45 protein-coding genes and 2 pseudogenes are annotated in these 40,478 nt (G+C 68.4%); 20 read left to right on the top strand and 27 right to left on the bottom strand.

The window, feature by feature from the left end:
* Positions 1-285: 285 nt before the first annotated feature.
* The 3 genes from ACIBX3_RS59270 to ACIBX3_RS59260 all read right to left on the bottom strand — a co-directional run bounded on the left by ACIBX3_RS59270 (position 286) and on the right by ACIBX3_RS59260 (position 1,560).
* Positions 286-576 (bottom strand): hypothetical protein, encoded by a 291-nt coding sequence (locus tag ACIBX3_RS59270; RefSeq protein WP_397129664.1) that lies wholly within the window; start codon positions 574-576, stop codon positions 286-288.
* A gap of 175 nt (positions 577-751) precedes the next feature.
* Positions 752-931 (bottom strand): hypothetical protein, encoded by a 180-nt coding sequence (locus tag ACIBX3_RS59265; RefSeq protein WP_397129663.1) that lies wholly within the window; start codon positions 929-931, stop codon positions 752-754.
* 83 nt (positions 932-1,014) lie between these two features.
* Entirely contained in the window at positions 1,015-1,560 is a 546-nt protein-coding gene (locus tag ACIBX3_RS59260; RefSeq protein WP_206061204.1) for a TetR-like C-terminal domain-containing protein, read from the bottom strand.
* 96 nt (positions 1,561-1,656) lie between these two features.
* Between ACIBX3_RS59260 and ACIBX3_RS59255 the strand changes: the two genes are divergently transcribed.
* The gene (locus ACIBX3_RS59255; RefSeq protein WP_397129662.1) at positions 1,657-2,985 is read left to right on the top strand and encodes an alpha/beta hydrolase; all 1,329 of its coding nucleotides are present in this window, start codon (positions 1,657-1,659) and stop codon (positions 2,983-2,985) included.
* 25 nt (positions 2,986-3,010) lie between these two features.
* Here the strand turns inward: ACIBX3_RS59255 and ACIBX3_RS59250 are convergent, their stop codons facing one another.
* The 4 genes from ACIBX3_RS59250 to ACIBX3_RS59235 all read right to left on the bottom strand — a co-directional run bounded on the left by ACIBX3_RS59250 (position 3,011) and on the right by ACIBX3_RS59235 (position 6,331).
* Entirely contained in the window at positions 3,011-4,078 is a 1,068-nt protein-coding gene (locus ACIBX3_RS59250; protein WP_397129661.1) for a Tn3 family transposase, read from the bottom strand.
* A 135-nt stretch (positions 4,079-4,213) separates the two neighbouring features.
* Positions 4,214-4,990 carry a maleylpyruvate isomerase family mycothiol-dependent enzyme gene (locus ACIBX3_RS59245; RefSeq protein ID WP_397129660.1) on the bottom strand — a complete coding sequence of 259 codons (777 nt, stop codon included), beginning with the start codon at positions 4,988-4,990 and terminating at the stop codon, positions 4,214-4,216.
* Between the two features lie 574 nt (positions 4,991-5,564).
* The gene (locus ACIBX3_RS59240; protein ID WP_397129659.1) at positions 5,565-5,708 is read right to left on the bottom strand and encodes a hypothetical protein; all 144 of its coding nucleotides are present in this window, start codon (positions 5,706-5,708) and stop codon (positions 5,565-5,567) included.
* 68 nt (positions 5,709-5,776) lie between these two features.
* Positions 5,777-6,331 carry a dihydrofolate reductase family protein gene (locus tag ACIBX3_RS59235; RefSeq protein ID WP_397129658.1) on the bottom strand — a complete coding sequence of 185 codons (555 nt, stop codon included), beginning with the start codon at positions 6,329-6,331 and terminating at the stop codon, positions 5,777-5,779.
* Between the two features lie 129 nt (positions 6,332-6,460).
* Between ACIBX3_RS59235 and ACIBX3_RS59230 the strand changes: the two genes are divergently transcribed.
* The 4 genes and pseudogenes from ACIBX3_RS59230 to ACIBX3_RS59215 all read left to right on the top strand — a co-directional run bounded on the left by ACIBX3_RS59230 (position 6,461) and on the right by ACIBX3_RS59215 (position 9,990).
* A complete protein-coding gene (locus ACIBX3_RS59230) occupies positions 6,461-7,210 on the top strand; it encodes an NADPH-dependent FMN reductase (RefSeq protein ID WP_397129657.1) in 750 nt (249 codons plus the stop codon).
* A pseudogene (locus ACIBX3_RS59225) lies at positions 7,156-8,436 on the top strand (DHA2 family efflux MFS transporter permease subunit); the annotation flags it as partial. The gene ACIBX3_RS59230 and the pseudogene ACIBX3_RS59225, both read left to right, overlap by 55 nt.
* A gap of 238 nt (positions 8,437-8,674) precedes the next feature.
* Entirely contained in the window at positions 8,675-9,022 is a 348-nt protein-coding gene (locus ACIBX3_RS59220; RefSeq protein ID WP_397129667.1) for a MerR family DNA-binding transcriptional regulator, read from the top strand.
* 218 nt (positions 9,023-9,240) lie between these two features.
* Positions 9,241-9,990, top strand: a complete 750-nt coding sequence (locus ACIBX3_RS59215; protein ID WP_397129656.1) for an SDR family oxidoreductase — start codon at positions 9,241-9,243, stop codon at positions 9,988-9,990.
* A gap of 542 nt (positions 9,991-10,532) precedes the next feature.
* Here ACIBX3_RS59215 and ACIBX3_RS59210 read toward each other — a convergent pair.
* From ACIBX3_RS59210 to ACIBX3_RS59195, 4 genes are all read right to left on the bottom strand, one after another.
* A complete protein-coding gene (locus tag ACIBX3_RS59210) occupies positions 10,533-11,273 on the bottom strand; it encodes a GntR family transcriptional regulator (RefSeq protein ID WP_397129666.1) in 741 nt (246 codons plus the stop codon).
* Between the two features lie 250 nt (positions 11,274-11,523).
* Positions 11,524-11,700 carry a hypothetical protein gene (locus ACIBX3_RS59205; RefSeq protein WP_397129655.1) on the bottom strand — a complete coding sequence of 59 codons (177 nt, stop codon included), beginning with the start codon at positions 11,698-11,700 and terminating at the stop codon, positions 11,524-11,526.
* Positions 11,701-11,960: 260 nt separating this feature from the next.
* Positions 11,961-12,917, bottom strand: a complete 957-nt coding sequence (locus tag ACIBX3_RS59200) for an intradiol ring-cleavage dioxygenase (RefSeq protein WP_397129654.1) — start codon at positions 12,915-12,917, stop codon at positions 11,961-11,963.
* A 2-nt stretch (positions 12,918-12,919) separates the two neighbouring features.
* Complete coding sequence (locus tag ACIBX3_RS59195) at positions 12,920-14,065, bottom strand: maleylacetate reductase (protein WP_397129653.1); 1,146 nt, start codon at positions 14,063-14,065, stop codon at positions 12,920-12,922.
* A gap of 41 nt (positions 14,066-14,106) precedes the next feature.
* Here ACIBX3_RS59195 and ACIBX3_RS59190 point away from each other — a divergent pair, with 41 nt between their 5' ends.
* The 3 genes and pseudogenes from ACIBX3_RS59190 to ACIBX3_RS59180 all read left to right on the top strand — a co-directional run bounded on the left by ACIBX3_RS59190 (position 14,107) and on the right by ACIBX3_RS59180 (position 16,182).
* Positions 14,107-14,727, top strand: coding sequence for a helix-turn-helix domain-containing protein (locus ACIBX3_RS59190; RefSeq protein WP_397129665.1), 621 nt, complete (start codon positions 14,107-14,109; stop codon positions 14,725-14,727).
* Positions 14,628-14,864 (top strand): annotated as a pseudogene (locus ACIBX3_RS59185) (IclR family transcriptional regulator C-terminal domain-containing protein); the annotation flags it as partial. The gene ACIBX3_RS59190 and the pseudogene ACIBX3_RS59185, both read left to right, overlap by 100 nt.
* A gap of 397 nt (positions 14,865-15,261) precedes the next feature.
* Positions 15,262-16,182 carry a cyclase family protein gene (locus ACIBX3_RS59180; protein ID WP_397129652.1) on the top strand — a complete coding sequence of 307 codons (921 nt, stop codon included), beginning with the start codon at positions 15,262-15,264 and terminating at the stop codon, positions 16,180-16,182.
* 472 nt (positions 16,183-16,654) lie between these two features.
* Here ACIBX3_RS59180 and tnpA read toward each other — a convergent pair whose 3' ends face one another.
* Positions 16,655-17,071: an IS200/IS605 family transposase gene (tnpA, locus tag ACIBX3_RS59175; RefSeq protein ID WP_397129651.1), complete on the bottom strand. Its 417-nt coding sequence runs from the start codon at positions 17,069-17,071 to the stop codon at positions 16,655-16,657.
* A 22-nt stretch (positions 17,072-17,093) separates the two neighbouring features.
* Here tnpA and ACIBX3_RS59170 point away from each other — a divergent pair, with 22 nt between their 5' ends.
* On the top strand, positions 17,094-18,056 hold the full coding sequence (locus ACIBX3_RS59170) for an RNA-guided endonuclease InsQ/TnpB family protein (protein ID WP_397129650.1): 963 nt from the start codon (positions 17,094-17,096) through the stop codon (positions 18,054-18,056).
* Positions 18,057-18,282: 226 nt separating this feature from the next.
* On the opposite strand, the gene ACIBX3_RS59165 is transcribed toward ACIBX3_RS59170, so the two are convergent.
* The 10 genes from ACIBX3_RS59165 to ACIBX3_RS59120 form a co-directional block, all read right to left on the bottom strand.
* A complete protein-coding gene (locus ACIBX3_RS59165; RefSeq protein WP_397129649.1) occupies positions 18,283-18,609 on the bottom strand; it encodes an antibiotic biosynthesis monooxygenase family protein in 327 nt (108 codons plus the stop codon).
* A 24-nt stretch (positions 18,610-18,633) separates the two neighbouring features.
* Positions 18,634-20,799 (bottom strand): molybdopterin-dependent oxidoreductase, encoded by a 2,166-nt coding sequence (locus ACIBX3_RS59160; protein ID WP_397129648.1) that lies wholly within the window; start codon positions 20,797-20,799, stop codon positions 18,634-18,636.
* Complete coding sequence (locus tag ACIBX3_RS59155) at positions 20,796-21,800, bottom strand: toluene monooxygenase (RefSeq protein WP_397129647.1); 1,005 nt, start codon at positions 21,798-21,800, stop codon at positions 20,796-20,798. Before ACIBX3_RS59155 ends, ACIBX3_RS59160 begins: the two co-directional genes overlap by 4 nt.
* The gene (locus tag ACIBX3_RS59150) at positions 21,797-22,177 is read right to left on the bottom strand and encodes an MmoB/DmpM family protein (RefSeq protein ID WP_397129646.1); all 381 of its coding nucleotides are present in this window, start codon (positions 22,175-22,177) and stop codon (positions 21,797-21,799) included. Before ACIBX3_RS59150 ends, ACIBX3_RS59155 begins: the two co-directional genes overlap by 4 nt.
* Before the next feature lie 9 nt (positions 22,178-22,186).
* Positions 22,187-22,507 (bottom strand): Rieske 2Fe-2S domain-containing protein, encoded by a 321-nt coding sequence (locus ACIBX3_RS59145; protein WP_397129645.1) that lies wholly within the window; start codon positions 22,505-22,507, stop codon positions 22,187-22,189.
* A gap of 77 nt (positions 22,508-22,584) precedes the next feature.
* Positions 22,585-22,860 carry a toluene-4-monooxygenase system B family protein gene (locus tag ACIBX3_RS59140; RefSeq protein ID WP_397129644.1) on the bottom strand — a complete coding sequence of 92 codons (276 nt, stop codon included), beginning with the start codon at positions 22,858-22,860 and terminating at the stop codon, positions 22,585-22,587.
* Positions 22,853-24,337 carry a YHS domain-containing protein gene (locus ACIBX3_RS59135; protein WP_397129643.1) on the bottom strand — a complete coding sequence of 495 codons (1,485 nt, stop codon included), beginning with the start codon at positions 24,335-24,337 and terminating at the stop codon, positions 22,853-22,855. Before ACIBX3_RS59135 ends, ACIBX3_RS59140 begins: the two co-directional genes overlap by 8 nt.
* A gap of 46 nt (positions 24,338-24,383) precedes the next feature.
* Positions 24,384-25,811, bottom strand: coding sequence for a solute carrier family 23 protein (locus ACIBX3_RS59130; protein ID WP_397129642.1), 1,428 nt, complete (start codon positions 25,809-25,811; stop codon positions 24,384-24,386).
* Between the two features lie 243 nt (positions 25,812-26,054).
* A complete protein-coding gene (locus ACIBX3_RS59125; protein WP_397129641.1) occupies positions 26,055-26,729 on the bottom strand; it encodes a cysteine hydrolase family protein in 675 nt (224 codons plus the stop codon).
* A gap of 19 nt (positions 26,730-26,748) precedes the next feature.
* Positions 26,749-27,480, bottom strand: a complete 732-nt coding sequence (locus ACIBX3_RS59120) for a GntR family transcriptional regulator (RefSeq protein WP_397129640.1) — start codon at positions 27,478-27,480, stop codon at positions 26,749-26,751.
* Positions 27,481-27,888: 408 nt separating this feature from the next.
* Here ACIBX3_RS59120 and atzF point away from each other — a divergent pair, with 408 nt between their 5' ends.
* Entirely contained in the window at positions 27,889-29,634 is a 1,746-nt protein-coding gene (gene atzF, locus ACIBX3_RS59115) for an allophanate hydrolase (RefSeq protein ID WP_397129639.1), read from the top strand.
* On the opposite strand, the gene ACIBX3_RS59110 is transcribed toward atzF, so the two are convergent.
* Complete coding sequence (locus ACIBX3_RS59110) at positions 29,601-30,224, bottom strand: tyrosine-type recombinase/integrase (protein ID WP_397129638.1); 624 nt, start codon at positions 30,222-30,224, stop codon at positions 29,601-29,603. The two genes, atzF and ACIBX3_RS59110, sit on opposite strands and share 34 nt — an antisense overlap.
* Positions 30,225-30,519: 295 nt before the next feature.
* On the opposite strand from ACIBX3_RS59110, the gene ACIBX3_RS59105 reads away from it, so the two are divergent.
* The 4 genes from ACIBX3_RS59105 to ACIBX3_RS59090 all read left to right on the top strand — a co-directional run bounded on the left by ACIBX3_RS59105 (position 30,520) and on the right by ACIBX3_RS59090 (position 32,834).
* The gene (locus tag ACIBX3_RS59105) at positions 30,520-30,894 is read left to right on the top strand and encodes a GntR family transcriptional regulator (protein ID WP_189140698.1); all 375 of its coding nucleotides are present in this window, start codon (positions 30,520-30,522) and stop codon (positions 30,892-30,894) included.
* Positions 30,891-31,796 (top strand): ABC transporter ATP-binding protein, encoded by a 906-nt coding sequence (locus ACIBX3_RS59100; RefSeq protein WP_397129637.1) that lies wholly within the window; start codon positions 30,891-30,893, stop codon positions 31,794-31,796. Before ACIBX3_RS59105 ends, ACIBX3_RS59100 begins: the two co-directional genes overlap by 4 nt.
* Positions 31,793-32,488, top strand: a complete 696-nt coding sequence (locus ACIBX3_RS59095; RefSeq protein ID WP_397129636.1) for a hypothetical protein — start codon at positions 31,793-31,795, stop codon at positions 32,486-32,488. The genes ACIBX3_RS59100 and ACIBX3_RS59095 overlap by 4 nt, the downstream gene beginning before the upstream one ends.
* 112 nt (positions 32,489-32,600) lie before the next feature.
* Positions 32,601-32,834 carry a hypothetical protein gene (locus ACIBX3_RS59090; RefSeq protein ID WP_397129635.1) on the top strand — a complete coding sequence of 78 codons (234 nt, stop codon included), beginning with the start codon at positions 32,601-32,603 and terminating at the stop codon, positions 32,832-32,834.
* A 20-nt stretch (positions 32,835-32,854) separates the two neighbouring features.
* Here the strand turns inward: ACIBX3_RS59090 and ACIBX3_RS59085 are convergent, their stop codons facing one another.
* Both ACIBX3_RS59085 and ACIBX3_RS59080 read right to left on the bottom strand, forming a co-directional pair.
* Entirely contained in the window at positions 32,855-33,568 is a 714-nt protein-coding gene (locus ACIBX3_RS59085) for a DUF4158 domain-containing protein (protein WP_397129634.1), read from the bottom strand.
* A 909-nt stretch (positions 33,569-34,477) separates the two neighbouring features.
* Positions 34,478-34,948 carry a MarR family winged helix-turn-helix transcriptional regulator gene (locus ACIBX3_RS59080; protein ID WP_397129633.1) on the bottom strand — a complete coding sequence of 157 codons (471 nt, stop codon included), beginning with the start codon at positions 34,946-34,948 and terminating at the stop codon, positions 34,478-34,480.
* Between the two features lie 323 nt (positions 34,949-35,271).
* On the opposite strand from ACIBX3_RS59080, the gene ribA reads away from it, so the two are divergent.
* From ribA to ACIBX3_RS59065, 3 genes are all read left to right on the top strand, one after another.
* On the top strand, positions 35,272-35,904 hold the full coding sequence (gene ribA / locus ACIBX3_RS59075) for a GTP cyclohydrolase II (protein WP_397129632.1): 633 nt from the start codon (positions 35,272-35,274) through the stop codon (positions 35,902-35,904).
* Between the two features lie 14 nt (positions 35,905-35,918).
* On the top strand, positions 35,919-36,386 hold the full coding sequence (locus ACIBX3_RS59070; protein WP_397129631.1) for a RibD family protein: 468 nt from the start codon (positions 35,919-35,921) through the stop codon (positions 36,384-36,386).
* A 104-nt stretch (positions 36,387-36,490) separates the two neighbouring features.
* Positions 36,491-37,438, top strand: coding sequence for an NADP-dependent oxidoreductase (locus ACIBX3_RS59065; RefSeq protein ID WP_397129630.1), 948 nt, complete (start codon positions 36,491-36,493; stop codon positions 37,436-37,438).
* Positions 37,439-37,570: 132 nt separating this feature from the next.
* On the opposite strand, the gene ACIBX3_RS59060 is transcribed toward ACIBX3_RS59065, so the two are convergent.
* Together ACIBX3_RS59060 and ACIBX3_RS59055 are read right to left on the bottom strand one after the other, a co-directional pair.
* The gene (locus ACIBX3_RS59060; RefSeq protein ID WP_397129629.1) at positions 37,571-37,786 is read right to left on the bottom strand and encodes a hypothetical protein; all 216 of its coding nucleotides are present in this window, start codon (positions 37,784-37,786) and stop codon (positions 37,571-37,573) included.
* Between the two features lie 32 nt (positions 37,787-37,818).
* Entirely contained in the window at positions 37,819-38,403 is a 585-nt protein-coding gene (locus ACIBX3_RS59055; protein ID WP_397129628.1) for a helix-turn-helix domain-containing protein, read from the bottom strand.
* Positions 38,404-38,521: 118 nt separating this feature from the next.
* Between ACIBX3_RS59055 and ACIBX3_RS59050 the strand changes: the two genes are divergently transcribed.
* Genes ACIBX3_RS59050 through ACIBX3_RS59040 form a run of 3 tightly spaced genes read left to right on the top strand, consistent with a single transcriptional unit; the run spans position 38,522 to position 40,453 of the window.
* A complete protein-coding gene (locus ACIBX3_RS59050; protein ID WP_397129627.1) occupies positions 38,522-39,358 on the top strand; it encodes an EamA family transporter in 837 nt (278 codons plus the stop codon).
* 46 nt (positions 39,359-39,404) lie between these two features.
* Positions 39,405-39,752: an FMN-binding negative transcriptional regulator gene (locus ACIBX3_RS59045; RefSeq protein WP_397129626.1), complete on the top strand. Its 348-nt coding sequence runs from the start codon at positions 39,405-39,407 to the stop codon at positions 39,750-39,752.
* Positions 39,753-39,787: 35 nt separating this feature from the next.
* The gene (locus ACIBX3_RS59040; protein WP_397129625.1) at positions 39,788-40,453 is read left to right on the top strand and encodes a B3/4 domain-containing protein; all 666 of its coding nucleotides are present in this window, start codon (positions 39,788-39,790) and stop codon (positions 40,451-40,453) included.
* The last annotated feature ends 25 nt before the right edge of the window (positions 40,454-40,478 follow it).

Here is a 40,478-nt window from a genome sequence, read left to right as displayed (position 1 = left end):
CTCTCTGATTCCTTGTCACCGAACTCTCCGGCGACAGGTCAACGTTCGCACCGGCATCTTGAAGACCTCCTGAAAGCACTTGAAGACCTCCTGTAGGCACTTGTGAACGTCTTGAAGTGAATTGATCACCACATCACGCGCTCATCCACAGCCGCGCACCGCAGACCTTGCGGAGGATGAGGGGCATGACGAGCATCCGAACGAAAAGTCCCATTAGCAGGGCAGCGTTGAGCGGCTTGCCGTGACTTTCCGTTCAAATGCGTCTCGCCGAAGGGTTTTCGCAGGTCATGACGGATGCGGTCGGGTGGCCTGAACGGCTGTGACGCGGGCGGCGTACACGCGGTGCGCCTTGCGCTCGGTCGGGCCGGCATCGGCGAGGGCAGCGCTCAGCTCCAGCGCGGCGCGGTGGAGTGCGAGCAGGGCCGTGATGCGGACCGAGTAGCCGTGGCCGCGGCGGATGCTGACGCTGGAGTTCGACCTCACCCGGGACAGCCGGTCCGCGGCGCGGGTGAGGCCGAGTTCGCAGGTGCGGTTGAGCGAGGCGTGCCCGGCGAAGTCCCCGGCTCTGACGGACATGGCTTCGGCGCGGGTGGCGGAGGCGGGTCAGCTCGGGGTGGAGCAGGCCGCGGTCACCGGCGAAGGCACAGCACTGCCAGCCCTCCGGCACCACCACGTGCTCGGCGACGGCCCGGGCGATGTCCCTGCTCCAAGCCGACGGACGCCGCTGACATCGCCCGTTTCGAAACCAAGATCAGAAGCGAGCTGTATCGGTATCGAAACGTACGCTCACGCCTCCAAGCTTGGCCTCGTGCGGCGCCTCATCCTCGCCTGCGGGAATGCGCTTGTCGCAGGAAACGGTTCCGTTGCGGGTCTCCGTGGGGCCGAAGGTTTGGCCGCGTCTCGCGGCAAAAACCTCATAGGCGAGCGCCATGAGGCGTCCCCGCCGGACGACGTCCGCGTAGCCCCGTCAGGCGGGGACAGCCTGAGAGCGCTGCGTAGGCTGACGCTGCGAAGTCAGGCCGCCCAGCCGCGCAGCGCGGCGGGGATCGTCGAGCGGAACGTGGTCTCGGCCGTGGCGGTGTCGAGGGCCCCGGCCAGTTCGAGAGTCACCAGACCGTGCAGGGTCACCCAGAGGGAGAGCGCGATGGAGGTCGCGTCACCCGAGAGCGCGGAGGCCGACCGAGCGCGGTCTATCGCCTCGATGAGCGGCCTGACGGGATCTGCGGCACCCATGTCGCCGGACGGGTCGAAGCTCTGCACGCCGCCGAACAACACCGTGTAGAGGTGGCGGTGCTCGCGCCCCCATCGCCGGTACGCGACCGCAAGCGCATAGAGGTCGGCGAGGGGGTCATCGGAGGTCGGTACCGCCGACAGGTCCTGGGACAGGCCGGCGACCGCCCTGTCGCGTACTTCGGCGATCAGTCCGTCCTTGCCGTCGAACAGCGAGTAGACCGCGGCGGTCGCGGTCCCGGCGGCGGCGGCCAGGGCGCGGATAGTGATCGACTCCCGTGGACGGGTGGCGAACATCTCGGTCGCGGAGTCGATGAGGCGGTCTTTCACGGTGTCGTCGTTTGTTCTCGGCCTTCCCACGACGACCAGCCTAGCGGAGGTGGTAGCGTATCCAAACATCGTTTTGAAACAGCGTTTGGAAAATATATGTCTCTCCCCGTTCCTTTCCGCCTCATCGGCCGCCTGATCCTGGCCCTGCTCGCCGTCGTGGGGCTGGCCGGGCTGTTCCTCGTCCTCATCGTTCTGACGGACGGCGCGCGCTTCGGGCTCGCCGCCTGGCTGACCGCCCTCGGCGCCGGAATCATCGCCGCACTGTGGCGCGGCCGCGGTCATACCTGGCGGGGCCGGCTATGGCCCTTCGCGCCGGTGATCGCCGCCGCGGTACTCACGGCGTCGGTCTGCGTCCCCACCGTCCCCACGACCCGGCAGTATCCGCCCGACCTGCCCTTCGTCGCGACGAAACACTGGAGCCTGAGCACGGGAAGCCGGGTCGCGGTCTACCACTATCCCCCCGCCGCCGGCGCCCCCCGCCGTCCCACGCCGCTCGTGTACCTCCACGGAGGGCCCGTCCGCTCCATCTCCGTGCTCGACCACCGATTCCTGCGACTCCTGGCCGGACAGGGCTACGACGTGCACGCCTACGAGCACCCCGGCGGCGGGCGGAGCGACCTGCTGCCCATGGAGCAGTACACGATCTCCAGGTCGGTACGCGACCTCGCCGCCTTCATCGATCGCCTGGACAAGGGTCCGGCCGATGTCCTCGGATTCTCCGCGGGCGCGATCGTGCTCACCCGTGCCCTGGCCACCCCGGACACCGCCGCCCGCGTGCACCGGGCGATCATCGCCGAGCCCGGCCCCATGGACGGCCCCACCGCGCTGATCAGCGGGCAACAGGGGCGACCGTCCGCGCGAGGCCTCACGCCGGCCCCGACCGGAGCGCAGGCGACGCGCGTCCCCCGGTACGCCGTTGCGCTCGGCCTCATCCAACTCGGGCTCCTGCCGCCCGACACCGGCCTGATCACGCAGGCCGAAGGCGTCAACGCCTTCAAGGCCGCCGATCTCGGCAGCGACACCGCCTCCGCCTACTGCGCGCGGGACGCCGGCCGCATCCCTACCGAGGACACCCCGGAGAACTTCTCCTTCAACGCCGCCGCGAGCCTCCGCATCATGCAGACGATCAAAGACTCGCCCTCCATCGCCCCCGAACTGAGCCGCTCCCGGACCCCCACGATGCTGATGATCGCCGAATGCTCCTCACAGATGCGCCAATGGCAGACCACCATCCTCGCCGCCGACCCCGACATCGAGCGAACCCAATACATGCCCGGTGTCGGACACCGCATCTGGAACGGCCTTGACGACAACAACGAGCGTGCCGCCGCCGTCATCACAGCGTTCCTTCAGGGCGAGCCGTCGCCCCTGCGGAACTACCCGACCCGCGCCGACATCTCCGCCTTCCTCCGCGACCACAGGTGAGGTTCGCAGCGGGCCGACCTGGGCCTCAGGGCCGCCACCGATCGTGAAGCCACGCCGGGTCGCCCGCCTCTGGAGCCTTCGCAGCGCTGCCGACCGGTAGCCGCTTGGCCACATCCAGCCGTACCTCGCCGTAGGGCTGGACGTGCTGCCAGAACAGCGGAGTCAGCCCTCGCCGGTCGGCGGGTTTGAGCAGGGTGGCCCATTCGGGATCCGCCAGGACGTCCTGCAGCATCAAGGTGTTGATATACACGAACGCGGCCTGGAGGATGCGCAGGCACAACACGCTCATCTCCAGCTCCTCGCGCCGGTTGGTGGCGATGTCGCCGCCCTTGCCGTAGAAGATGACGCTGTTGGCGCGTTTGGAGGACTCCACCACGTTGAGTCCTTCCTGGATCTCCCGCAGCCTGAGGTAGCGGGCGACGAAGATGGTCTTCTGCGCACGGCCGACCTCCAGCATGGCCTGGTAGGTCGGGTGGGAGGCGGACTCGGTGAACCGGCGCAAGATCGCCTCGGTGGAGGCGGTGCCCTGTTTGATCGCGGTCGCGTACTTGATCATCTGGTCGTAGTTCTGCTCGATCAGGTCCCAGCGGATCGGCCGGGTCATCGCCGGCGTCAGCCGCGGGTACAGGTCGCTATCGCCGCTCTCGACCCGGTACAGCTTGACCTTGTTGATCTGTTTGATGCGCGGCAGCAGGTCAAAGCCCAGGAGCCGGGTCACGCCGAACCCGATTTCGGTCTGGCCGTGGGAGTCGACATAGTTGCCCTCGACCTTCATGGTGGTGCCGTGCCGGACCACGCCCTCGATCATGGCGTGCACTTCCGAGGCGGAGGCGCGCAGGATCTGGGAGTGCACGACCATGGACCCGCGCTCGATGTGCCAGTAGATGAGGATGCCGCGGCCACCGTACCGGGAGTGCCACTCGGTGAAGATGTTCTGATGGTAGGCGCGCACGTGCGTGGAGTTGTTGCTCTTGAACTCCAGCGTGTCCAGCAGCGCGATCAGGCCGCGCCGGTAGTGGTTGGCGTAGGAGGCGCGCAGCGTGGTCTGCACCGTGGTGCGGTAGGCCGGGCCCTTGGTCTTGAACTCGTGCACCAGATCCCGCAGCGTCTGCTCGCCGCCGCTGACAGGAGAACATCCTGTTCAAGGTCGCCGACGCAGCGCTGGGCCAGCCCGACGATTCGGTCCGCCAGGTCATCTTCCCGGCTCGCGAGGTTGATCCAGCGTGGGTCAGTCGGCGACCCAGTCCATGTGTTCGATCCAGTGGTCGAGCAGCGCCCGATCCCCCTGCAATTCCAGCGTAGGAGCCGCATCCAGTGGGCGACGCCTGCTGATCACGAGCAGGAGCTCGGCGGCTGGGCCGCGTACCACGACGTCCGCCTTGGTGTGCGTGCGCTCCAGCACGACCATGTCCGGTTCCCGGCGTGCCACCCACTCCCCAGGCGCGTCGGTTGCGTGGAAATGCAGAGTCTGACCGCCCCCGCGCATCGCATCGGCGAAGCCCGGCCTGTTCTCCCAATAACCGCGGGAAGCCATGTTGTCCAGCCAGTCCTCGACGGCCGCAACGGCAAGCTCCGGCGCCAACTCGTACCGCATGCCGAGCGCCGCAGCCGCGTCCGCGCGATGCACGCAAACCTCGCCGAACAGCCGACGTGACCAGAACGGCACGCCTGCGGCGGCGCCCGACGGATCCCACACCGGCGTGTCATCGGCGACCGATGCGAACGCCTGTCTCGCCTCGGCCGCGCCGTCGTTCAGCCAGGCGCGCCACTGGCCCGAATCGGTCGGACCCGGAACCTCGCGGGCGAATGCACTGCTCGGCTCGGTCATCTGCTCACCCACGAGCATTGCCACCATACGCTGTGTCGCGCCGACATGGCTGACAAGATCGGCCAGCGTCCACTCCGGAGTCGTCGGCACCGGGGCCGCCGCATCCCCGCCGTGCACCCAATCGGCGAACGTGCTCGTCTGCTCGACAACGGCCTTCAAATACGCGGATGTGTCCATCGCTGCACCTCCAAGTGCTTTGTGATCTACCCGAAGTTCGCGGGCCAGGTCACTCAATGCCGACCGCCAGTCGGTGTCGATGATCAGGGCTACCCGTGGTATCCGCACCTCGGGGGTTGGGTTGTTGTGATGGGTGGGTCAGGTCGTCTTGCTCTGGCCTCCGTCGATGATGTCGGCGGCGCCGTTGATGTCGCGGGCTGTGCCGGCGGCTTTGAGGTCGGGGTGATCGTGCGGGACACTCCGGCGACCTGGGCTCCCTGGGCGATGACAGCGGTGGCGACGGCGAGCACGCTTCCTTGGCGTGCTCCGGTGACCAGCAGGGTTTTCCGGTGAGGGGCATGACGACCTCCATCTGTAATCATCGTTCTAGAATGCGGGCAAAGGGGGAACCGCGGGCTGTCTCACAGGGCCGACAGTGTCGCGTCCACCACCTCCACCAGGCGCATTCGATCGGTGGCGGCCTTGTCCAGCACTCGTAACCCGTAGACGGCGTTCAGGACGAACCGCGCCAGAGCGCTCGCGCTCCGCTCGCGGGTGATCTCACCCTCGCGTTGTCCACGCTCCAGGGCCGCCGTCAGGGCATTTTCGACCCGGGCGAAGATACGCCGGACAAGACGGTGACCGCCTTGTCCTTGCCGGCGAGTTCGATCGCGGCGTTCACCGCCAGGCATCCCCGTCGCCGGGGATCGCCCAGTTCGGCTTCGATCACCCCGAGCATCAACTGCTGGATGTGCTCCTTGACAGCGACGGAGATCGTGTCAGGGCCGGCCCTTCGGCCAGGCCGGATCAGCCAGTCGCGGGCCGGTAGCGCAGCCACACGACGCCCGACCGGTACGGGGTCGCGGCCACCAGTTGAAGGCGGATGGGGCCGACGCCGTCGAAGATGCGCGGGCCCGTCGCCCACAGCATGGGATGGACCCGGAGCCAGAACTCGTCGACCAGTCCCTGGCGGGCGAGAGCATGGGCGAGCTCTCCGGCGCCGGAGACGATCAACCTGCCGCTGTGCGCGTTCTTCAGCTCCGCCACCGCCTGGTCGAGTTCACCTTTGATGAGGGTGGCGTTCCATTCCAGCGGCTCCGTCAGCGTGCGCGACGCGACGTATTTCGGCATGGCGTTGATCCGGCCGGCGAAGCGCCCGAGCGCGGGGTCCTCCGTCAGGTGAGGCCAGACGGCCGCCAGGCCTTCGTAGGTCTTGCGGCCGAGGACCATCGCGTCGGCCAGGATGAGCTGCTCCAGTCCGGCGTCCGAGCTGTCGGTGTCGAGCACCAGCCAGTCCTCGTGCGAGGGCGACTCGAACACGCCGTTGGCGGCGATGTCGTTGTGGACGATGAGCTGTCCCATCGGGGGTTCTCCAATCTCCGTTCGTGGAGGGGAGCGGGTTGAAGGCGCCCGCGAACGACGGCGGGAACGCCTCAATGAGCCGGACCGGCCGTGCTCATGTGCCTCTCCCCTCTCGCAGGGGTGGGTGCTATGAACGTTAGGAGTGGAGGCGACTGGGCCGCATCGGTCGAACGACTGGCGATGAATTGTCTACGCACCGAGCAGCAACGCCAGCCGGGTGCGCTCGGGCAGCGCGCGGCTCTGGTTATCGATCGATTTGAGTTCGCCTGTAGGCGAACTTCTAGCGTCGATGCCATGACGCAAAAAAACCTGAACGGGCAGCTCCGGATCGCCGTGGTGATCGGCAGCGTGCGCAAGCCCAGGCTGGCTGATCCTCTCGCCGCGTGGCTAGAGCGCGAGCTCACCGCGATGGACTGGCTAGATCGCGACATGATCGACCTGGCCACGGTCTCGCTGCCGATGCACGAGATGCAGCCGGGTGGAGCGGCCGCGTCCCCCATCGGGGACCGGCTCGCGAATGCCGACGGATTCGTGTTCCTCACCCCGGAGTACAACCACAGCTTCCCGGCGCCGGTTAAGAACGCAATTGACTGGCACTTCACCGAGTGGGCGTACAAGCCGGTCTCGTTCGTCGGATACGGCGCCTCCGGCGGCATCCGGGCCGTGGAGCAGTTGCGGACGGTCTTCCCCGAACTGCGGGCCACCACGGTCCGCGAGTCGGTGCTGATATCGATGGCGTGGGAGCACCTTGATGCCGACGGCCGTTTCGTTCCTCCGCCGGGTACGGCGCAGGCGCTGCACGCGATGATGAACGAGTTGCGTACATGGGCGCGTGCGCTGCGCTCCCTCCCGATCACAGATCTGGCCGGTCGAAGGTGAACAAGCTGACGGGACCGGAACTGCGCGCCGCGATCGTGCTGGCGTCCGGCGGATTGATGGCGGTGCTGGACGCTACGATCGTCGCGGTGGCGCTGCCGCAACTGATGGCGGCGTTTGGCACGTCGCTGACCTCCGTCCAATGGATCATCACCGCGTACACGCTTGCGATGGTCGCGACCATGCCGCTCGCCGCCGGTCTCGCCGCACGCTGGGGCGCCCGTCGCGTGTACCTGGTGGCGCTGGCCGGTTTCGCGGTCGCCTCCGCCGTCGCCGGCGCGGCCGGCGGCTTGGGCTGGCTGATCGCCGCGCGAGCGGCGCAGGGCCTCGCCGGTGGCCTGATGACACCCCTGGGGATGACGATCGGGTTCGGCGCGGTCGCGCCCGAACGCCGTGGCCGGATGATGGCGGTCACCGGCCTGCCGATGCTGATCGGACTGATCCTGGGCCCGGTACTCGGCGCGGTGCTCCTGGGCACCGGGTCGTGGCGGGCGCTGTTCTTCATCACCGTGCCGCTGGCTCTGCTGGGAGCTGCGGGCACGCTGACCTGGCTACCGGTTGACACCGCACACCGACAGCGGGTCCGGCTTGACCTGGCCGGAGCGATGCTGCTGGTTCCAGGCATCGTCGTGGTGGCCTACGGCATCAGCGCCCAAGACAGCCCTGGCTGGGCACGGATCGCCACGGCTGCCATCGGCGCGGTGCTGGTCGCCATGTTCTCTGCCCGAGCGCTGATCCACCCTGAACCGCTGCTGCGGATCCGTCTGCTCGGCCATCCGACGTTCGGCCGGGGCGCCGCGGTGCTCGCCCTGTACACGGCCCCCTACTTCGGCTCAGCCCTGTTGATGCCCGCCTACGTGCAGACATTGCGCTTCGACAGCACCTCTGTCACGGCCGCGTTGATGGTTCCCGGTGCGGTCGGCATGGGCCTCAGCCTGCAGGTCGCCGCCCGGCTCCTGGAACGGCTCGGCCCTCGGCTGGTCGTCGGCACCGGGCTCGGCCTCGCGATCTCCTCCGGCCTCGTCCAGGTGGTCATCCTCCGGCCGGACACCCCCTACCTGATGCTCGGCCTGTTCGGATTCCTCCAGGGAGCGGGCACCGGCGCGACCATGATGCCGACGATGTCCAGTTCCAGCCGCGATCTCCACGGCCCCGACCTGGCCTCCGGCTCCGCACTGTTGTCGCTGATCAATACGATCGCCAACGGCATGGGCACCGTGGCGGTCAGCGCGCTGTTCACGGTGCTGATCGCCGCGATGACCGGCGGCGCATCGCTCGCGACTCTGACCGGCCCGGGCACGGCGGACAGAGCCGCTCTAGCGGTCACCATCACCGATGCCCTGCGGTTGACCCAGGTGGCGGCCCTCATCGTGATGTCGGTCGCCTTGGTCGTGCGTTTGCGCCTTCCACGGCGGCCTCGGCGATACTGGACCCGCGAGATTCATCTGCGAAGGCGGGAGGTGTGCCATGACCACCGCCGACCACCCCGGCCCCGAGGCGAGCCATGCCTTGCTCACGGTCGGGCAGGTGGCCAGGGCCGCCGGGGTGACGGCCAACGCCGTCCGCTTCTACGAGCGCTACGGCGTGATCACCGGTCACCGCAACAGCGGCAACGCCCGCCGCTTCACCGTGGACGCGATCTGCCGGATCAACTCGCCCTCGCCGCGCAGCGCGTGGGAATCACCCTCAAGGAGAGCGCCGACATCCTCGCCGGCATCCCGCCCCTGTCCCGCGATCTCGACCAGTGGGTCGGAGCGAGTGAAGAACTCGTCCGGATCGGCCGCGCCCGCGTCGATCAGCTCCAGGCGACCGTGAACGAACTGGCCACCCTGGGCTTCCTTCAGGACACCTCGACAGGCCGGCCTCGGGCTTGATCACCGCTCGGGCGTCGAGCAGCGCGCCACTCGCCGTGGTCGAGAGCCCCCCTGGCGCACCGGGCTGAACACGCGCCCACAACGCGCATGACCAGGTCCGCACACCGCCGGCAAGACCTCCGCCTCCTTCATCTCCACCTCACACAGCAGGAAGACATCATGCACACGCTCCATGGCAAGACCGCCCTCGTCACGGGCGCGAGCAGGGGAATCGGCCGGGCCATCGCCCAGCGCCTGGCCGTTGACGGCGCCCGGGTCGCCGTACACTACGGCGCCAACGAGCAGGCCGCCAAGGAAACCGTCGCCGCGATCGAGGCGGCAGGCGGCCAGGCCTTCGCCCTGCAGGCCGAGCTGGGCACGCCCGGCGACGCCGAACACCTGTGGGCCGCCTTCGACGCACGCGCCGACAAGCTGGACATCCTGGTCAACAACGCCGGCATCCTCAACGACGAGCCCGGCATCGAGCATGTCACCAGACAACAGTTCGAGCGGATCTTCGCGATCAACGCCACCGCGCCGTTCTTCATCACCCAGCTCGCACTGCCCCGGCTGCGCGACGGCGGCCGGATCATCAACATCTCCACGATGCTGACTCGCGGCTCGGCCATGCCGCAGTCCATCAGCTACGCCATGTCCAAAGGCGCGCTCGACGTGCTCACCTCGACGCTCGCCAAGCAACTCGGCCAACGCGCGATCACCGTCAATACGGTGGCGCCCGGCGTCATCGACACCGACATGCACCAGGGCAGACTCGTTGGGGACGCGCTGGCCTGGCTGTCGTCCCTGTCTCCCATGGGCCGCGTGGGGACCCCCGAGGACGTAGCCGACGCGGTGGCCTTCCTGGCCTCCGACGACAGCCGCTGGGTGACCGGCCACTGGCTGGATGCCTCAGGAGGAACCCTGCTCTAACGGTTCCGTACTGAACATCCGAGCTCACGGCGTGCCGCAAGGCCGTGTGGCCACGACTACCCGCACATGCGCGGTTTCCCGCGCCGGCGCGGGAAAGCACACTGGCCTGGCACGCCGACCGGGCGCAGGTTCGCGCTCGACCAACCTCCAGCGTCTTCGGTTCTCTGTGTTTACATCAGTAAAACGGACATCAGCGTAGCCTCGTCGCATGCCGGCCAAGGCCGGGAAGCGATCCGGTGGAAGCCGATGCCGCGTCCGTCCGGCGGCCCCGGGCGGACCGTGGCTGAGAACCGCGTTATCGGGGCCTGACTCCGCATTCCTGGATGGGGTGCGGCTCTTGGGCCACCGCCCCGCCGGACGCTGTCTGCTGGTGCGGACACCAGCGGGGGCGGGGACTGGGCGCCAGTCAGGCACCGGGCCGTGACTGAACATTATCGACCGATTACCTTCCGTCGCAACCGATCGCCCCAGAGAACGAACCACAGCTCTACGGGCAACCACAGGTTCGCATAGCGAGCGCCGGCAACAGTTCATACCCTCGACTACGGCGACGCGGACGCGTTCCTTGCGGCGGATCTACTGGCGGAAGGCGTCACCACCCGAGACTGACCACTGTTGACGACCCCTAGCGCTGTCCGGGTAGCCGCAGGTTCATACTCCGGGGCGACGTCGGCCATCACGCTCAGAGCCGTGCGCGCAAGGTGCCGGGCGATCACGCGTGCGGATTCGGCAGGATCGCCCGCGCGCAGGGCCTCCAGCAGCGCTTCGTGCTCTTGGTGCGCGCGGGCGTCTGAGCCGGGTGCGCCCAGCTCGGCCAGCCGGATGTAGCGTTCGCTGTGTTCGGCCAGCGACGCGAGCATGCGCTCCAGTTGCGTCCCCACAGCCCGGGTCGCGATGCGGTGGAAGTCCTTGTGCGCGGCGTACCATTCGTCCGGCTTGTTGTTGCCCACCAGTTCCTGCATGCGCTGAAGGGATTCGCTCATGCGCTCAAGGTCTTCGGACGTGAGCGACTTGGCCGTCACGCTGATGGCAAGCGTTTCAAGCATGATACGAGCCCCGTACACACCGTCCAGGTCTTCGGGGTCCACCGCCTTCACCCGCGCCCGCTGGTCCGGCCTCGCGTCGATGAGCCCTTCTTCCTGAAGGAGCCGGAAAGCCTCGCGCATGGGCGTGCGGCTGACGCCCAGTTTCCGGGCCATCTCGGTCTGGAGCAGCACCGACCCCGGAGGCAGCTCGCCGTTGAGGATCATGGCTCGCAGCCGTCCATGAACATCGAGGACCATTCGGCGGCCGACTGCGGCACTTGCGGAGGTCCAGCCCGGCTGCTGGGGTGAGGCTGCCGGGTCACTCGCGTCTTCTGCCGGCCCCTGCTCGTCCGGGGACTCGCTAATGCTCACGCAGGCAGTCTAACCAAGGTGTATGCAATGAGCGACGCAGAACAGCGTGGTTCCAGCAAGGGACCCCCGACAGTGCCGTCGGCTACGTCTACGCCAGCTTGGAAATGGATCCACTCTCGCAGCTGGAGCGAACTCCTCACCGGTATCCGTGGAAGCCATGACGGAGGGTCCAGCGGGGCAGCTGATCCCGGTCCAGCAGCGCCCACCGCCCTGTTCGCTTCGCGGCCGAGAGCAACGCCACCAGGTCGTCGGACCACCCGGCGAACTCGGAGCGTCGTTCGCATTCCCCGCCGAGTTCCTGGGAGAACAGCACGCGGCCGTCCGCCCAACGCCGGAACTCCCACCCGGCCTCCAACGGCGGCGCGCGTTCGCGCGGAGACGGTCCAGCCGGCCGAGGCTGCGCAGCAGTCGCACGGCGTTCGGGGACACGACGAGACCCGCACCGACCTCGGTCAGGGCAGGCGCCTGCTCCTACACGGTCACTTCGATCCCGGCCGATGCAGGAACGCCGCGGTGGCGAGACCGCCGATTCCGCCGCCCACCACGGCCACGCGCGGGTAACCAGGGTGTCGCTTACCCACACTGTCCATTCACGGACTCCTGTCGGCCGAAGGGATTCCTGGCGCGGTGCGCGGGGGCGAGGACGATGTCGAAGCGGACACTGGCCCAGGAACGGTTCGCGAGATCGCGTCCGTCGGGCGTGGGGGTGCCCGCAGGATGTTGCACGAAGTCGTAGATGAGCGAGTCCTTGACGCCGAACACGGCGTCGCGGGTGAGGAGTTCGTCGCCGCGGACGAAGATGTGGGTGATCAAGGTTCGCTTGCCGTCGGCTCTGACGTCGAAGTGCAGGTGCGAGGCGCGCATGGGGGAACGACCCGCGGCGGCCAGCAGCGCGCCGACGGGACCGTCGTGCGGAATCGGGTACGGGGTGGGAGTGATCCCCCAGAACCGGTAGCCGCCCATCTCGTCGGTGAACAGATGACCGCGCGCCGCAGTGCGGTCGTCGTCGTACTGCACGTCGTAGAAACCGTCCTCGTCGGCCTCCCACACCTCGATGCGCGCCCCTGGCACCGGTCTCCCGTCGGTGCCGGTGACCGTGCCCTCGACCCAGCACGGCTGTCCGGCGGCGCCGAAGGAGATGTCCCCGCCCAGCGGGATCCCGGGTGAGCCCTCGACGAAGAACGGGCCGAGCACCGTCGCCTCGGTCGCGTTCGCGTACACCTCGTTGTTGATCGCGATGGTCTGCATGGACGCCCCGAGCACATCCGAAAGCAGGATGAACTCCTGCCGCTTGTCGTCGGTGATGTGCCCGGCCGCGGTGAGGAACTCGATGGCGGCCTTCCACTCCTCCTCGGTCAGGCGCACTTCGCGCAGGAACGCGTGCAGGTGCCGGGTCAGCGCCTGCATCAACTGCTTGAGCCGCGCGTCCTGCGCGTGGTCGAACGAGGCCACGACCTGCTCCACCAGGGCCTGCTCGCGCGTCTGCTGTTCATCGGCCGCCCGCACCATGCCGGTGCCCTGCTCGCTCATGGTCATGTCTCCTCGTCGTCGGTCATCGTCCGCGGGTCCGTGCCCTGCCAGGCCGAACGCAGCAGCCGCCGTAGATCGCCGGCCGTGACCGGCCGCGGGTTGCCGTCCGGCATCGCGTCCAGGATCGGCTGCACGGCGCCCTCGACATCGGCCTCGTTCAACCCGTAGTCCCGCAGAGCCTTCGGCGCGTCCACGGCATGTCGGAGCCGCTGCAGACCCTCGATCGCCGAACCGGCGCCGAACGCGGCCGCGATCCGCCGTTCGGCCTCCGGGGCCGCCGGCGCGTTGAACGCCAGCACGTACGGCAACACCACCGCGTGGGTCTGGGCGTGCGGCAGGTCGTACGCGCCGCCCAGCACATGGCAGATCTTGTGGTGCAGCCCGGAACCCGCCGACGAGAACGCCACCGCCGACAGGTACGTCCCGTACAACATCTGCTCGCGACCCGGCAGGCCGGACGGGTCGGCCACCACCGCCGGCAATCCGGTCGCCAACGCGCGGATCCCCTCCTCCGCCAGGGCCCGGTCAATCGGGTCAGCGCGGGGTCCCCACATCGAATCCACGCAGTGCGCCAGCGCGTTCAGCCCCGATGCGACACTCATCGGCACCGGCAAGGACACCGTCAGTGTCGCGTCGTACACGACCGAGCGTGGCAGGACCCGCGCGTCCACCCCGGTCGTCTTGCGCCCTTTCTCGGTCAAGCCCCACACACTGGTGGCCTCCGAGCCCGCGTACGTGGTGGGGACGGCCACGATCGGCACCCCGCTGGTCAGCGCAATCGCCTTCGCCAGGCCTGTGGTGGAACCACCACCGACGCTGACCACGCAGTCCACCGCGTGTCCAGTCGCGGCGGCGCGTGCCCGTTCGGCCACCCCGACGGGAACGTGCATCGCCACATCACTCCACCGGAGCACGACCCGCAGGCCGGCGGTGACCTTCTCCGCCGGCTCCGCCTCGGCGGCTGCCGCGATCACCATCACCCGCGAGGCGCTCACCCGTTCCACCTCGGCCCGCACCATCGCCGCAGCCTCGCCCGAGGCGAAACGCACCCGCTGGGGCAGGCTCTCGTGCTCGAAGCGGACCCTCTCCTTCCTCTGCGACTCGGCGTCATGGCCGTCGCCGGCCCCCGACGTGCCGATCATGTGCATCGCGGATTCCTTTCAGCTGTAGTGGGCCGGTGGCGACGTCGATGCCGGGTGGCGACTGCGCGCCCCGCTTGCCGAGCGTGGGCGGCATCTCGGAGAGCTTCTCGCCGAACCTGTCCGGTCCATGCTTCTGGAGCCTGAGGAGACCTTCCGGGATCAGACGCACGTGGGTCAGCATGATGTCCGATGAATGGACACTTTCTCGTGGGCCGCACGGTGATGTCCCGGGCCCTGGCGATCTTGGCGTGTTCACGCCTGAACGCCCGCAGCTGACACTCGCCCAGATCGGCCGCCTCACCGGTCTCCGCCACGCCACCGCCCACCGGCTGGTCGGCGAACTGACGGCCTGGGGAGCGCTGGAACGCGTCGCGGGCGGCGCCTACGTCATCGGCCTGCGCCTGTGGGAACTGGGTGCGCTCAACCCCGAGGCCTGCCGCTGCGCGTCCACGCCATGCCCATCATGGAAGACCTGCACGCGGCCACGCAGCAGCACGTGCAACTGGCTGTCCTCGACGGCACCGACGCCCTCGTCATCGAACGGATCTCCACGGCGGGAGCGGTCCCAGTGGTGTCCCAGGTGGGCGGACGGCTGCCCCTGCACGCGTCCGCCGTCGGCAAGGTGCTGCTGGCCCACGCCGACGAGGACGTTTTCACCAAGGTCGTAGGCGACGGCTTGACGGGCTACACGCGCGAGACCGTCACCGACCCGGCAGAACTGCGTCTTGCGCTGGCCGAATGCCGGCGGACCGGCGTCGCCGCGGTGCGTGAGGAGATGAGCCCCGGCGCCTGTTCGGTGGCTGCCCGAATCACCGATTCGAAAAATCGCGTGGTCGCAGCCCTGTCCGTGGTCGGCGCCGACGCACATAAGCCGCAATCTACTCAAATCAAATGCCCTCTCAAGGCCGCGTCGCACGCCGAGTGGATGGTGGAGCACACCCGCGAGACCACTGACCAGGCGAAACGTCAAACTGAGCAGCGTGAGGCGTACCGCGCGATGCTTCTTACATCCACGTCGCTCAACTCATGCACCACCTCCGTGGACGCAAACCGGCCCGCTGATCTAGTACCATGCCAGCTCAGCGGATCTTGGCATGTCAAAGGAGAGGGCGGGATACCCTGCCTCCGGTGCCTCGAACCGCGTGACCGGAGGAGCCGATGCTGGGATGACGGCAGGGCGGCCGATGCCCACACAGGACGACGTGCTCGGGTACTTCAACACGCTGTCGAACTGGGGACGGTGGGGCGACGACGACGAACTCGGCACTCTGAACCACATCACCGACGACGTCCGGCTGGCGGCGGCGCGGGCCGTGCGCCACGGCAGGAGCGTGTCGTGCGCATGGGAGGTCGCCGTACCGAAAGACATGGAGCGGTCGACGACGACGTGCCCGTGCGCCGCCGACATGCCGGGTGCCGAGGACATGCCGGTGCCCGGATTCCGCAACGACCGGCGCTGGGGCTTTTCGTCTGAGCGACTCGGCATCACGTTCCACGGCAACACCCTCACCCACGTCGACTCGCCGTGCCACATCTTCTGGGACGGCACGATGTACAACGGGCGGTCGCACTCGTTGGTCGACGCCGCAACGGGATCGGCGTGGGCGGCCGTCACGGCGGCGGCGAACGGGATCATCACGCGTGGTGTCCTGCTGGACATTGCGAGGGTCCGCGATGTGCCGTGGTTGGAACCGGGGCAGGGTGTGTTTCCCGACGATCTCGAGGAGGCCGAGCGTCGCCAGGGTGTGCGGGTGCGATCCGGCGATGCGGTACTCCTGCGGACCGGCTATGGCCGCGTCCGGCACGAGTCCGGTGAGGCCAGCGGTTTCACGCAGGCCGGCTGGCACGCGTCCTGCCTGCCGTGGCTGCATGAACGGGAGGTCGCGCTGATCGGCGCTGACACCCCCCAGGACGTTCAGCCGTCGGGGTACGCAGACGTGTTGATGCCGGTTCACGCCGTGAGCCTCGTCGCGATGGGTCTGTGGATGCTCGACAACTGCGACCTGGAGGTGTGCGCGACGACGGCTGCCGAACTCGGCCAGTGGGACTTCCACCTCGCAGTCGCGCCGGTCCGCTTCGCCGGTACGTCCGGCAGCCCGGTCAACCCGATCGCCACATTCTGACCGCGGTTCACGAGGGGGTGCGACGCCATGAAGAACCCGGCCCGCACCTGGAACGCGATCATGGTCGGTGGGACACGCCGTGCTGGTCGGGAACCAGGCGGCGGAGGAGGCGGAGACCGCAGCCGCCCTGCCGATCTGAGCCCGGCCACGGCCCTGGTACCGGCCGTGCGGGAAGGCAGCGCGTTCTCACCCGTGTGGCAGCCCGAGCCCGATGCCGTGCAGGCCTGGGCCAAGCAGCAAGTGCCGTTGCTGGAGGCGCTGAAGGAGATCCAGAAGCACACCGTCAGGCGGGTCGTGGTGCCGCGCCTGGAGCCAGCCCGGCACGGGACCTGGGCGAGTTGCTGCTGCTCGGCCGCCTGCTACCAGATTCGTCGGCAGTGCTCCGGCGTTCACGCCGGGGTGAAGCCGATCAGCCCGCGTAGCGGGGCAGGAATAGCCGATTCGCCGCCAGGCGAATCGGCGTCCACCGAGTTCAGATGGGCCGGTTCTGCTGTTCGATGTACTGGCGTAGGACACTGATCGGAGCGCCGCCCACCGACCCGGCGAAGTAGGAACCCGACCACAGCTTGTTCGCCCGATAGTAGTGGCGGGCGAGTTCGGGGAACTCCTGACGCATCCGCCGTGATGACACTCCTTTGAGGCTGTTGACCAGCTTGGAGAGGGCGATCTTGGGTGGGAAGCCGACCAGCAGGCGGACGTGGTTGTACTCGCCGTTGAACTCGGTCAGCTGGGTTTCGAAGCCGGCGCACACGGATCTCATGATCTCTTCCATGCGGGTCAGGTGGGTGCCGGTGAAGACGCGGTGCCGGAACTTTGTCACGAAAACCAAATGGGCGTGGAGGAGGAAAACGCAGTGTCTGCCGGTCCTGATTCCGCTGTATTCGTCCATAAGCCAACTGTAGGATGCGGTCGTGCAGCTTCGTTACTCCTTCCGGCTGGACCCGACCCCGATGCAGCGGATCGCGCTGGCGCGGGCGTTCGGGTGCGCGCGGGTGGTGTTCAACGACGCGCTCGCGGCACGTCGTCAAGCGCACGCGGACGGCCTGCCGTTCATCAGTGACGGGGACCTGTCCAAGCACGTCATCACCGAGGCCAAGCAGCGCCCGGATCGGGTGTGGCTTTGCGAGGTGTCGGCGGTCGTGCTCCAGCAGGCCCTGGCTGACGCCTGCATGGCCTACCGCAACTTCTTCGCCAGTCTCAGTGGGAAGAGGAAGGGGCCGAAGATCGCCGCGCCTCGGTTCCGGTCCCGCCGGGACCAGCGGCAGGCGATCCGGTTCACCAGGAACGCCCGGTTCAAGGTGGGGGAGAAACTGACCTTGCCGAAGATCGGCGACATCGCGGTGCGCTGGTCGCAGAGCCGTAAGCAGAAGGGATCATCCAACCGGGCCAAGACCCGGACCAAGGTCGCCCGCCAGCACGTGAAGGTCGCCGACGCACGGCGCGAGTTCCACCACCAGGAATCCACCCGGATAGTTGGCGAAAACCAAGCGATCTTCGTGGAAGACCTGGCGGTCAACGGACTGGCCCGCACCCGGCTGGCCAAGAGCGTCCACGACGCGGGCTGGTCGGCGTTCATCGCCATGCTGGAGTACAAAGCGAAACTGTACGGGCGGACGTTCGCCAGGATCGACCGGTTCTTCCCCTCCTCCAAGCTCTGCTCAGGCTGCGGGACACTCGCCGAGCAGATGCCGCCGGCGGTTCGCAAGTGGGACTGCTCGTGCGGGGCCCACCACGACCGGGACGTCAACGCCGCGATCAACATCCTCGCCGCTGGACGGGCGGAGAGACGAAACGCCTGTGGAGGCCAGGTAAGACCATCGCTCGCGGTGGCACAGGCCGATGAAGCAGGAAGCCGTGGAAGTGCCGCCGCATGAACGGCGCGGCACAGGCCAGAATCCTCGGCGTTTAGCCGGGGAGCGCGTCAAGAGGCGAGACCGTCGAGATCACCTGGACTCAGGTGGAGATGACCCGGATCGGCCGCCCGGGTGGCGGACGTGGTGGCCTGCACGGAGACGGGCCCGCTGGTGCTGAGCGCGGGCCCGCCCGCCCTGCACGTGCTCGAGCGCCAGCAGCAGGGTGACGCCGTCGACGGTGGGCCGCTCAGGGGGACGCGGGCTCCATGACGCCGAAGCCTTCGACCGCGACCTCGAAGTTCTCGATGCGGGTGGGCGCGGCGTACAGGGGTGTGGTCAATTCCCGCCAGCGCTTGAGCCCTTCCGACTCCCGGAAGTCGACCAGATGGTTGTCGAGGGTCTCCCAATAAACGATCATGACGTAGTCGTTCGGTGACTCGATCGACCTCCTCAGCTGCATGCCACGGCAGCCTGTGGCCTCCTTGAAGATCGTCAGACCGTGTTCGGTGGCCACGGCGAGGAACTCCTCGGCGGCATCGCTCTTCAGCGTGATGCGGGCGATCTCCATGATCATGGCATGTCTCCGGTTTCCGATGGCTCAGTCCGCTGGGGTCACACGGCACAGCAGTGCCTTCAGTGGGCTCGATCCCAGGATGGGGTCGCAGTGGTCGAGGTCGTCGTCGATCAGGACGTTCGCGCAGGCGTCGAAGACGCCGTGATCGGGGCCAGGGGCCTCGGGCAGCCACCAGCCATGGGGCACGGAGACCACCCGCGGATGGGTCTTGGTGCCGCAGCTGACCTTCATGCGCAGCCGCCCGCTACCGGTCTCGACCCAGGCGTAGCCCTTGTGGGTCAAGCCGTAGTGTGCCGCGGTCTCCTCGTGGATCTCCAGTACGGGTTCACGCCGCAGCTTCCGCAGGGTCGGCAGTGGATGGCCGTTGGAGTTCCAGTACATGGGCAGGCGGACACCGGTGTTCAGGATGAGCGGATACCGCTCGTACAGCTCCGGGGTGGACACCGGGCTCAGCGCGGGCTCGACGTGACTGGGCAAGGGGTCATAGCCCCACTCTTCGAGGGTCGTCGACCAGAGTTCGAACTTGCCCGTAGGGGTGCCGAAGCCTTCAGTCTCGTACTTCTTGAAACGCAGCTGTTCGACGAGGTCGTCACGCGACTTCAGCTCGTCCCAGGTGATGCCCATCGGAGCGAGGGCCTCGTCGGCGAACTCCGAGACCGAGGGGAACTGGTCTTCCATGCCCAGTTCGTGCGCCAGGTCGATCAGGAAATCCCAGTCCGATCGCCGCTGGGCGACACGGGCCGCGGTACGGGTGGCGGCGTCCACCAGCGTCCCGTCCGGGCCCTTGATGTGCATGTACAGACGCGGGTCCTCGCGTTCGAGGTTGCTGGCGGCGGGGAGCACCACGTCGGCCAGTTCGGCCGTCGGCGTCATGAAGATCTCGCTCACCACCAGCAGCTCCAGCTTTCGCAGCGCCTCGGTGACGATCTTCGTGTTCGGGTAGCAGACCGCCGGGTTGTTGCCGATGACGAGCATGCCCTTCACCGGATACGGCTCGTCCGACAGGATGGCCCGGAAGACCGACGGTGGATGCGCGTAGACCGTGGGCCGGGTGTTCAGCGCCTTGAATCGGGCGGCCCCCAGCCGCTTGGCGGCCTGCTCGGGTGGCAGGAAATCCCACCTCTCGGTGTCGGCGAGGCGGGGGGCCGGCCAGTACACGTTGCCGCCCGGGACGTCGAGGTTACCGGTCAGTCCCATGAGCAGGTGGATGGCCCGGTTCGACTGGACCGCGTTGCGCCCCACGTGGTCGGAGCCAGTGCCCCAGGCGATGGTGGCCGGCTTGGTGCGCGCGTAGAGGCGGGCGGCCTCCCGGATCGCGTCGGCGTCGCACCAGGTGATGCCGGCGACCTTCTCCGGAGTGTACTGAGCGGCGCGCTGCCTGAGCTGGTCGAAACCATGGCACCAGGTGCCGACGAAATCGTGGTCGTAGAGATCTTCCTCGATGATGACGTTGATCCAGGCAAGCGCCATGGCGGCGTCGGTGCCCGGCCTGATGGGCAGCCAGATGTCACCCGCGCCCGCCGAGGACGGCCGGCGGGGATCGACGATGATGTTGACGGGGTTCTCCCGGAACGCGGCCGTCATCGGAGTGTGGCCGATCAGGCCGTGGTCGTTGCTGATGCGCTTCTGCGATCCCCACTCCACGACGCATCTGGGCTTGTGGTAGAGATCGGGGATCGCGACGGTGTCCCACGTCCTGCCGCTGAACGTGCCGCTCGAGGTGAGACTGCAGGCCGCCACCCGCGGGCCGTAGCAGTAGTAGTTGATGGAGGCGATGTTGGGCGTGCCGAACACGTTCGCGAAGCGGGTGATGATCTGGTTGTTGTTCATCGACACGCCGCGCGCGAAAACGATCGACTCCGCGCCGAAGTCGTCCCGGAGCTGACTCATCTTCCCGGCGATGAACGTGATCGCCTCGGGCCAGGAGACCTGCTTCCATTCACCGCCGCCTTTCGCGCCCACCCGGATCATGGGATGGTCGATGCGGCCTGTTCCGTAGATCTGCTCGACAGAGGCCTTGCCCGCCTTCACGCAGAGCTTTCCCAGGTTCACCGGGTGGTCTGGGTCGCCGACGACCTTTTCGACGACTCCGTCACGCACCGTGGCGATGGTCCCACAGCCGCCGTGGCACATCCGGCAGGTCGCCTTGATCTCCACAGCGGTCTGCTGCTCCGGCATGAGCTCGGTCATGGCGAGCTGCTCGCGATCCCGAGGCCGGCGCGGAAGAGCTGCGCCTCCGCCTTGGCCGCCGCCGCGAACCGGCCGCCGCCGGGGAGTCCGGCGAAGAACCCGTCGATCGCCCTGTCGCTGAGCGGCGTCCACTTGGCGGCCCACATCCCCAGGAGGTCGGCGTTGTGTGGATTGTCGGCTGTCGCCAGCTGGATCAGCGCGTGGGTCCACCGCTTGCTGCGCTCGCTGTCGATGCATTGGGCGTCGGCCAGCAGACCGGTCAGCGAGTCGCCCTGCTCGCGGCTGTAGACGCCGAAGTGGCGCAGGCAGGCGGCGTCGACGGCGGGTTTGACGATGACGTTGAGCGCGAAGACGGCCTCGCTGAAGTCCCAGGTGACCAGAGTCCGCTCGATCAGTTCCAGGAAGCCCCGCCACTGCGGCGAGGACTCCCAGGTGCGTCGCTCGTCGATGCCGAATCCGGCATCCGGATGATTCTCCCGCAGCTCGGCCGTGCGGTAGGCGATGCGGGACACCCAGCGCAGCTGGTCGCCGGCCTGGAACATCGCGCAGTTCGCGACCGTGCTGCTGGGTGCGAGCGCGACCAGGTAGTTGGAGGCCATTTGCATGCCGCCGACCAGGTAGCGGGCGGGGGTGTAGTGGGAGGCGAGCCGGCCGAGCCACTCGGCCGGAAGCCCGAAGTCGTGGTCGTTGCGCGAATGCTCGTCCAGCAGCCCGTCCACGTACGACTCCTGGCCGTCCTGGATGGTGTTGTACGTGCGGTAGACCAACTGGTCGGGGTCGCGGAAGGCGTTCCAGTCGACGTCGCGCAGGGCCGTTCGCTCGCGGTTGTCGACGTACCACCGCGACAGGGGCACCGTGGGGCTCATGGTGAAGGGGGCCTGGGGGTCGCGTCTGGTCCACAGCAGATCGGTCGAGACCACTTCGTACTCTGTCGGCCGCCGCTTGTTGACCGCCAGGTGGCTCCAGGTCCGTAGCGGCTTCATCGGCTGGTGCGTCGTCATCGGCTTTCTCCTGCTCGCGATGCCGGTTGCGGGCCGGCTGCGTCCTCAGCGTCCGCGGCGGCGTTCCCGGACCGTCTGGCGGGGTTCTTGAAGTACCAGCGCGCATGGTCCTCGGTCAGTTCGATCTTCCCTGAGTAACCCGCCATGATCAGCTCGATCTCCTGCATCCTGAACGGGTGTCCCAGCGCCCGCTCGGCCGTCTCGCGCCGCAGGATCAGGCCGCCGACCCCCTCGACCCTGATGTATCCGGAGTGGTCCTGCACCTTCAGTTCGACGTCGGGGTTGTCCTCCTGGAGGGCTTCGATGATCGCGTCGGCGGTGTCCCCGCTGCGCAGCAGCGGCCCGGCCGCCCTTCGTGGTTCGAGGCTGGTGCTCATGTCGGCGTCCTACGATCTGGCGCTGATCGGGACGACTCCGGTCACGGAGACGTAGACCCGTCCGTCGATCACCTTGGTCGGATAGATGGCGAGCTCCGCGTGGGAGGGGTTGATGCCGCAGCCGGTAACGGCGTTCATCTCCCACAGATGCATCGGGCAGGTGAGCTTGTCCCCCGACAGCTCCGCGTCGGCCAGCGAGAACTTCTGGTGCGGGCACTGCCCCTGCACCGCGGTGACGACGCCGTCGTCGGTGTGCACGAGGACGACCTTGACGCCCTCGACCACGGCCGGCCGGATCTCTCCGGCCCACAGGTCATCCAGATCGCACACCTCATGGAACGTCTCCCGTCCCACGGTGCTTGCAACGGTGCTTTCCACAGTGCTCGCTTTCCTGTCGGCCATGGCGCTCAGACCACCACGACGTCGACGCACTCGAAGTGCCGGAACCCCGCCTCAGCCACGGTGACCTCGCACGGCAGCGGCGCGGCGGAGTCGTCAGGCGTGGTCCGCCGGACCAGCAGCCTGGCGCCGGCTCCCGGGTCCCGCACCGTCCGGCCCAGTGTCAGCTCGGCGCAGGCGCGCGCCACCTGGTCCATCGTGTCGTCGATGCCGACGTCGACCACCCGCACGCACAGATCGCCGGGAAATCGGCCGAGCAGCGCCATGCGTCCCGCGTCACTCATCTGTCCCCGCTCCTTCCGCGCCGGCGTACTCCTTGGCCCAGGCCAGGTCGTGGGCGTCCCGGCCGCCGTGGCTCACCACCCCGATGCCCATGTACGCCAGCAGGTCCTGTGGCGCGACGGTGCCGTTGTAGAGGCGGTCGACCACGGTGTCGAAGCCGGCGTAGCGGTCCGGCTCCAGCTCGAAGATCCACTCGCAGACCGGTGAGCAGAAGTTGTAGCGGCGCCCCTGGTGCTCCAGCTGGCGTACGCGCGCGTCCGGACCGGCGATCGCGATCTGGCACATGCTGCACAGGGCCGGCATGCCGACGGCCGAGGTGAGGTCCTCCCGGCCGCTGTTGACGTTGTCGATGACGAGGTCCCAGTAGCGGCCGTAGGTGTCGTTCCAGCCGGGGTACTTCTCCTCCAGCCACGCCCGCTCCTTCCGGCCGAGGCCGCCCGTCGGGTTCCAGAAGATGGTGTTCCGCCACGACCAGAACACCATCTGAGCCGAGTGCGAGGCGGTGTCGATCTCCTTGACGAAGTGGTCCCAGTACCACGGCCGGTCGAGGCCGGCGTCCTGCAGCTGCTCAGTGAACTGCACGTTGACGAACTCGTGCATGTACTCCTTGAACGACTGGTCCCGCTTCTCCAGCGGGAACCAGTAGTCCATCGGGACGCCGGTCAGCAGGACGAAGGTCCGCCAGATGCGCCAGAACGCGACGTCGACGATCTGCTGGACGTCCCTCTTCTTGCCGTTGCGGACAAGGGTCTCGATGAGCGGCGTGGCGATCTGCGCGTGCCGCGACTCGTCCGACTGGATGCTCGTGATGAGGTTGGCGAAGGTGTAGTCGCCCATGTTCGCCGCGTCGGCGGCCAGGCCGATCATCTGCACATTCGTCAGGCCTGTCTCGAACGCGAAGTTCAGCATGATCGACGTGGTGACGGCGTCGCGGGTGAGCATCACGTCCTCGCCCGCGTGGTTGGCCGCCACGATGGACCAGTTGTCGGTCTGGTGGGCTCGGTGCGTCCAGTCGAACTGCCGGTCCAGGCCTATGAGCTGGTGGGGGAAGTTCAGCTGGATCTGCCCGTGCCTGCACTCGTCGAGGACGCCGAAGGTGGCCATGTTGCGCATGCCCGGCGCCTTGCCGAAGCGTGCCAGCCGGGCCATGGCGAAGGCGGTCTGGTACTCGTTGACCGCCATCATCCCGTAGTGCATCTTCAGCAGGCTCAGGTACGCCGGGTCGGCCGTCTCGTAGTATTTCGACCGTTGCAGTGCGGCCTTGACCGAGTAGGCCCCGGAGTCCTTCTCCCGCTGGATGCCGACGTACTCGCGGTAGGAGACCTTGTACGGCTCGTCGTAGGACTCCCACTCCTTCATGGGGAGCCCGAAACCGTCGCTCATCTCCGGAGGGAACAGCTCGTCCTCGGTGACGAACACGGGGGTCCAGTTGGTGTCTCGCGCCAGGTCGTACCACTGTCGGCGATCGAGCAGGCTCATGTGGCGTTCTCCGTTTCCGATGGTCGCGGCGGGGGCGTTGGCGCGATCAGCGCATCTGCAGCCCGACGCTGAGCGCCAGCAGCAGGGCCGAGACGATCAGCACCCAGTTCAGCCGCCTGGTCTTGACGAACACGGCGACGGCGACGATGGCGAACCCGACGAACATGGCGCGGTCGATGGTGAAGGTCGCCACGGTGACGGCCGCCATCGCGACGATCGCGAAGCCCTCGGCCGCGCCGAACTTGGCGAACTGGGCCCGGCTCGGCCAGAGCTTGATACCGACGTAGGCCAGGACGCCGGCGCTGGCCGCCACGGGGATGTACTGGATGAGAGGGAACGCCACGAACGTCGCCACCATCAGCAGGCCCGCGACCACCGCGGTGAGACCCGTGCGGGCGCCCATGCCGATGCCGACGGCGCTCTCGACGAAGGCCACGACGCTGGAGGTGCCGATGGCCGAGGCGCCGACCGTCCCAGCGCCGTCGACGAGCAGCGCCTGGCGGCGGCGGGTCAGCTTGCCGTCGTCGAGGATCGAGGTGTTGAGCGTGAGGCCGACGAGTTTGGCGATGCTGCCGTAGAAATCCAGGATGAACAGCACGAGGATGACGCTGATGGCACGCGGATCGAAGATCACGGAGATGTCGAAGGCGAGGATCCCGTCGAACATGCCGGACGACAGCCCAAGGCTCACCGGCTCGGCGTCAGCGAAGCCCAGCCACCCGAGGGCGGCGAACAGCTTGGACAGCCCGGCGGTGGCCAGGATCGTGATGAGCAGGGCGCCGGGCACGCGCAGCCGGGTCAGCGCCAGGGCGAGGGCGAGGCTGATGTACAGGGAGATCGCGCCCGGCGAGGTGAAGCTGCCGAGGCCGGCGAGCATGGAGTCCTCGTAGGAGAGGATGCCGCTGACGACGCCCGCGACCAGGATGATGAAGACACCGACGGTGCAGGACAAGCCGACCTTGAGCGATTCGGGGATGCCGTCGATGATCATCTCGCGGACCCGGGTGACGGTGGCGACGACCATCAGGACACCGGACCAGAACACCATGCCGAGTGCCGACTGCCAGGCGAAGCCGAGCGCGCCCACGGCGAAGAACGCGACGTAGGAGTTCATCTCCAGGCCGGTGGACACCACGAACGGCAGCCGTGCCCACAGCCCCATGACCAGGGTAGACACCGCGGAGATCACGATGGTGGCGAACAGCGAGACGGTCGTGCTGATGCCCGCGCTCGACAGGATGCCGGGATTGACGATGAAGATGTAGGACAGGGCGAGGTAGGTGGAGGCGCCGGCGAGGACCTCGGTCCGGAAGTTCGACCCTCTCGCGGTCACCTGGAAGTAGTCGTCGACCAGTTGTCCGAATCTGGTGTGGTTCGGCGGGCTCGGGAGGGTGCCGGTCGAGGCGGGCGCCGTCGCGGCGTCCTGGATGGAGGTCGGTGCGGGGCTCTGCTCACGTTCGGGGATGGTGCTCATGGTGCGTCCCTGCGGCTGAAGGTCTGTTTCGTGGACGCGGTCGCGTCTCTGAGGGGCGGAAGAAGACAAGACCAAAGGAGGTGTCCGCCCGCTGCGGCTCGTGCGACGCGTTGCGGGGTATCTCGTCGCCGGGGCGCGGAGATACCGGGTGCGCGGCGGCGAGGCCGTGCGCGCGTGTGGTCAGCGGGTGGTTCTCGGGGGGGCGTTCAGGGCAATCCCGGGGGCGTGCCGCCCGGAAGGTGTTCACAGGGCGGCGAGGAACTCCGCCGAACCGGTGATGCAGCCGAAAACGCCACCTTGCATGGTGATCATCTTTAACGCGGCCTCGTAGTTGAACGTGTCGGTCGCGCCGGTGCAGTCGGTCAGCAGCAGGCACTCGTAGCCGCGGTCGTTGGCCTCTCTCATCGTCGTGTGCACGCACACGTCGGTCGTGATGCCGGTCAGCACCAGGTGGGTGATGCCGCGCGTCCGCAGCAGCAGATCGAGGTCGGTGGCGTAGAAGGAGCCCTTGCCGGGCTTGTCGACGATCAGCTCGCCCTCGATCGGCGCAACCTCGGGGACGATCTGCCAGCCGTCCGCTCCGCGGGTGAGGATGCGGCCGCACGGGCCCGCCGAACCGATCTCGGCGCCGATCTGCTTGGATCGCCAGAGCTTGTTGGCCGGCAGGTCGGACAGATCCGGGCGGTGCCCCTCCCTGGTGTGGACAACCGTGATGCCCGCCTGCCTGGCCGCCGCCAGCACCCGGCGGGTGGGTTCCAGCCCGGCGCGGGTCAGGGACAGCTCGTAGCCCATCTTGTCGACGTATCCGCCGGGGGCGCAGAAGTCGGCCTGCCAGTCGATGCACATCAGTGCGACCCGGTCGGGCCGGACACCGCCGTCGTACGGCCATACGTAGGGTGAAGCGTCGACTCTGATCACGGCATCCGTCCTCGAAACTCTAGCGGCCCCGGTGCAGGGTCATCTGGATGTACGCCCGTGCGGCACGCTGCTCGACCACCTCGAAGGACTCCCCGATGTGTCGTCGCAGCGCCATGAGGGCCTCGGGCAGCTTGCCCGCCAGCGTCAGTTCGACGATCTCGAGATGCTCGTCGATGGTGTCCTTGACGCGGTCCTCGGTGAGGAAGTCGTACATGCGGATCGGGCGGATCCGCTCGTTGACCGAGCCGAGCGCGGCCACCAGTGCGAAATTGCCCGAGGATGCCAGCAGGGTGCGGTGGAACGACTCGTCGGCCTCCACGAAGGAGGGGTCGGGCTCGGGTGGCGACATCCGCAGGCCACGCCAGTGCTCGCGCAGCTCTTCGAGCATGCGCAGGTCGTGTCGCACGGCCTCGTTCTCGATGACCCGGGTGAAGCCTCTGATCTCGATGGTCACGCGCAGCTCGTACAGGTCGCGAAGCTCCGCGAGGTCGGGCAGGACGGGATAGTACCCGCCGTCCCTTTTTTCGAGCAGCCCATTGGCCCACAGGCGTATCAGCGCCTCGCGTACCGGGGTACGCGAATGACCCGTCTCCTCGGCGAGGCGTTCTTCGACAAGTCGCGTGGTCGGCGTGAACTCACCTTTCATGATGCGTTCGCGGATTTCTGCGTGCACCTGATCGCGCCGCGAAGGACGCTTTTCCGGCGTCGCATTCGCGGTTGTATACAGGTCCGTATCCACGCCCGGGTTCATGTGTGGAACGGTAGGGACGGCGTGTTTCGGTCGCACCACAACATGTGAAAGGCCCGTTAGGAAAAGCCAACATGAACTCCGGTCCCACTGTGATGGATCTCGCGTCTATGCTGGCCATAGCCGTGCCGTACGCTCCGGAGTCCGGCGCGGGTCCGCGGGGCGGGCGCTCAGAATCGCGGTGTGGAGGCGGTTGGCTGGGATGTGTGAGGATCCGCTTCGCCCCCTGCCGCGGAATTCGGCCCTCCAGAAAAGCGTCACCGACCGCCCGTTGAATTGGAGGCCGCCCGGTGCCCGGACAAACCGGTCAGCTACGCGTTCCGGCCTCTTCATGAGATGCCCGTCCGGCCATTTAGATATCCGTTCCACCGGCTTTTCGCTCGATTATCGCGCTGACAGGAAGAATCGCCGATGACATCACAGGAAATCATCCGTCCCGACATTCCACCGTACGCGCCGACCGCGAGGGTTCGCGAAGCGTACGCGATCATCGGCGCCGTATCCCGCCCGGAGATCTGGACATACCTGAGGCCGATGGAGGAGGTTCTCGCCGATGCCAGATCGGTCGAGGAGCGCTGTGCCACGGGTGGCGTGCTGCCCCTGGCCGGCCTGCTGGTCGTGGTGAAGGACAACATCGACGTGGCGGGGATGCCGACCACCGCGGGGTGCCCCGAATTCGCCTACGTGCCCACCCGTACGGCGCCGGCCGTACGGCGGCTCCTCGACCATGGGGCGGTGGTCCTCGGGAAGACCAACCTCGACCAGTTCGCCACCGGACTCGTCGGGACCCGCAGCCCGTACGGCGCGGTCGCCAGCGCGCTCTACCCGGAGAAGATCTCCGGAGGTTCGAGCTCCGGATCCGCCGTCGCCGTCGCCCTCGGCATCGCCGACATCGGCATCGGCACCGACACCGCCGGGTCCGGCCGGGTGCCCGCCGCCTTCAACGACCTGGTGAGCGTCAAACCCACGCTCGGCATCGTCCCGGCTGATGGAATCGTGCCCGCGTGCGCCGACTACGACTGCGTCGCCGTCTTCGCCCGCACACTCCAGCTCGCCGGCTCGGTCCTGGCTGTCATGGCCGGACCGGACGACGGCGATCCGCGTACCCGCGCCTGGCCCGCCTCGATGCCGTTCGCCGCGCCCGCCCGCCCCACCGTGGGGGTGCCGAGGCCCGAGGATCTACACGCGCTCAGCCCCGGCTACGCCGACGCCTTCTCACGCACAGTGGTCCGTGCCGGGGCCGCCGGGATCGCCACGGTGACGGTGGACATCAGCGAGCTGCTCGACGCCGCGCGGCTCCTCTACGACGGGGCCATCGTGGCCGAGCGCTACGCCGCCGTGGGCGCGTTTCTGGAGACGGCGCCCGCCGGCGCGGACCCCGTGGTCGCCGCCATCGTCAAGGCGGCGAAAATGCCCGCCGGCCATGAGTTCGCCGCCGATCTCGGCCGCCTGGCACGCATCAAGCAGTCCACCGCCGCGCTGCTGGAAGGACTCGACGGCCTGCTGCTGCCCACCACCACCGAGCATCCGCGCATCGCCGATGTCGCCGCCGAACCGATCTCGATCAACACGCGGCTGGGCACGTACACCAACTTCTGCAACCTGCTGGACATGGCCGCCGTCTCCGCACCCGGGGAACCGGCGCCGGGTGGCGGCCCGTTCGGCGTCATGTTCGTGGTGCCGGCATTCGCCGACCAGGTTGCGATCGACCTGGCCGCACGCCTGCTCGCCGAGCCACCGCCCCTGGTCGTCAGCGGGGGCGTGGACCTCGCGGTCTTCGGCGCGCACCTGCGTGGGCAGCCCCTGCATTCTCAGCTGGAGATCCTGGGCGCACGGTTCATCGGCCCGATCACCACCTCGCGTGACTACCGGTTGCTCGCTCTGAAGACGGACCCGCCCAAACCGGGCCTTGTCCGTTGCGGCGGACGCGCGGGGGCCGCCATCGACGGTGAGATCTACCGGCTCTCCCCCGCCGCCATCGGAACGTTCCTCGCCGAACTGCCCGCCCCGATGGCGCTCACGAGCGTGGAACTGTCGGACGGTCGCTGGGTCACCGGCTTCGGCTGCAGTCAGGACGCCGCCGACAACGGCGTGGACATCACTCCGTACCGCGGCTGGACCGCCTACCTGGAGGACCAGGCGGCGGCCGTCCCCTGACACCGCGCCGATGCCGTCGCCGCCGATGGACCAGCCGATGACGCGTCGCGCCATTCGTCCAGTGCGTCCGATCCGGGACCAAGGTCGGCAGGGTAGGGACCTTCGCGGGTCCAGCCGCGATACGGGGAAAACCGGCCGCGAGTCGATCTTGACGGCCGTTTCCGCAGGCGGGCGCACAGCCAGCGATCAACCGTGATCAACTTGAGGGCATCTTCCTTGTCCTTGTCGGACGGCAAGCTGTAACGGCGGGTGGTTTCCAGGCGGGCGTGGCCAAGAATCTCGGCGACCAGGACCAAGTCGGTTTTGCCGCGAACCAGCGTGGTGGCGAGCGTGTGGCGCAGGACGTGCGCTGTGGTGGGATCGTCCAGCCCGGCGGTATGGGCGATCTCGGCGATGAAGCCGCCGGCGGCGCGGGCGCTCAGCCGTCCGCCCTCGGCGTTGAGGAACAGGGCCCGGTTATCGCCGGCGCAGGGCCAGTTGAGGCGCTCGTCGAGCCAGAGCTGCAGCTCGGTGCGGAGTTTGGGGTGGATGTCGACCTCGCGGAACTTGCCGCCCTTTCCGTACAGGGGTGCCGGTAAGAAACGTGTCATGAGCCCCAAATGGTGTTGATCTTGCTGTAACTTGCCTGGTCAATGCCGGGTGGTCATGAAACACCCTCTGCCCCAGGTGCGCACGGCGCCGCCAGCCGTACGGCCAGATCACACCGTCCGCTGCGTCGAGACGACGCCGCCCACGCATCCCCGGCTGCCTTTCCTGGAGCGGGAAACGGGTCCCGGCGCCGCCGTCGGCTGAGGTCGCGGGACGCCCGGGCGGCTTGACAGCCGCGGCGCAAGGTTGCATGGTTAGTTACACATGTAGCTAACCAGTGGGGCGGCTAAGCCAGCGATGGACGACGACCGACCGATCTTCCTTCAGATCGCCGAGCTGATCGAGAACTCGATCATCGACGGGTCGCTGGTGGAGGAGGCCCAGGTCCCGTCCACCAACGAGCTTGCCGCCTTTCACCGGATCAACCCGGCCACCGCGGCCAAGGGCGTCAACCAGCTCGTGTCGGAGGGAACGCTCTACAAGCGACGCGGCATCGGCATGTTCGTCGCCGGTGGCGCCCGGGCCAGGCTGCGCGAGCGGCGACGGGAACGGTTCACCGAACAGTACGTGGAACCCCTGCTCGCCGAGGCCCGCAAGCTCGGCATCGGCCACGACGAGCTGATGAAGATGATCGATTCATTCGGTGCGGTTGTCGGGAGGGACCTGGGATGACGGCGGTAGTAACCGCACACGGGGTGACCAAGCGCTTTGGTGACGTCACGGCGCTCGACGACGTGAGCTTCGCGCTGGCCGAGCACACGATCTACGGCCTGCTCGGGCGCAACGGGGCGGGCAAGACCACCCTGATGCAGATCCTCACCGGGCAGGCGTTCGCGTCGTCGGGGAACGTGTCGGTCTTCGACGCGCCACCGGTGGAGAACCCGGCCGTCCTGTCGAAGGTCTGTTTCGTCCGGGAGAGCCAGCGCTACCCCCACGTCTACACCGTGCGCCACGTCTTTCACACCGCACGCCGGCTGTTTGCGAACTGGGACGACACGTTCGCGCACGGCCTCGCCGCGGACTTCCAGTTACCGGCCGGGCGGCTGGTCCGCAGGCTCTCGCGGGGCATGCTGTCGGCCCTCGGCGTGACCGTCGGGCTGGCCGCGCGGGCGCCCCTGACGTTCTTCGACGAGCCGTACCTCGGGCTCGACCCGGCCGCCCGGCAGCTTTTCTACGACCGCCTGCTCGCCGACTACGCCGGGCATCCCCGCACCGTGGTGCTGTCCACCCACCTCATCGACGAGGTGAGCGATCTGGTCGAGCGGGTGCTGCTCATCGACCGTGGCCGGCTGCTGCTCGATGAGGACGCCGACGACCTGCGCGGGCGGGCGGTGGCGGCCACCGGACGGGCGGAGGCCGTGGACGGGTTCGCCGCCGGACGCACCGAGTTGCACCGCGAGCGGTTGAGCGGCCTGGTCCGGTCGACCATCCTCGATGGGCTCGGACCGCACGCGAAGGCGCTCGCGCAGGCGCTGAACGTCGAGCTGGAGCCGCTGTCGTTGCAGCAACTCGTGGTCCGCTTGACCGTACCGCCGACGACAACGGCGCTGGCGGACCGGGAGGCCGCCCGATGAACCGCATCCGTCGGGTGGCCCGTCTCCAGATGCCGGCCTGGCCGCAGATCCTGGGCTGGACGTGGAGCATGGTGGCCGTCGCGTTCGGCATCAACCTGTTGAGCGTCATGGCGAACTACGACCCGGGCGACGGCGTGACGACCACCGGCGGCCTGGTCAGCCTGTGCGGCGTCGCGATCGCGATGGCCGCCGTCTCGGTCACCCAGATCTTCCCCTACGCGCTGGGCATGAGCGTGACCCGCCGGGAGTTCTACCTGGCCTGGTCGCTGCTCGCGGTCGTCCAGTCGGTGCTCTACGCGCTGGTGCTCTGCCTGCTGCGCGCCGTGGAACAGGCCACCGGCTACTGGGGGATGAGGATGCGCTTCTTCGACCTGCCGTTCATGGATGACGCCAACCCGGTGCTGCTTCTGCTCGGGTACGCGGTACCCATGCTGGTCGTGACCCACCTCGGGATCCTGTTCGGCACGTTGTACCTGCGCTGGGGCACCACCGGCGTCCTCGCCAGCCTCACCCTGGCGTTCACAGCGCTCGGGCTGGCCGCCGCGCTGATCACGTGGACCCGGCAATGGCACGCGATCGGCCGCTGGTTGCTCGACCAGTCCCCCATGGCGCTGGTCGCCGGCTGGCCGGTCCTGGTGGCCGCCGCGTTCGCGGTCGGCGGGTACAGGCTCATCCGCCGTGCCACGGCGTAGGCGCGGCGGGCACTCGGCCGCTCCGGACACCGGACAACGCGAACGCCAACATCCGCCGTGATGGGCCGCCAGATTGTCAGCCCTGTCCGCCCGCGTCCTTGGGAGAGATGCAATGACGAGCAACAACACGCCCCCGCCCGCCGAAGGTCTCGGGATCTGGGCAAATCTCGGGATCTGGATCACATTTGGCGCTGCCTTCGGCCTCCTCGTCGGCGTCGTCGTCGGGGGTTTTTTCGACAACTTCACTTACGGTGCCGGGCTAGGTTCGTCCTTCGGTCCGGGCCTGGGTGTGGCCGCCTGGGCCGTCTTCATCGCGCCGCGAAGGAATGCCCGCCGCGACTCCTGAGCGTCCCGCCCGAGTATCGGCTACGGGGTCGTAGGCGCCACCGGGAAGTCCAGGAAGCAACGCAACGGCGCTGGCGATGGTGGCCGCGTCAGATGATCGCGCCCCGGCGGGCCGAGATCTGGTGGCGGTTGAGTTGGATCAGCAGCCGGATCCACCTCCAGCATCGCCAGCATGCGCGCGTGGTCGTCGAAGCTCATCCGGCCGTAAGCCAGGGTGAAGATGGCGCCGTTGACCTCCGTGCACACCTGAGCGGCCAGGTCATCCAGGGTGGAGAACGCCGGGAACTCGCAGCTGTTCTTGGCCAGCTCCTCCAGCGCTACGTTGATCAGATCGGCCGGGTGGTCTTTGGTCTTGGCTGCCTGCCGGATCGCCTGCTCGGCCAGGTTGCGCGCGGCAGCCTGATCGCCGTCCAGCCCCAGCCGGGCCCGCACCAGCGCCTTGTGGTTGCGTCCGGTCCGCTCGGCTACGTCCGTCATGCCGATCCGCTCCGGCAGGCCCAGCTCGTTCCGTACGTGCTCGATCACCTGGGCCGGGATTTCGGCCAGCCGCGGAAACCGGCCCACCCGCTGACAGCACTTCAGCCACACCATCAGCGACAGCCGGTTCTCATCGCTGTCGGTCATCTCCCGCGCCCAGTCCATCTCCGCCAGGCTCGGCGAGTACGCCTCGCGCAGTTCGCGCTCGGAGATCGTCCGCTTGAACCGCGGGTAAGCGGTCTTGTCGATCGAGGCCATCAGGCATTGCCTTCCCAGCAGCCCCGATCACCACAGAACGGATGATACTGTAGCCGACCGAATACAGTCCGTGAGACGGAAACGCAGAAACCAGGGCCGACTCCCTCGCGGTCTACGGGCGGACGACTTCCGAGATTACGCGCCAACCTCGCAGCGAGCATGATTCGGCATCGGATAGCCCATCAACCCGGACCCGCAACGGGCATGCCTTACGTTCTCAAGATCGACTCATGGCCGGTTTTGCCCGTATCTCGGCTGGACCCGCTTCGGCCCAGGACCGGGCGCGGTGGTGTGGCCCAAACTGGACGGCGAGCGCGGCCAAGAGCGCATCCGGCCAGGTCCGAGCGCCGATCGACGACGTGGCGCGCGGGCGTCCGTCCAGCGGGGAAACGAGGGCATGAGCACACGGACCAAGTCCCGCGAGCTACGCGACGCCCGGGCCGCCGCCGAGCGGCGCAGGAAGGAGTGTTGGGACCATCCGGCCGGAATCAGACGCCAGAATGCTCCACCGCAGTAGACGCATGGATCTGATCTTGCCTGTAGCGCGCGTTCCCGCAGGTGGGCACGTGGCGGCATGATCTTGACAACCTCGAGGGACTGCCCACCCTCGGGAAGGCGCCGCACCGGCAAGTCACGCGAGCTCCCTGACCGCCGGCGGAACCGAGCCGGCATCCGCCTGCCCGCCGACCACGCATCCCGGCTTCCAGAGCCCGGGGATGCGACGACCTCATCGGGGCGACCGCGTCGAGCTCCTGCGAATCTGTATCCGTCATTGCAACCTCCTCGGACGGCGCGACGACATGCATGGCCGGCCGGTGCCGAGTCGCGCCGAAAGCCGGAAACCGCGCCTGTCGCCCCTGATCGCCGCAGCCCATGCCCCACGAATCGGGGCTTCCGCAGTCAGTGCGGTCAGCGGCTGGGGTCGAGGGCGGTGAGGAGGTCGGTGAGCCGGGCGAAGTCTTCCTGCCCGATCTTGGCGATGACCTCGCGGTTCAGGGCGTCGGCAAGGATGTCGGCGGCTTGCCGGGCGGCCTGCAGACCCTCCGGGGTGAGGGTGGCGCGTACGACGCGGCGGTCGATCTGGCAGGGGCTGCGCACGATGAGCCCGGCGTGGGTGAGCCGGTCGGTGACCTTGGTGATGCCGGCGGTCGAGAACTCCAGATGGCGGGCGAGCTCGGTCATCGTGACGGAGTGGTAGGGCGGGCTGTGCAGGAGGAGCAGCAAGATCTGGACGGAGGAGGCGGGCAGGTCGGTGCGCCGGGTGACCTCTTCGGCCAGCCGGATGGTCAGCCGGTGGAATCCCGCCTGGGCCGCCGTCCACTGCTGGAGCAAGTCGTCGGTGCCGGACGTGGCGAGAGCTGCGTTCTCGGTGGCTTCCATGGGCTGCTGGCCTCCCCCTCTTCCTGCTGAGCCGGTGATGGCTAAACAATACCACTAGCTATTATCTCGCTAGTTAGCTTTCTGGTGTACTGTTGCCTGGCGAGACACCGAGGGCGCACGCCCCGGCGAATGACCCTGTGGAGGAATCCGTCATGAAGAAGATCGTTGCGACCAGCGACACCCTTGTCGCCGCGCCGGCCGACGCCACCACTGCTCACACCGCCACGGACTTCTCGGGTGGGTGGCCTGCGACCGCTTCGGTCCCCGCAGCTTCTGACGCGCTTGCTTCTCACGCACCACGTCTTGGAGCTCTTGCGTCGACGATGACCATCCCCGCCACCGTCCGCACCCGGGTGAACATCCCCCTTCGCTTCGCCGACGGCTATGCCGTCACCGCCGAGGCGGTCACCTTCCGCGGTCTCGCCGACGGCGCCGAGCACCTCGCCCTGATCCTGGGCGACCTCAGCGCGGCGGTGACCCCGCTGGTGCGGCTGCATTCCGAATGCCTGACCGGGGACGTCTTCGGCTCCGCCCGCTGCGACTGCGGTCCCCAGCTGCGCGAAGCCGTCGAGCGCATCGCCGGCACCGGGGGCGTCCTCCTTTACCTGCGCCAGGAAGGCCGCGGCATCGGCCTCTACAACAAGCTCGACGCCTACGCCCTCCAGGACCAAGGACTCGACACCTACGAGGCCAACCTCGCCCTCGGCCTGCCCGAGGACGCCCGCGACTACACGGCCGCCGCCCAGATGCTCGCCGCCCTCGGCGTCGGCACCCTGGACCTGCTGACCAACAACCCCGACAAGGCCCACCAGCTGCGCACCCTCGGCCTCACCGTCCGGGCCACCCGCCCCACCGGCGTCCACGCCACCCCCGACAACCTCCGCTACCTCCACGCCAAGGCCGACCACACCCACCACACCATCGCCCTGCCCGAGCTCGCCGACATCGCCGGCTGAGTCCTCGCTGTGCCATGGGCAAGCCCACCCTCACCCTCAGCCAGATCGTCCCCGTGCTCCCGGACAGCGGCCGGAGCCGACCGTACGTGGTGGCGTCCTGCGCGATGTCACTCGACGGCTACCTCGACGACGCCACCGCCCACCGGCTGATCCTTTCCAACCCCGAGGACTTCGATCGCGTCGACGCCCTCCGGGCCTGGGCCGACGCCATCCTCGTGGGCGCCGGCACGCTGCGTGCCGACAATCCCCGGCTAAAGGTGCGCTCCGCCGAACGCCGTGCCCGCCGAGTCCGTGCGCAGCGCCCCGCCACCCCGCTGCGCGTGGTCATCAGCGCCGCTGGAAACCTCGACCCGACCATGGCCTTCTTCGACCACGGAGCCGGCAGCTGCCGCGTGCGCCGCGCTTCGTCGGCCCCGGGCGCTTCCTCAATGACCCCGAGCATCCCCTGCGCCTGGCCGAGACCCATGCGATCGGCGACCTGATCTACGCCCGCTACCTCACCATCCCACGCCCAGCCACTCCCTGAGCCCTGCCCCGGCTCCCCTGCCCACACCAGAGAAAGCAAGAAGCAGAAAGAGGCACAGCCATGAAAGCCATCGTCGTGACCGGCTTCGGAGCCGAGCCCGAGCTCGCCGACCTGCCCATCCCTGACCCCGGACCCGGCCAGCTGCTGGTCCGCCTGCGTGCCGCCGGAGTCAACCCCTTCGATTGGAAGGTCGCCGACGGCGCGCTGAAGAGCGCCGTCGAGCACGCCTTCCCCCTTGTCATGGGCTCCGACGGCGCCGGCGTGGTCGAGCGCGTCGGCCCGGGCGTGACCCGGTTCCGGCCCGGCGACACCATCTACGGCCAGTTCATGAACCTCCCGCGGGGGCACGGCTCGTACGCCGAGTACACCCTGGCCGCCGAGGACGGAAAAGTGGCCCGCATCCCCGGCAGCCTGCCGTTCACCGTCGCGGCCGCTCTGCCCACCGCCGGCATCACCGCCTACCAGGCCATCGAAGCCGCTCGCCTCGATGCCGGACAGGTGATCCTGATCAACGGCGCCTCCGGCGGGGTGGGCCAGTCCGCGGTCCAGTTCGCCGCCGGCAAGGGGGCGCGTGTCCTGGCCACCGCAACCGCGGACACGGCCGACCACCTTCGCGACCTCGGCGCCGACCAGATCATCGACTTCACCACCGCGCCCATCGCCGAACAGGTCCGCGCCATCCGCCCCGAGGGCGTCGACGCCGTCCTGGACCTGGTCACCGCCCCCGGCGGCGACATCAACGCTCTGGCCGGCCTCCTGGTGCCCGGCGGCATTCTCATCAACACCAACTACGCCGCCGACATCGACGCCCTGGCCGCCCGCGACATCCGCGGCATCAACTTCGGCAACAGCCCCACCCCGGCCGACCTGGAAGCCCTCGCCACCCTCGCCGACGCAGGCCGGCTCCGCGTCACCATAACCGCCGAGGTCCCCCTGGCCGACGCCCCCGCCGCCGTCGCCCGCGCCCGCTCCGGCCACGCCCGTGGCAAGACCGTCATCGTGCCCTGACCTTCCCCGTGTCGTCGCTGAAATCGCGAAGAGTCATCAGTAGGTCACCGCTGGCCGGCCATGACACAAAGTGGTCTCTTCGCTGGAAGTCTCTCGGGGGTTGACGGTTCGAGGCTGTTTGTGCGTCGCCGATCAGAAGTCGGCGGTGGCGGTGTAGAGGTCACAGACGAGGTCCAGAGCTTTCTGCGGGGTGCCGGTGAAGCAGGCCGCGGGCTCGTAGCCGCCGCTGCTGGGTGTGTGGATGGCAAGCCCCAGTGGTGAGCCGAGCCGGCGTAGCGCGCCGCTCTGCAAGATCAGCAAGCAGTCGGTGCCGCCGCTGGACCAGGCGTGCCTGGCCCCGGATGGCATGACGACGCCACTGCACGCGTGGGCTGCGCAGGTCAGGTTGTGGAAGCCGGGCCGGGCGGCAGGTGGACCATCATGATCAGGTTGCAGGTTTCGGTGCCCGAGCCGCGGTAGGTGTGCGGGGTGTCGCCGTTGAACGTGGCGGTCTGTCCCGCTTCGACGGCGTGCTCGGTGCCGTCGACGACCAGGGTCATCCGGCCGGAGGTGACGCTGACGGTCTCCACGACTCCGGCCTGGTGTGGGTGGCTGGGGTATTCGTCATCGGGTTCCAGCCGCCAGCGCCAGACCTCGACAGGAGCCGGACCCGAGGTCGTCAGCATGAGCCGGGCCTCGCTGCCCCGCTCTCCGGTCCACAGTGGTGCCACGGCGTCGGCCGCCACGATGCGGACGCGGCCTTCGGACGGCCCCTGCATCAGGGCGGACACCGAAACGCCGAGAGTGTCGGCCAGCCGGACCAGGGTGGCCAGGTTGGGGTTGCCTTGGGCTTTCTCCAGTGCCACCAGGGCGCCCTTGCTGACCTGGGCACGCCGGCTGAGTTCCTCCAGGGACAGGCCCGCGCGGGTGCGGGCCGCCCTGACGTTGTGCGCAACCGTCCGCAGGGCTGCGGCCGTCTCGGCCATCTGATCACCATCCTCCCACCTGGACCAGTTCAATGTACCGCGCGGTCGTTTGATTGACAGTCGCCGGTCGTTTTACTGTACTATCTGGTCGTTCCAATGACTAGCACGGGGGTGTGCTGTGATCGCTCTGCTGCTGGCCCTCGGCAGCTCACTCGCCTACGGGTGCGCCGACTTCCTCGGCGGCCTCGGCGCCCGCAAAGCTCATGTGCTGCGCACCGTGATGATCGCGGCCCCGGCCAGTCTCGTGGTCGAGGTGGTGCTGTGGCCGTGGCTCGGCGCCTCGTTCAGCGTTGCGACCCTCGGCTGGGGTGCCGCCTCGGGGGTCGCCTCGGCCGCCGCGTTCGCCCTGCTCTACCGCACCTTGGCGATCGGTCCGATGAACGTGCTGTCGCCCGTGACCGCGCTGGTGTCCGCCGCGCTGCCCGTGGTTGTGGGTCTGGTACAGGGTGAGCACCTGTCCGCCGCCGGTCTGGTGGGCCTGCCGCTCGCGCTGGTGGCGGTGGTGCTGGTCAGCGCCGGACACGGCGCGGGCTCGGCGCGCCCCTCACGTGCCGCGCTGCTGCTGGCCTTCGGGGCGGGCGCCGCCATCGCCCTTCAGCTGATCTTTCTGCATCAGGCGCCGTCCGACAGCGGGGTGGCTCCGCTGATCGTGGGCCGGGCGGTCTCCTCGGCCGTCACCCTGGGCGCGGCGGGGCTGATGCGTCGCAAGCTGGGCCCCGAGCGGCCCGCGTACGTGATGTCGGCGGCCGCGGGTGTGCTGGACTCTGTGGCGAATCTGCTGTTCCTGCTCGCCGCCCGCAGCGGGGACCTTGCCGTCGTCGCCGTGATCGTCGCCCTCTACCCGGCCGGCACGGTCCTGCTCGCCCGCGGCGTGCTCGCCGAACGCATCCACCCCAGCCAGCTCGCCGGCCTGGGCACCGCCGCCGTCGCCGTCAGCCTCCTTGCCGTGACCTGAGCAGGCCCGCAGCCCGTCACACCACCGACCACGCAAGGAGACCAGCATGTTCATCCAGCCGCCCATCGCCGTCCCCACCCACTTCGCTTGCGACGGACACCACCTTCTCACCCACCTCGCCCGGCCCAACCCGGTCTGGAAGGCGATCGAGCACGATCCGAATGTCGTCTTCACCGTTATCGGCGACTACGCCTTCATCCCCGGCCCCCGGCGCACCAAGGCCGGCACCCCGCCCACCGACGGCGTCCCCACCAGTTACTACACGGCCGTCCAGTTCACCTGCCGCGCCGGCATCGTCGCCGATCACCTCACCGCACGCGGCCAGGGCCTCGACGTCCCCACCGCGCGCCAGCAGCGCCGCCGCCTGGACCGCATCGGCCCCTGGAAGCCCTGACCCGCCGCCCGCACGCAGGAAACGGAACCCCGCCCATGCCCGCCTTCCACCTCAACCCCGCCATCGCAGACGCCTTCCCCGGCACCCTCATCGCCCTGGTCACCGCCACCGGCCTACGTGGACGCGAATCCTGGCCCCGCACCGCCGCCGCCCTGGAGGACCTGGAGCAACAGCTCGCCGACGGCACCTGGCACCCCGCCGACGAGACCGACCCCCGCGTCGAGGCCTGGCACACCGCCTACCGCTCCTTCGGCACCAACCCCCGCCGCATCCGCCCCAGCGTCGACGCGCTCGGCCGCCGCCTGGCCAAGAAGGGAACCCTGCCGCGCATCAACCCGGCCGTCGACTCCTACAACGCCGTCTCCGTCCGTCACGGCCTGCCCGCCGGCGCCTTCGACCTCGACCACGTCACCGGCGACGTCGTCATCCGCCACGCCGACGGCACCGAGTCCTTCACCCCGCTCGGCGAACCCGACACCGTCGAGAACCCCAGGCCCGGCGAGATCATCTACGCGGACGCCACCGGCGTCCTGACCCGCCACTGGAACCACCGCGACGCCCACCGCACCCGCGTCACCGAGGATTCCGCACGCGCCTTCGTCCTGGAAACCGTTGCTGAGAGTCTCAGCGGCTCTCGGCAATCCAGGCATTACGGCCTGGAAGGTCCGTCGCATCACCAAAGCGTGAGCGCTTCGGCTTGAGTACGGTCTCTCGTTTCCTTCTGCC

This window comes from Nonomuraea sp. NPDC049480, from assembly GCF_044465905.1.
Lineage (GTDB): Bacteria > Actinomycetota > Actinomycetes > Streptosporangiales > Streptosporangiaceae > Nonomuraea.
This window is presented reverse-complemented; position numbering and strand designations above follow the sequence as displayed.

Coding starts and splice junctions, on each gene's coding strand:
- ACIBX3_RS59065 (WP_397129630.1), top strand. CDS start 36,491: ATGAAAGCCATCGTCGTGACCGGCTTCGGAGCCGAGCCCGAGCTCGCC.
- ACIBX3_RS59200 (WP_397129654.1), bottom strand. CDS start 12,917: ATGAGCGAGCAGGGCACCGGCATGGTGCGGGCGGCCGATGAACAGCAG.
- ACIBX3_RS59060 (WP_397129629.1), bottom strand. CDS start 37,786: ATGCCATCCGGGGCCAGGCACGCCTGGTCCAGCGGCGGCACCGACTGC.
- ACIBX3_RS59160 (WP_397129648.1), bottom strand. CDS start 20,799: ATGACCGAGCTCATGCCGGAGCAGCAGACCGCTGTGGAGATCAAGGCG.
- ACIBX3_RS59095 (WP_397129636.1), top strand. CDS start 31,793: ATGAACCGCATCCGTCGGGTGGCCCGTCTCCAGATGCCGGCCTGGCCG.
- ACIBX3_RS59190 (WP_397129665.1), top strand. CDS start 14,107: ATGCCGGGTGGCGACTGCGCGCCCCGCTTGCCGAGCGTGGGCGGCATC.
- ACIBX3_RS59255 (WP_397129662.1), top strand. CDS start 1,657: ATGTCTCTCCCCGTTCCTTTCCGCCTCATCGGCCGCCTGATCCTGGCC.
- ACIBX3_RS59045 (WP_397129626.1), top strand. CDS start 39,405: ATGTTCATCCAGCCGCCCATCGCCGTCCCCACCCACTTCGCTTGCGAC.
- ACIBX3_RS59120 (WP_397129640.1), bottom strand. CDS start 27,480: ATGAACCCGGGCGTGGATACGGACCTGTATACAACCGCGAATGCGACG.
- ACIBX3_RS59130 (WP_397129642.1), bottom strand. CDS start 25,811: ATGAGCACCATCCCCGAACGTGAGCAGAGCCCCGCACCGACCTCCATC.
- ACIBX3_RS59270 (WP_397129664.1), bottom strand. CDS start 576: ATGTCCGTCAGAGCCGGGGACTTCGCCGGGCACGCCTCGCTCAACCGC.
- ACIBX3_RS59055 (WP_397129628.1), bottom strand. CDS start 38,403: ATGGCCGAGACGGCCGCAGCCCTGCGGACGGTTGCGCACAACGTCAGG.
- ACIBX3_RS59080 (WP_397129633.1), bottom strand. CDS start 34,948: ATGGAAGCCACCGAGAACGCAGCTCTCGCCACGTCCGGCACCGACGAC.
- atzF (WP_397129639.1), top strand. CDS start 27,889: ATGACATCACAGGAAATCATCCGTCCCGACATTCCACCGTACGCGCCG.
- ACIBX3_RS59265 (WP_397129663.1), bottom strand. CDS start 931: ATGGCGCTCGCCTATGAGGTTTTTGCCGCGAGACGCGGCCAAACCTTC.
- ACIBX3_RS59195 (WP_397129653.1), bottom strand. CDS start 14,065: ATGCACATGATCGGCACGTCGGGGGCCGGCGACGGCCATGACGCCGAG.
- ACIBX3_RS59105 (WP_189140698.1), top strand. CDS start 30,520: ATGGACGACGACCGACCGATCTTCCTTCAGATCGCCGAGCTGATCGAG.
- ACIBX3_RS59240 (WP_397129659.1), bottom strand. CDS start 5,708: ATGCTCGGGGTGATCGAAGCCGAACTGGGCGATCCCCGGCGACGGGGA.
- tnpA (WP_397129651.1), bottom strand. CDS start 17,071: ATGGACGAATACAGCGGAATCAGGACCGGCAGACACTGCGTTTTCCTC.
- ACIBX3_RS59210 (WP_397129666.1), bottom strand. CDS start 11,273: ATGGTCCTCGATGTTCATGGACGGCTGCGAGCCATGATCCTCAACGGC.
- ACIBX3_RS59155 (WP_397129647.1), bottom strand. CDS start 21,800: ATGACGACGCACCAGCCGATGAAGCCGCTACGGACCTGGAGCCACCTG.
- ACIBX3_RS59070 (WP_397129631.1), top strand. CDS start 35,919: ATGGGCAAGCCCACCCTCACCCTCAGCCAGATCGTCCCCGTGCTCCCG.
- ACIBX3_RS59140 (WP_397129644.1), bottom strand. CDS start 22,860: ATGAGTGACGCGGGACGCATGGCGCTGCTCGGCCGATTTCCCGGCGAT.
- ACIBX3_RS59245 (WP_397129660.1), bottom strand. CDS start 4,990: ATGGACACATCCGCGTATTTGAAGGCCGTTGTCGAGCAGACGAGCACG.
- ACIBX3_RS59150 (WP_397129646.1), bottom strand. CDS start 22,177: ATGAGCACCAGCCTCGAACCACGAAGGGCGGCCGGGCCGCTGCTGCGC.
- ACIBX3_RS59040 (WP_397129625.1), top strand. CDS start 39,788: ATGCCCGCCTTCCACCTCAACCCCGCCATCGCAGACGCCTTCCCCGGC.
- ACIBX3_RS59230 (WP_397129657.1), top strand. CDS start 6,461: ATGAACGTTAGGAGTGGAGGCGACTGGGCCGCATCGGTCGAACGACTG.
- ACIBX3_RS59100 (WP_397129637.1), top strand. CDS start 30,891: ATGACGGCGGTAGTAACCGCACACGGGGTGACCAAGCGCTTTGGTGAC.
- ACIBX3_RS59090 (WP_397129635.1), top strand. CDS start 32,601: ATGACGAGCAACAACACGCCCCCGCCCGCCGAAGGTCTCGGGATCTGG.
- ACIBX3_RS59215 (WP_397129656.1), top strand. CDS start 9,241: ATGCACACGCTCCATGGCAAGACCGCCCTCGTCACGGGCGCGAGCAGG.
- ACIBX3_RS59085 (WP_397129634.1), bottom strand. CDS start 33,568: ATGGCCTCGATCGACAAGACCGCTTACCCGCGGTTCAAGCGGACGATC.
- ACIBX3_RS59165 (WP_397129649.1), bottom strand. CDS start 18,609: ATGATCATGGAGATCGCCCGCATCACGCTGAAGAGCGATGCCGCCGAG.
- ACIBX3_RS59220 (WP_397129667.1), top strand. CDS start 8,675: ATGACCACCGCCGACCACCCCGGCCCCGAGGCGAGCCATGCCTTGCTC.
- ACIBX3_RS59110 (WP_397129638.1), bottom strand. CDS start 30,224: ATGACACGTTTCTTACCGGCACCCCTGTACGGAAAGGGCGGCAAGTTC.
- ACIBX3_RS59235 (WP_397129658.1), bottom strand. CDS start 6,331: ATGGGACAGCTCATCGTCCACAACGACATCGCCGCCAACGGCGTGTTC.
- ACIBX3_RS59135 (WP_397129643.1), bottom strand. CDS start 24,337: ATGAGCCTGCTCGATCGCCGACAGTGGTACGACCTGGCGCGAGACACC.
- ribA (WP_397129632.1), top strand. CDS start 35,272: ATGACCATCCCCGCCACCGTCCGCACCCGGGTGAACATCCCCCTTCGC.